Origin of the sequence: Actinomadura meyerae (assembly GCF_900188445.1) — a bacterium.
Taxonomy (GTDB): Bacteria; Actinomycetota; Actinomycetes; order Streptosporangiales; family Streptosporangiaceae; genus Spirillospora; species Spirillospora meyerae.
On sequence record NZ_FZOR01000002.1, the window covers coordinates 1 to 56632 of the forward strand.

53 protein-coding genes (1 of these 53 cut by a window edge) are annotated in these 56632 nt (G+C 72.5%); 18 read left to right on the top strand and 35 right to left on the bottom strand.

Annotated features, from left to right (window positions below; genetic code table 11):
* Positions 1–83: 83 nt before the first annotated feature.
* The 6 genes from CHF16_RS02755 to CHF16_RS02780 form a co-directional block, all read right to left on the bottom strand.
* Complete coding sequence (locus CHF16_RS02755; RefSeq protein ID WP_089324306.1) at positions 84–2000, bottom strand: hypothetical protein; 1917 nt, start codon at positions 1998–2000, stop codon at positions 84–86.
* On the bottom strand, positions 1997–2230 hold the full coding sequence (locus CHF16_RS02760) for a hypothetical protein (protein WP_089324307.1): 234 nt from the start codon (positions 2228–2230) through the stop codon (positions 1997–1999). The genes CHF16_RS02755 and CHF16_RS02760 overlap by 4 nt, the downstream gene beginning before the upstream one ends.
* A 120-nt stretch (positions 2231–2350) precedes the next feature.
* Positions 2351–2620 carry a WXG100 family type VII secretion target gene (locus CHF16_RS02765; RefSeq protein WP_067795563.1) on the bottom strand — a complete coding sequence of 90 codons (270 nt, stop codon included), beginning with the start codon at positions 2618–2620 and terminating at the stop codon, positions 2351–2353.
* A gap of 218 nt (positions 2621–2838) precedes the next feature.
* Complete coding sequence (locus tag CHF16_RS02770) at positions 2839–3375, bottom strand: hypothetical protein (RefSeq protein WP_089324308.1); 537 nt, start codon at positions 3373–3375, stop codon at positions 2839–2841.
* A 124-nt stretch (positions 3376–3499) separates the two neighbouring features.
* Positions 3500–3859, bottom strand: coding sequence for a hypothetical protein (locus CHF16_RS02775; protein ID WP_089324309.1), 360 nt, complete (start codon positions 3857–3859; stop codon positions 3500–3502).
* Between the two features lie 13 nt (positions 3860–3872).
* A complete protein-coding gene (locus CHF16_RS02780) occupies positions 3873–4916 on the bottom strand; it encodes an SPFH domain-containing protein (protein WP_245868178.1) in 1044 nt (347 codons plus the stop codon).
* A gap of 202 nt (positions 4917–5118) precedes the next feature.
* Here CHF16_RS02780 and CHF16_RS02785 point away from each other — a divergent pair, with 202 nt between their 5' ends.
* Both CHF16_RS02785 and CHF16_RS02790 read left to right on the top strand, forming a co-directional pair.
* Positions 5119–6891, top strand: a complete 1773-nt coding sequence (locus CHF16_RS02785) for an acetyl/propionyl/methylcrotonyl-CoA carboxylase subunit alpha (RefSeq protein WP_089324310.1) — start codon at positions 5119–5121, stop codon at positions 6889–6891.
* A gap of 157 nt (positions 6892–7048) precedes the next feature.
* Complete coding sequence (locus CHF16_RS02790) at positions 7049–8485, top strand: hypothetical protein (RefSeq protein ID WP_089324311.1); 1437 nt, start codon at positions 7049–7051, stop codon at positions 8483–8485.
* A gap of 15 nt (positions 8486–8500) precedes the next feature.
* Here the strand turns inward: CHF16_RS02790 and CHF16_RS02795 are convergent, their stop codons facing one another.
* Positions 8501–9112, bottom strand: a complete 612-nt coding sequence (locus tag CHF16_RS02795; RefSeq protein WP_179271359.1) for an SPFH domain-containing protein — start codon at positions 9110–9112, stop codon at positions 8501–8503.
* A 157-nt stretch (positions 9113–9269) separates the two neighbouring features.
* Between CHF16_RS02795 and CHF16_RS02800 the strand changes: the two genes are divergently transcribed.
* Entirely contained in the window at positions 9270–10262 is a 993-nt protein-coding gene (locus CHF16_RS02800; RefSeq protein ID WP_089324313.1) for a sensor histidine kinase, read from the top strand.
* On the opposite strand, the gene atzF is transcribed toward CHF16_RS02800, so the two are convergent.
* Genes atzF through CHF16_RS02820 form a run of 4 tightly spaced genes read right to left on the bottom strand, consistent with a single transcriptional unit; the run spans position 10259 to position 17202 of the window.
* A complete protein-coding gene (gene atzF, locus CHF16_RS02805; protein WP_089324314.1) occupies positions 10259–12052 on the bottom strand; it encodes an allophanate hydrolase in 1794 nt (597 codons plus the stop codon). The two genes, CHF16_RS02800 and atzF, sit on opposite strands and share 4 nt — an antisense overlap.
* Complete coding sequence (gene uca, locus CHF16_RS02810; RefSeq protein WP_245868179.1) at positions 12049–15666, bottom strand: urea carboxylase; 3618 nt, start codon at positions 15664–15666, stop codon at positions 12049–12051. The genes atzF and uca overlap by 4 nt, the downstream gene beginning before the upstream one ends.
* Complete coding sequence (locus CHF16_RS02815) at positions 15659–16369, bottom strand: urea amidolyase associated protein UAAP2 (RefSeq protein ID WP_089324315.1); 711 nt, start codon at positions 16367–16369, stop codon at positions 15659–15661. Before CHF16_RS02815 ends, uca begins: the two co-directional genes overlap by 8 nt.
* Complete coding sequence (locus CHF16_RS02820; RefSeq protein ID WP_089324316.1) at positions 16366–17202, bottom strand: urea amidolyase associated protein UAAP1; 837 nt, start codon at positions 17200–17202, stop codon at positions 16366–16368. Before CHF16_RS02820 ends, CHF16_RS02815 begins: the two co-directional genes overlap by 4 nt.
* A 115-nt stretch (positions 17203–17317) precedes the next feature.
* Between CHF16_RS02820 and CHF16_RS02825 the strand changes: the two genes are divergently transcribed.
* Positions 17318–17926 carry a TetR/AcrR family transcriptional regulator gene (locus CHF16_RS02825; RefSeq protein ID WP_089324317.1) on the top strand — a complete coding sequence of 203 codons (609 nt, stop codon included), beginning with the start codon at positions 17318–17320 and terminating at the stop codon, positions 17924–17926.
* Positions 17927–17941: 15 nt separating this feature from the next.
* Here the strand turns inward: CHF16_RS02825 and CHF16_RS02830 are convergent, their stop codons facing one another.
* Together CHF16_RS02830 and CHF16_RS02835 are read right to left on the bottom strand one after the other, a co-directional pair.
* Positions 17942–19477: a high affinity choline transporter 1 gene (locus CHF16_RS02830; protein WP_089324318.1), complete on the bottom strand. Its 1536-nt coding sequence runs from the start codon at positions 19475–19477 to the stop codon at positions 17942–17944.
* Positions 19478–19599: 122 nt separating this feature from the next.
* Positions 19600–20259 carry a response regulator gene (locus CHF16_RS02835; RefSeq protein WP_089324319.1) on the bottom strand — a complete coding sequence of 220 codons (660 nt, stop codon included), beginning with the start codon at positions 20257–20259 and terminating at the stop codon, positions 19600–19602.
* A 304-nt stretch (positions 20260–20563) separates the two neighbouring features.
* Between CHF16_RS02835 and CHF16_RS02840 the strand changes: the two genes are divergently transcribed.
* Both CHF16_RS02840 and CHF16_RS02845 read left to right on the top strand, forming a co-directional pair.
* The gene (locus CHF16_RS02840) at positions 20564–21022 is read left to right on the top strand and encodes a CBS domain-containing protein (RefSeq protein WP_089324320.1); all 459 of its coding nucleotides are present in this window, start codon (positions 20564–20566) and stop codon (positions 21020–21022) included.
* 109 nt (positions 21023–21131) lie between these two features.
* Complete coding sequence (locus CHF16_RS02845) at positions 21132–22415, top strand: ArsB/NhaD family transporter (RefSeq protein ID WP_089324321.1); 1284 nt, start codon at positions 21132–21134, stop codon at positions 22413–22415.
* A 51-nt stretch (positions 22416–22466) separates the two neighbouring features.
* On the opposite strand, the gene CHF16_RS02850 is transcribed toward CHF16_RS02845, so the two are convergent.
* Positions 22467–23852, bottom strand: coding sequence for an NAD(P)H-quinone dehydrogenase (locus tag CHF16_RS02850; protein WP_089324322.1), 1386 nt, complete (start codon positions 23850–23852; stop codon positions 22467–22469).
* Between the two features lie 104 nt (positions 23853–23956).
* Here CHF16_RS02850 and CHF16_RS02855 point away from each other — a divergent pair, with 104 nt between their 5' ends.
* From CHF16_RS02855 to CHF16_RS02865, 3 genes are all read left to right on the top strand, one after another.
* Positions 23957–24409 (top strand): gamma-glutamylcyclotransferase family protein, encoded by a 453-nt coding sequence (locus CHF16_RS02855; protein WP_089324601.1) that lies wholly within the window; start codon positions 23957–23959, stop codon positions 24407–24409.
* A gap of 74 nt (positions 24410–24483) precedes the next feature.
* Entirely contained in the window at positions 24484–25284 is an 801-nt protein-coding gene (locus CHF16_RS02860) for a purine-nucleoside phosphorylase (RefSeq protein WP_089324323.1), read from the top strand.
* Positions 25281–26924 carry a phospho-sugar mutase gene (locus CHF16_RS02865; RefSeq protein WP_089324324.1) on the top strand — a complete coding sequence of 548 codons (1644 nt, stop codon included), beginning with the start codon at positions 25281–25283 and terminating at the stop codon, positions 26922–26924. The genes CHF16_RS02860 and CHF16_RS02865 overlap by 4 nt, the downstream gene beginning before the upstream one ends.
* A 25-nt stretch (positions 26925–26949) precedes the next feature.
* Here CHF16_RS02865 and CHF16_RS02870 read toward each other — a convergent pair whose 3' ends face one another.
* From CHF16_RS02870 to CHF16_RS02895, 6 genes are all read right to left on the bottom strand, one after another.
* Positions 26950–27594 carry a PH domain-containing protein gene (locus CHF16_RS02870; RefSeq protein ID WP_089324325.1) on the bottom strand — a complete coding sequence of 215 codons (645 nt, stop codon included), beginning with the start codon at positions 27592–27594 and terminating at the stop codon, positions 26950–26952.
* A gap of 7 nt (positions 27595–27601) precedes the next feature.
* Positions 27602–28693: an adenosine deaminase gene (locus CHF16_RS02875; protein ID WP_089324326.1), complete on the bottom strand. Its 1092-nt coding sequence runs from the start codon at positions 28691–28693 to the stop codon at positions 27602–27604.
* A gap of 176 nt (positions 28694–28869) precedes the next feature.
* Positions 28870–29226 (bottom strand): cupin domain-containing protein, encoded by a 357-nt coding sequence (locus tag CHF16_RS02880; RefSeq protein ID WP_089324327.1) that lies wholly within the window; start codon positions 29224–29226, stop codon positions 28870–28872.
* Positions 29227–29365: 139 nt separating this feature from the next.
* On the bottom strand, positions 29366–29989 hold the full coding sequence (locus tag CHF16_RS02885) for a class F sortase (protein ID WP_089324328.1): 624 nt from the start codon (positions 29987–29989) through the stop codon (positions 29366–29368).
* Between the two features lie 95 nt (positions 29990–30084).
* Positions 30085–30600, bottom strand: coding sequence for a hypothetical protein (locus CHF16_RS02890; RefSeq protein WP_143227853.1), 516 nt, complete (start codon positions 30598–30600; stop codon positions 30085–30087).
* A gap of 167 nt (positions 30601–30767) precedes the next feature.
* A complete protein-coding gene (locus CHF16_RS02895) occupies positions 30768–31412 on the bottom strand; it encodes a class I SAM-dependent methyltransferase (protein ID WP_089324330.1) in 645 nt (214 codons plus the stop codon).
* A 96-nt stretch (positions 31413–31508) separates the two neighbouring features.
* Between CHF16_RS02895 and CHF16_RS02900 the strand changes: the two genes are divergently transcribed.
* From CHF16_RS02900 to CHF16_RS02925, 6 genes are all read left to right on the top strand, one after another.
* A complete protein-coding gene (locus CHF16_RS02900) occupies positions 31509–32102 on the top strand; it encodes a helix-turn-helix domain-containing protein (protein ID WP_089324331.1) in 594 nt (197 codons plus the stop codon).
* A gap of 383 nt (positions 32103–32485) precedes the next feature.
* Positions 32486–34138 carry an ATP-binding protein gene (locus CHF16_RS02905; protein WP_143227854.1) on the top strand — a complete coding sequence of 551 codons (1653 nt, stop codon included), beginning with the start codon at positions 32486–32488 and terminating at the stop codon, positions 34136–34138.
* 30 nt (positions 34139–34168) lie between these two features.
* A complete protein-coding gene (locus CHF16_RS02910) occupies positions 34169–34603 on the top strand; it encodes a roadblock/LC7 domain-containing protein (RefSeq protein WP_089324333.1) in 435 nt (144 codons plus the stop codon).
* Positions 34600–34965 carry a DUF742 domain-containing protein gene (locus tag CHF16_RS02915; protein WP_089324334.1) on the top strand — a complete coding sequence of 122 codons (366 nt, stop codon included), beginning with the start codon at positions 34600–34602 and terminating at the stop codon, positions 34963–34965. Before CHF16_RS02910 ends, CHF16_RS02915 begins: the two co-directional genes overlap by 4 nt.
* Entirely contained in the window at positions 34946–35557 is a 612-nt protein-coding gene (locus CHF16_RS02920) for a GTP-binding protein (protein ID WP_089324335.1), read from the top strand. Before CHF16_RS02915 ends, CHF16_RS02920 begins: the two co-directional genes overlap by 20 nt.
* An 88-nt stretch (positions 35558–35645) precedes the next feature.
* Entirely contained in the window at positions 35646–36224 is a 579-nt protein-coding gene (locus CHF16_RS02925; RefSeq protein ID WP_245868181.1) for a GAF domain-containing protein, read from the top strand.
* A 12-nt stretch (positions 36225–36236) separates the two neighbouring features.
* Here the strand turns inward: CHF16_RS02925 and CHF16_RS02930 are convergent, their stop codons facing one another.
* On the bottom strand, positions 36237–37736 hold the full coding sequence (locus CHF16_RS02930) for an acyl-CoA dehydrogenase family protein (RefSeq protein WP_089324336.1): 1500 nt from the start codon (positions 37734–37736) through the stop codon (positions 36237–36239).
* Between the two features lie 933 nt (positions 37737–38669).
* Here CHF16_RS02930 and CHF16_RS02935 point away from each other — a divergent pair.
* Complete coding sequence (locus CHF16_RS02935; protein ID WP_089324337.1) at positions 38670–39317, top strand: maltokinase N-terminal cap-like domain-containing protein; 648 nt, start codon at positions 38670–38672, stop codon at positions 39315–39317.
* A 9-nt stretch (positions 39318–39326) separates the two neighbouring features.
* Here the strand turns inward: CHF16_RS02935 and CHF16_RS02940 are convergent, their stop codons facing one another.
* The 10 genes from CHF16_RS02940 to CHF16_RS02985 form a co-directional block, all read right to left on the bottom strand.
* On the bottom strand, positions 39327–39980 hold the full coding sequence (locus CHF16_RS02940) for a maleylpyruvate isomerase N-terminal domain-containing protein (RefSeq protein ID WP_089324338.1): 654 nt from the start codon (positions 39978–39980) through the stop codon (positions 39327–39329).
* A 67-nt stretch (positions 39981–40047) separates the two neighbouring features.
* On the bottom strand, positions 40048–40260 hold the full coding sequence (locus CHF16_RS02945) for a DUF397 domain-containing protein (protein ID WP_089324339.1): 213 nt from the start codon (positions 40258–40260) through the stop codon (positions 40048–40050).
* Between the two features lie 173 nt (positions 40261–40433).
* A complete protein-coding gene (locus CHF16_RS02950; RefSeq protein WP_089324340.1) occupies positions 40434–41708 on the bottom strand; it encodes a thymidine phosphorylase in 1275 nt (424 codons plus the stop codon).
* 4 nt (positions 41709–41712) lie between these two features.
* Positions 41713–42117, bottom strand: a complete 405-nt coding sequence (locus CHF16_RS02955; protein ID WP_089324341.1) for a cytidine deaminase — start codon at positions 42115–42117, stop codon at positions 41713–41715.
* Positions 42118–42165: 48 nt separating this feature from the next.
* Positions 42166–43521 carry an ABC transporter permease gene (locus CHF16_RS02960; protein WP_089324342.1) on the bottom strand — a complete coding sequence of 452 codons (1356 nt, stop codon included), beginning with the start codon at positions 43519–43521 and terminating at the stop codon, positions 42166–42168.
* Positions 43518–44756 (bottom strand): ABC transporter permease, encoded by a 1239-nt coding sequence (locus tag CHF16_RS02965; RefSeq protein ID WP_218826509.1) that lies wholly within the window; start codon positions 44754–44756, stop codon positions 43518–43520. Before CHF16_RS02965 ends, CHF16_RS02960 begins: the two co-directional genes overlap by 4 nt.
* Positions 44753–46291 (bottom strand): ABC transporter ATP-binding protein, encoded by a 1539-nt coding sequence (locus CHF16_RS02970; RefSeq protein ID WP_179271360.1) that lies wholly within the window; start codon positions 46289–46291, stop codon positions 44753–44755. Before CHF16_RS02970 ends, CHF16_RS02965 begins: the two co-directional genes overlap by 4 nt.
* A gap of 179 nt (positions 46292–46470) precedes the next feature.
* A complete protein-coding gene (locus CHF16_RS02975) occupies positions 46471–47529 on the bottom strand; it encodes a BMP family lipoprotein (RefSeq protein WP_089324344.1) in 1059 nt (352 codons plus the stop codon).
* Positions 47530–47779: 250 nt separating this feature from the next.
* Positions 47780–49219: an amidohydrolase gene (locus CHF16_RS02980; protein WP_245868207.1), complete on the bottom strand. Its 1440-nt coding sequence runs from the start codon at positions 49217–49219 to the stop codon at positions 47780–47782.
* Between the two features lie 205 nt (positions 49220–49424).
* Entirely contained in the window at positions 49425–50591 is a 1167-nt protein-coding gene (locus CHF16_RS02985; protein WP_089324345.1) for a glutamate--cysteine ligase, read from the bottom strand.
* Between the two features lie 484 nt (positions 50592–51075).
* Here CHF16_RS02985 and CHF16_RS02990 point away from each other — a divergent pair, with 484 nt between their 5' ends.
* Positions 51076–52362 carry a D-alanyl-D-alanine carboxypeptidase family protein gene (locus tag CHF16_RS02990; RefSeq protein WP_245868182.1) on the top strand — a complete coding sequence of 429 codons (1287 nt, stop codon included), beginning with the start codon at positions 51076–51078 and terminating at the stop codon, positions 52360–52362.
* Between the two features lies 1 nt (position 52363).
* Here the strand turns inward: CHF16_RS02990 and CHF16_RS02995 are convergent, their stop codons facing one another.
* From CHF16_RS02995 to CHF16_RS03010, 4 genes are all read right to left on the bottom strand, one after another.
* Positions 52364–53452: a YihY/virulence factor BrkB family protein gene (locus CHF16_RS02995; protein WP_089324346.1), complete on the bottom strand. Its 1089-nt coding sequence runs from the start codon at positions 53450–53452 to the stop codon at positions 52364–52366.
* A 127-nt stretch (positions 53453–53579) separates the two neighbouring features.
* Positions 53580–54230 (bottom strand): 2'-5' RNA ligase family protein, encoded by a 651-nt coding sequence (locus CHF16_RS03000; RefSeq protein WP_245868183.1) that lies wholly within the window; start codon positions 54228–54230, stop codon positions 53580–53582.
* The gene (gene trpS, locus CHF16_RS03005) at positions 54220–55293 is read right to left on the bottom strand and encodes a tryptophan--tRNA ligase (protein WP_089324607.1); all 1074 of its coding nucleotides are present in this window, start codon (positions 55291–55293) and stop codon (positions 54220–54222) included. Before trpS ends, CHF16_RS03000 begins: the two co-directional genes overlap by 11 nt.
* A gap of 18 nt (positions 55294–55311) precedes the next feature.
* Positions 55312–56343 carry a hemolysin family protein gene (locus CHF16_RS03010; RefSeq protein ID WP_089324347.1) on the bottom strand — a complete coding sequence of 344 codons (1032 nt, stop codon included), beginning with the start codon at positions 56341–56343 and terminating at the stop codon, positions 55312–55314.
* Positions 56344–56421: 78 nt separating this feature from the next.
* On the opposite strand from CHF16_RS03010, the gene galE reads away from it, so the two are divergent.
* Positions 56422–56632, top strand: the 5' portion of a protein-coding gene (galE, locus tag CHF16_RS03015) for a UDP-glucose 4-epimerase GalE (RefSeq protein ID WP_089324348.1). It continues 743 nt past the right edge of the window; the window shows 211 of its 954 coding nt (coding positions 1–211); the start codon lies at positions 56422–56424; the stop codon falls past the right edge of the window.

The following is a 56632-nucleotide window of genomic DNA, read 5'->3' on the forward strand; positions in this document are numbered from 1 at the left end:
GAGGCTTCAATCGCTTTCACGAACTCCACATGGACCTGCGACGCCTGTGGATATGTGGATAACACCCTGACGGTCAGGCTAATTTAACGGCATTGCATCATGGAGGACAGGATCATCTGGTTCAGCAACTGCTCCACTGCCTCCGTCTCGGTCGCCGGGCCAAGGATTCTTTGATCAGGGCTGTCCGCCAGTCTCTTCGCCGCGACATCGGTCAGTTTTCCGGTCATCGCCAGGATGGTGGCCTCCGCTGCCTTTCCCGCGCCGGGGATTCGCTCCGCCACGAGCGTCGGGGCGATCGGCACGAGGCCGACGGCGGTGCCGACGTACTTGCGCATGCGGTTGAGGTCTTCGGCGAGTCGTGTCTCCTCCGCGCCGATCGCCTGGTGGCGGGCCTCCAGCAGGTGGCCGAACATCCAGCCTTCGCGCGCGATGACGTCGGACAGGTCACCGTGCTCGGCGACCGCCCGGTCGATCGCGAGCTTCGAATGGGCGATCTGGCCCATCAGGAGGCGCTCGTAGGCGGCGGCGTCCCGGGTCACGTCCAGGAGGAGGTAGTCCAGGTCTTCGCCAGTGAGCTGGGTGGGCCCCGCCTTCTTCGTGTACTCGGAGAGTTGGACGATGCCGTGCAGTTTCTCCAGGTGTGCGACGAGGATGTTGGCCATGGCCGGACGCAGGCCGGAGAGTTCGTCGTAGTGCTTCGGGCGGGCGATCGCATCGCCCAGGTCGCCGTGTGAGAGGGCGTCGAAGGGGCCTCGCTCGGGGATCTGCAGGATGCCGCCCTTGACGACGAAGTTCTTGCGGGCGTCGGCTATGAGGATCTTGGCGGCGGCGAAGGCCAGGGTGGTGGACTGGTCGTCTTGGCCCGTGGTGGCGGTCTGGAGGGCCTGGCCTAGGGCGGTGCCGTGGTCGGTGGCGGCCCAGACGGGGCGGCGGTCGTGGAGGAGGTACTGGAGGGTCGAGCCCCCGAAGCCCGGTTCGGTGCCCTGCTCGAACGGGCCCATGTGGACGTGCGTCAGCAGGGCTTGGGAGGCTTCCCGGCCGGAGTTGGCGGCGGCGGTGAAGAGGGCCGCCAGGAAGTCGGTCTTGTTGTCGTTCGGGACGACCTTGGTCGTCGCCGGGTCGAGGGCGTTGCCCAGGCCCGCCTTGCCGGCGAGGGTGGGGAGCGGTTCCTCGCCGAGGGTTTTCCGCAGGCGGCCGTCGTAGGCGATCATGTCGCTGCCGACGATGTCGATGAAGCGGGTGGAGAAGCGGGTGTCGCCGGCGGCAACGAGGAGGGCGGAGAGGGCTTGGTAGCCCACCGTGCCGTGCGGGGGTGCGCTGAGGGGCGGGAAGTTCGCGCGGCCGGCGCGGGTGAGGTTGCGCAGGTAGTCGTCGCCCAGGTAGGCGGCGGTGCCGGGACGGGTGGACAGGGCGAGGCTGCGGCCCAGCATGGCCAGGATCGCGCGGGTCTCGGCGGCGCGCGCGTCGATGCCTTCGCGGTCGTGGCGGACGTCGGCGGTGAGAGGGACGGTCAGGTCCATCGGGAGTTTGAGCAGGGCTTCGGGGCCGAGGGCCTCGAGGAGGCCCTTGGCGAACATCGGGGTGATGTCGCCCGGACGGAGGGCGCGCAGGGCCGCCCTGGCGGCCGGGTCGCCCGATGCCGCGCGGCGGAACAGGTCGGCGCTGCGGCGGCCGGACGCGTAGGCGACCTGGTCGGTGTAGCGGTCGGGGAGCTTCAGGTAGTCGCCGTCCGGGCGGCAGATCGTGAACGCGAGCTTCTGGCGGTCGAGGTCGTGCGCGAGCCGGTTGCGGCGGCGCAGGTCGGAGGCGGCGCGGTCGGCCCAGGCGGCGATGCGTTTGATCTCCATCGCGGGGGCCGTGCTGACCTGGGCGGCGTGCAGCGCCTGCCACAGTTCGTCGGCCAGCTCGGCCAGTTTGGGGGCGGCCTGGGTGAGCTGGCGGGTCATCGCCTCGAACTCGGCCAGCTTCACGCCGCAGGTGTCGGGGTCGAGCCAGGTCATGGGCGGTTCAGTTCGTCTCGGACGAGCTGGAGCGCCTTGCGCAGTTCGGCGTGCAGGGCGGCGTCGCTCTGGTCAAGCTTGCGGGCGAAGGCGCGCGAGGCGGTGCCGCCGACCCAGGCGTGGTCGTCCATCGCCCGGCGCGACGCGGTGAACAGGTGCCAGTGCTCGTCGGACAGGACCTGGATGCGGCCGAGGAGGAACTGCAGTTGCAGCGGCGATGGTTTGCTCACGTGGATCCCTCTGGCGTGGGTCCGGCCGCGGGGTCGCCGGGAGCAGGAGCGGGAAGCGGGGAGCTGAATGCGGGTCCCGACCTCGGGGGGATGGGCCGGGACCCGCGGCTCAGGGGGAGGTCAGCGGGTGGCGGCCTCGATGTTCTGCTGGGACTTGCGGATGTCCTGGCTGCCCTGCTCCAGGGCCAGCGCCATCTTGTCGAAGGCGGTCTTGGCCTCGGCCCAGGCGGCGCGGAAGCGGTCGGCGCCGGGCCCCCACCAGGCGGCGCTGCTGCTCACCGTGCGGCCGTTGAGGTCCTTGATCAGAGCGTCCAGGTTGCGGGAGTGCTTGCTGAAGATACGGGACAGTTCCTCGAGTTCGCCGAGGTTGGCTCCGCGCTTGTCGCCCATCGCTCCGGCCCTTTCGTCGCTGATCGCCGAACGTTTTGCCGTCTGGTGCGGAAAGAATGGCGTCAGCTTACGCCCCATCGATCACGTCAATCCAGCCGCACCTCCCCCGAAACGGCCATATACCTGCCATCTCGGGATGTCCGGATGTGGCCACCACGGGCTTGTGACGCGCATACTTACTGTCCGTCAAGGAAATTTCAGATCGGATCGAAAGGCGCTCAGCGGTCCGCGGTGAGGGGGTCGTTGACCGGGCGGGCGGCCGGGTCCAGGACGCGCTCGGCCACCATGGTGATCTGCTCCCCGGCGGTCCGGAACTCGAACCGGCGGCGCACCGACTGGGTGAGCTTCCCGCCGCCGTACCTCACCTCGGTGTGCTCGACCGCCTCCAGGGTGATGCGGTTCCCGTCGCGGACGGCGCGGCTCGCGTCGAGGCGGGTGCGGGCGCCGGTGTAGGCGGGGCCGCCCGCCACGGGCGCGCGGTTCCGGGTCTCCAGTTCGCGGACGGCCTGCTCCTGTGCGCGCGCCAGGCTCGGGGAGATGCGCACGCCCTGGACCTCGGTCGGCATGGCGCGGCGGTCCTGCGCGTGGACGAGGGCCTGGGAGCGGCGAGCCAGGAAGGCCCGCGCCGCGACGGTCAGCTGCTCGGTGAGGTAGTCCTCGACGGCGGGGGGCTCCCGGTGGACGGCGGACGACGGCGCCGCCAGGCAGGCGGCCAGCACCACCGCCAGGCCGGCCCGGCGCCAGGGGCGCACCATCGGCGGCTCCGGTGATCATGTGCGGGCGGATTCGAGCCGAGGGTACACCGGGTCGAGGCGCCCTTTCGCGGCGAAGCCCGCGCCCCCGGAGCGGGGGGCGCGGGCATTTCCGGGTAATGGCAGGTCAGCTCGCTTCGCTCTGCAGCGCGGCGACGCGGGAACGGGCCTGCGCCATCGCCTCGTGATAGCGCTCCTCCCATTCCGCGTCGCCGTCCGGTATCTCGGCGACCGTCTGGCGGCCCAGTTCGGCGAGTAGGTCCCCGGCGTCGTCGCGGGTGACCTGCCGGACGACGACCGCGGTGACGCCGCCGGACGACTCGGTGTGGGTCTCCCAGCGCGCGCCGCGCTCCAGCGCCGCCCGGCCGGCGGCGGAGCGGTCGGCGGCGGAGCGGTCGGCGGCGGAGCGGTCGGCGAACGCGTACAGCAGCAGGACGACGACGGCGGCCGCGACCGCCAGCGCCACCAGCACGATCAGGAACCGCATGACCGCCTCCCCGTCACTGGCCCCGCAGGAGCGACCCGTTCGGGTTGCCGGGCGCGTACACCGTGATGCCCTGCGGGAGCGCCTTCAGTTCCTCGATCTTCGCGCAGGTCGGGCACTTGTTGTAGCCGTCCTGCCGGGCCTTGTTGGCGGCCGCCTCCGCCTTGGCCGTGGCGACCTTCGCCTGCGCCTCGCTCACCTGCGCGAACGCGGCCTGGGCGCGGTCCACCGCGTCCTGCACCTTCTCCGGCAGGGTGATCCGGACGAGGTTGAAGTGGATGTTGGTGACGAACTTGCCGCCGAGCGTCTGCTCCAGGTCGGCCGCGAGGCTGGTGTTGATCGCGTTCTGCACCTTGGCGATGTTGGCGTTGTTGCTCTGCGCCTTCGCCCCGACGGGCTGGACGGGCCGCGGCTGCGCGGAGGAGTTCTGCACGAGCGCGCAGGAGGAGACGAGCTCGGCGCACCGGAAGCTGTTGATCTGGCTGCGCAGGTCGTTGTCGATCACCGGCCGGACGATCTGGTCGAGGAACGCCGACCAGCCCTTGTCGCCGTCGTAGACGTTGTACATCTCACCGCCGGCGCTGCGGAACTTGCGGGTGCCGTACTTGTCGTCGAACTCCCTGATCACGGAGTGGTCCTGGTTGAGGGTGAAGTACAGCGTCCCCTCGATGCCCATGTTGACGCCGTCGGAGCTCGGCACGGTGACGACGTCCACGCCGGTCTCGTCGCCCTTCCTGGCGTCCGACGTGATCGTGTAGAAGCGCTGCTGCGCGGGGTACTTGTGGACCTGGGAGTACAGGCCGATCCAGACCCGGCCCGAGCCCGGGTCGATCACCTGGCGGATCTTGTTGTTGTCGAAGAACCCGCCGTTGCGGACGACGGCGATCTCGCCGCCGGTCGTCCGCTCGAAGCCGCCGAACAGCGCGCTGAGGACCGGCCAGCCGACGACGACCAGCAGCACCGCGGTGATGACGGCGGTGCGCCGGCGGGGTCTGCTCAGCCCCGACAACCTGCTGCCGGCTCCGGACCGGTTCTTGCCGGACGACTCCTTGTTGGCCACGACCACTCCTCTCGCGCCCGCCCCGTCGGTGTGCGGGTCGCCGATCAGACGGTGGCGGGCGCGGGACGGCTCCCCCGGTCACCAGACCGTTATCTCGCGAAACCTCCCGCTATCCGGGACATGCAGCCCTATAAGGAGGGCCTTACGAAAGGCTGGATCGGCCGTTATCTAGACTGCCTGCGAGGTTAGGGAGGAGACCCACGTGCGCAAGGTCCTGATCGCCAACCGCGGGGAGATCGCGGTACGTATAGCCCGCGCCTGCCGCGACGCGGGGCTGGTGAGTGTGGCGGTGTACGCCGAACCCGATCTGGAGGCGCTGCACGTTCGGGTCGCCGACGAGGCGTTCGCCCTGGGCGGGCAGACCGCCGCCGAGAGCTATCTGAACATCGAGAAGCTGCTGAAGATCGCCGCCGACTCGGGCGCGGACGCCGTCCATCCCGGGTACGGGTTCCTGGCGGAGAACGCCGATTTCGCGGCCGCGGTGGAGAACGCCGGGCTGATCTGGATCGGTCCGCCGCCCGCCGCGATCACCGCGCTGGGCGACAAGGTGCAGGCCCGGCACATCGCGCAGAAGGTCGGCGCGCCGCTGGTGGCCGGCACCAAGGACCCGGTGTCGGGGGCGGACGAGGTCGTCGCGTTCGCCGAGGAGCACGGGCTGCCCATCGCGATCAAGGCCGCGTTCGGCGGCGGCGGCCGCGGGCTGAAGGTGGCGCGGAAGCTGGACGAGGTCGCCGAGCTGTACGAGTCCGCCGTCCGCGAGGCGGTGGGCGCGTTCGGGCGGGGCGAGTGCTTCGTCGAGCGGTACCTCGACAAGCCCCGGCACGTGGAGACCCAGTGCCTCGCCGACAAGCACGGCAACGTGGTCGTGGTATCCACCCGCGACTGCTCGCTCCAGCGCCGGCACCAGAAGCTCGTCGAGGAGGCCCCGGCCCCCTACCTGTCGGACGAGCAGCTCGAACTGCTGTACACCTCGTCCAAGGCCATCCTGAAGGAGGCCGGGTACGTCGGCGCGGGCACCTGCGAGTTCCTCGTCGGCCAGGACGGCACGATCTCGTTCCTGGAGGTCAACACCCGGCTGCAGGTCGAGCACCCGGTCACCGAGGAGGTCACCGGGGTCGACCTGGTCCGCGAGATGTTCCGCATCGCCGACGGCGAGGAGCTCGGCTACGGCGACCCCGAGCTGCGCGGCCACTCGATCGAGTTCCGGCTGAACGCCGAGGACGCGGGCCGCGGGTTCCTGCCGGCGGTCGGCACGCTGACCGCGTGGGAGCCGCCGACCGGCCCCGGCGTCCGCCTGGACGCGGGGTACGGCGCCGGGCAGACCGTCCCGCAGGCGTTCGACTCGCTGATCGCCAAGCTGATCGTGACGGGCGCGACGCGGCGGCAGGCCGTCGAGCGGTCCCGCCGGGCGCTGGCCGAGTTCGTCATCGACGGCATGCCGACGGTGCTGCCGTTCCATCAGGCGGTGCTGGACGACCCGGCGTTCGTGCCGGAGGACGACGAGACGCCGTTCTCCGTCCACACCCGGTGGATCGAGACCGAGTTCGACAACACGATCCCGCCGTTCGACCATGCGCCCGTCGGCGAGGACGAGGCGGCGGACGGCGAGCGGGAGCGCGTCACCGTCGAGGTCGGCGGCCGTCGGATCGAGGTCGTGCTGCCCGCCGGGCTCGGCGCGTCCGCGGCCCCCGCGGCCGGGAAGGCGCAGCCCGCCAAGCGGCGCGGCGGCAAGAAGGGCGGCGGCGCGCAGGCGTCCGGCGACTCCCTGGTCAGCCCGATGCAGGGCACCATCGTCAAGATCGTCGTCGAGGACGGCGCGACCGTCGAGGCCGGGGACACCATCGTGGTCCTGGAGGCCATGAAAATGGAGCAGCCGCTCACCGCGCACAAGGCCGGGACGCTCACCGGCCTGTCCGCCGAGGTCGGGCAGACGGTCTCGGCCGGCGCCGTGATCTGCGAGATCAAGGACAGCTGACGCGCGGCCCGCTCCGCCCGGCCCGCCGGGTGGAGCGGGCCGGGCGTGCTCGCCGGGGCCCGGGGAACGGCGCATGGGTGGTGTGCCCCATGGCGAACCGTCGCAAATCCGTCCAACGGAGGAGGCATCAGGGCGCCTACGTGGGCAGATAGTAGGTATGAGCACCGAGAACCGGGCCATCCGAGCGGCACGCCGGGGCGCCGTCTCGGCGATGATCGGCGCCGTCGCGGTACCGGCGTTCGCCTTCTCCGCCCCCGCGTCCGCCGCCACCCCGGCCGAGCCCGCCGCCGCCCAGGCACAGGCCGTCCGAGCCGTCCAGACCGTCCAGCCCCAGAGCGCCCAGCTCCAGTCCTCCCGGCTCCAGGCCGTCCAGCCCGCGCAGCTGCGGGCCGATACGGTCGGGCAGATCGCGAACGCCCTCGTCGGCTCCCGCCTGTACGTGACGAGCGAGGCCGGGAACGTGCTGTCGGCGGCCGACCAGAACCAGGTCAAGCAGTCCCTCGCCGGGGACCGCGACGCCGACATCCGCGCCGTGGTGATCAGCGACGACGTCACCGCGAGCCAGGTCAGGCAGCTGCTCCCGGCCGTCGCCGAGCGGGTCGGCAAGGGCGAGACGTTCGTCGCCGTGACCGCCGACGGCAGCCGCATGGCGGCGATCTCCAAGAAGCTGGACGCGCGCGAGATCAACCAGATCGTGACGCGCTCGAACGGCATGCCGCTCAAGCAGCGGCTGATCGACTTCGGGGACCGCGCGGAGACGAAGGTCGACGAGAACGCCCGGTCGAGCGCGACCGTCGGGTACGTCGCCCTCGGCCTGGTCGTGCTGCTCGTGGCGGCGGTGACGGCCGCGCTCCTCACCGCCCGCAAGCGCCGCCAGGCCCGCGAGGCGAAGGAGATGGAGGACCTCAAGAAGGGCGTCCAGGAGGACGTCACCCTGCTCGGCGAGGACATCGCCCGCCTCGACCTCGACGTCATGGACAAGAGCCTCGACCCGGCGATCCGCGCGGACTACGAGCACGCCATGAACTCCTACGACCAGGCGAAGTCGGCGACGGAGCGCGCGGCCAGGCCGCAGGACATGGCGGCCGTGACGACGGCGCTGGAGGACGGCCGCTACTTCATGACCGCGACCCGCGCCCGGCTGTCCGGGGATCCCGTACCGGAGCGGCGCGCGCCCTGCTTCTTCAACCCGCAGCACGGGCCGTCCGCCCGGGACGTCATGTGGGCGCCGCCCGGCGGCAGCCTGCGCACCGTCCCGGCGTGCGCGGCCGACGCCGAGGCCGTCGAGCACGGCGGCGACCCCGACGTCCGGATGGTCCCGTACCGGGGCGCGCGGCAGCCGTACTGGAACGCGGGGCCCGCGTACGCGCCCTACGCCGGCGGCTACTACTACGGCTACGGCGGGTTCGACCTGCTCGGCGGGCTATTGATCGGTACCACGCTCGGCTCGCTGATGGGTCCCGGCCTCGGCTGGGGCGGCATGGGCTACGGCGGCATGGACGGCGGGTTCGGCGACGGCGGCGGAGACATCGGCGGCGGCTGGGACTTCGGCGGCGGCGACTTCGGCGGGGGCGGCGACTTCGGCGGCTTCTGACCGCCGCCCTGGCGGTCAGGCGGAGGGCAGGCGCGGCGGGACCACGGTGCTTCCGAGGGCGGCCGCCCTGCCGCCGGCGGAGCGGACCGGGACCGTCGCGTCGGTGATGGAGACGAGGCTCGCGGCCACTCCCCATGGCCGGACCGCCTCGGCGACGCGCCGGACCAGCTCCGGGTCGTCCCCGCCCGCCAGCAGGGACGGCAGGTCCGCCAGGTCCCGGTCCGCTATCAGACCGCGCAGCGCGACCTCGGTCATCGCCTGCGCGGCGGAGGACGGCGCGCCCGAGGTGTCCGCGGCCGCGGCGTACCTGACGGGGTCGTCGGCTCCCATCAGGGCGTGCGCCTTGAGCCGCACGGGCACGCCGTCCCTGGTCATCGCCCGGAACCACAGGTCGTGCGGCCGCGGGCCCGCCGGGACGCGCACGCCGCTGTCGGCGAGCGGCAGCAGGTAGCGCAGCCCGGGGCCGCGGACCCCGCGCGTCCTGCCGAAGCGCCGGACGACGAGCCGTTCGGACGGCCCGACGTGCCGGAGCCCGGAGAGGACGGCCACGGCGACCGCCAGTCCGAGGACGATCAGGAACGCGGTGGACGGGGGAAGCGGGCTCTCTCGTGCGGCGAGCGGGACCATGCGACCTCCTCCACCTGTTCTCACCATCCACCGTCGGCGAAGGGGCGGGGACCCGCCATCGGGTCCGATGCCCATATGGGAGGGGGACGGACATGCAGGTGGGCGGGGGTGGCGCCCCACATGGACAAAGGGGCGTCCCATGCGATGACGTGGTCCTATGAGCAGGACACCCGTCTCGGCACTGTACTGGCGCATCCTCGGCATCAACGGGCTGATCTTCGCGATCGGCACGGCGCTGCTCGCGGTCGCGCCCGTCACCATATCCTCGCCGATCCTGCTGCGGGAACTCCCCGTCCTGGTGGTCGGGCTCGTGGTGATGATGGCGGCGAACGCGCTGCTGCTGCGCGCCAGCCTGTCCCCGCTGGACGGGCTCACCGCGCTGATCTCGCGGCTGGACTCGCTGCGCTCCCGCGACCGGCTCTCCGCCACCGGCAACGGCGACCTGTTCCACCTCGTCGACGAGTTCAACGCGATGCTGGACCGGCTGGAGGCCGACCGCAGCATCAGCACCGCCGTGGTGCTGGACGCGCAGGAGGCCGAGCGGCGCCGCATCGCGCAGGAACTGCACGACGAGATCGGGCAGTCCCTCACGGTGGTGCTGCTGGAGCTGAAGTCGGTGGCGGACCGGGCGCCCGGCGAGGTGGCGGAAGAGCTGCGGAGCGTCCAGGAGGTCGTCCGGTCGAGCCTGGACGAGGTGCGGCGCGTCGCGCGGCGGCTGCGTCCCGGCGTCCTGGACGACCTCGGCCTGACCAGCGCGCTCACCGCGCTCGCCGGGGACTTCTCCGGCACCGGCGGGCCGCGGGTGACGCGCCGCGTCCAGGCGGGACTGGAGGGCCTCGGCCCGGACGCCGAGCTGGTCATCTACCGGATCGCGCAGGAGGGCCTCACGAACGTGTGGCGGCACTCGGGCGCGCGCAACGCCGAGCTGTCGCTCACGCAGGAGGAGGACGGCTCCGTCGTGCTCCGGGTCGTCGACGACGGTTCGGGGCCTCCCACCGAGGACGGCTCCGGCATCCACGGCATGCGGGAGCGCGCGATGCTCATCGGGGCGCGGCTCACGATCGGACCGGCCGAAGGCGGCGGCACCGAGGTGAGGCTGGAGATCCCGCCCGAGGGCGCCCGCCCCCGCGGCGTAGCGGGCACGTCCTAGCCGCGCCCCCCGGAAGGGCCTGGCCGGACGGCCCGCGGGGTGGCGAGCCATGCCTTCCAGCCGCCGTGGGCGGTGATGTCCAGGCCCGAGGCGGCCGCGTCGGCGGCTGCGCCGAACCCGACGACCCAGCGTCCGTCGGAGAGTTCGACCCGGCCGAGCGTCATCGGGGCGGGAAGCGCCGCGAGGAACCGGCCGAGCGCACCGGTGGAGAGCTGCCACACCTCCCCGGCGATCGCCGCCCCGCCCGCCCCCACGCGGGTCATCCCGGGTTTGGGGGGCGCCGTGTCCAGTGCCGCGAGTCGATACGCCGCCGCGGTCGTGGCCTCGCCCGCCCAGCGGGCGCCGAGGGCCCGCAGTTCGCCTTCGAGGGGCTGCCCGCGCAGATGTGCGCCGACGACGAACAGGTCCACGGCCTGGAGCCCGCCGTCGCCGATCGCGGCGGGCCACGGCACCGGCGGAGCGTCCGCACACGCGCCGAGGTCGGCGCCCGGGAACGTCTCGGCGGGGGCCTCGCCCGGCACCATGATGCGCGCGGCGAGGTCGAGGGCGACGGCGTCGTGGAAGGGCCGGGCGACGACGGTCGCGCCGAACTGCGCGACACCGGCCGCGCCCTCGTCGACGGTCCCGGACGGGACGGCGACGGCGCAGAGGTCGAAGAGGTTGCAGAAGTTGGTGTAGACGCCGACGCGGGAGTTGGCGCCCACCGGGTCGGCGGCGACCTCGTCCATCGTCGGGTGGAAGGGCGCGGTGGGCACAAGGAGGGCGTCGAACCCGTCGAGGAGGTCCATGCACTCCCGGCGCAGGTCGGCGAGGCGGGCCTGGTCGCGGGACAGGTCGGAGCCCGTCACGGAACCCGCCCGGTGGATGATCGCCGCGACCGTGGGGTCGAGCCGAGCTGCGGCGTCGTTCAGGTGGGTGTCGACGAACTCGCCGACCGCGGCGTGCCGTTCGGCGACGAGCGCACCGTCGTACAGCAGGCGCGCGGCGGTCAGGAAGGAGGCGAAGGGGATCGCCTCGACCGCGCAGCCGTCCGCCCGCAGCCGGTCGGCCGCGGCGGTGAACGCCTCGGCCCAGCCGGGGGCCATGGCGGGCAGTTCGTCCGGCACGGCCACGCGGGCCGCCGCCGGGGCGGCCAGCGGCGCGTCGGCGGGCCAGGCGCGCGTCCCGGGACCGCCCGCCATCACCGACATCGCCAGGGACGCGGTGCCGAGGTCGCGGGCGAAGATCGTCACCGCGTCGTAGGAGCGGCATGCCGGGACGACGCCGGCGGTGGAGACGGCGCCGAGGGTGGGCTTGACGCCGACGATCCCGTTGTACGCGGCCGGGACGCGACCGGACCCGGCGGTGTCGGTGCCGATCGCGATGTCGGCCTCGCCGGTGGCGACGGCGACGGCCGACCCGGACGACGACCCGCCGGACACGTGCGCGGCCCGGTGGGCGGAGCGCACCCGCCCGTAGGGGCTGCGCTGCCCGACCAGGCCGGTGGCGAACTGGTCGAGGTTCGTGGCCCCGACCAGCGTGGCCCCGGCGGCGCGCAGCCGGGCCACGGCGGGAGCGTCCGCCTCGGCCGGCGCGGCGGAGAATCCGGGGCACCCGGCCGTCGTCGGGACGCCTTCGACGTCGACGTTGTTCTTGACCGCGAGGCGCAGCCCGGCCAGCGGGCCGGAGGCGGCCCCAACGGAGGCGGCGACCTCGGCCTCCGGACGCCGCCAGATCCAGGCCTCCGGACGCGGGGACCCGGCGTCCGCGGCGTGCCGCTGCCCCTCCGTGACGAACCGCCCGGTCGTCATGCCGACGCCTCCCCGCTCGGGCCCAGCACGACAAGGGCCTCCCCGGGAGTCACCTGGTCTCCGGCTCCCGCCAGAACCGCCTCGACGACACCCGCACACGGCGCGGTGACAGGGGCTTCCATCTTCATGGCCTCCAGAGTGAGCAGGGTCTGCCCGGCCTGGACGATGTCGCCGGGAGCGACGTCGACCTTCCAGACTCCCGCGACGAACGGCGCGTCCACGCGGGTGCCGCCCTCGGGTACCGGGACGTCCACCGGCTCCGGCACGGCGGCCTCGGCGGCGGCCGCCCGCTCGAACTCGCCCGCCGCCTCCCACGCGTCGCGCTCGGCGCCGAACGCGGCGGCCTGCGCCGCGCGGAACTCGGCGATCGGCGCGGCGTTCTCCGCCAGGAACCGCTCGTGCTCGGCCAGCGAGAACGTGCCCTCGGCGGCCTCCAGCGCGCGGCGCCCGGCGGCGACGTCGGCGCGAATGTCGAGGAGTTCCTCGGCGGAGACGGGATACCAGGAGATCCGGTCGAAGAACCTCAGCAGCCACGGGTCCTCGCCGTCCTCGGGGTGCCTGCGCCAGACCTGGTGGGTGCGGCCGACGAACTGGTAGCCGCCGGGGCCCTCCATCCCGTAGACGCACAGGTAGGCGCCGCCGATGCCGACGGAGTTCTCCGCGGTCCAGGTGCGGGCCGGGTTGTACTTGGTCGTGACGAGGCGGTGGCGGGGGTCCAGCGGGGTCGCGACGGGCGCCCCCAGGTAGACGTCACCGAGGCCCAGCACCAGGTAGGACGCGTCGAAGACGGTCGCGTAGACGTCGTCCACGGACGGCAGCCCGTTGATCCGGCGGATGAACTCGATGTTCCAGGGGCACCAGGGCGCGTCGTCGCGGACACCGGCCATGTAGCGCTCGATGGCCTCGCGGGTGGCGGGGTCGTCCCAGCTCAGCGGCATGCGGACGGTGCGCGAGGGCACGACGAGCTCGGACACGGACGGCAGCGACCGCTCGATCTCCACCAGCAGCCCGAGCAGTGCGCGCACCGGCAGGACGGACGGGTCCACGTGCACCTGGAGGGAGCGGATCCCCGGCGTCACGTCCAGGACGCCGCGCTCACCACGCTCCTCCAGCGCTGTGTGCAGCGCGTGCACGCGGGCGCGCAGCCGCAGGTCGAGGACCATGTCGCCATACTCCACCAGGACGGAGTCGTCGCCCTGGCGCCGGTAGGTCACCGCGGGCCCCGAGGTCTCGCCGTCGCCGAGGCGGCGCAGCACGCCATCGTCGCCGTCCCCGCCCGCGACCGGCACGACGAGGTCGAGAGCGCGGGGCGCGGGCGCGGTCTCCTGCCGCATCGGGACGAACCGCACGGTGTCCCCCGGACGGAGCTGGCCGAGCTTCCAGCGGTCGGCGGACACGACGGTGACCGGGCAGACGAAGCCGCCGAGGCTGGGCCCGTCCGGGCCGAGCAGGATGGGGGTGTCGCCGGTGAAGTCCAGGGCGCCCACCGAGTAGGGGGTGTCGTGGATGTTGGACGGGTGCAGGCCCGCCTCTCCCCCGTCGGGCCGCGCCCACGCTGGCTTGGGCCCCACCAGCCGCACACCCGTGCGCGCGGAGTTGAAGTGGACCTCGTATTGGGTGGCGTAGAGCTGGTCGATGTCCTCGCGGGTGAAGAACTCCGGGGCCGCGTGCGGGCCCTCGGTGACGGTCAGCTCCCAGTGCCTGCCGAACTCGGGGCGGCGGGACGGGGCGACGGGACGCGGATCAGCGCGGTCCGAGCCCTCAAGACCCGTCCGCAGCACGTCTCCTGGACGCAGCGCACGACCGCCGTGACCGCCGAACCCGCCCAGGGTGAACGTGGCCGCCGAGCCCAGGTAGGCGGGGACGTCCAGGCCGCCCGCGAAGGCGATGTAGGTGCGAAGGCCGGCCGAGGGGGCCCCGACGTCCAGCGTGGCTCCGGCGGGGACGGGCACCGGCTCCCACATCGGCACCGGGGTCCCGTCAACGGTCACGGGGGCCGGGGCGCCGGTCACGCAGACGATGGTGTCGTGGGTGAAGGTGAGTTCGGGGCCGCCCGCGGTGCACTCCAGTCCGGCGGCGTTCTCCGCGTTGCCGAGGGCGAGGTTGGCCAGGCGCAGTGAGCGGTCGTCCATGGCGCCCGACGGCGGCACTCCGACCTGCCAGTACCCCAGGCGTCCGTCGGCGTCCTGCACGGTGGTCATCAGCCCGGCGCGCGCGACGGTGATGCGCGGTTCCGGGTCTCCCAGGCCGGCCAGGGTGGACGTGGTGTGCCCGGCCGCCTGGAACTCCGGTAGCCGCACGGCGGCGCGCAGCATCCCCAGGTTGACCTCGATGCCGTCGACGCGGCTCTCGGTGAGCGCATCCCCGAGGCGGCCCAGCGCGTCGGCGCGGTCGGCGCCGGTGGCGATGACCTTGGCGAGCAGGGGGTCGTAGGCGGTGGTGACCTCGATCCCGGTGGTGACCCACGCGTCGACGCGAACGCCGTCGCCCTCGGGCAGTTCCACACGGGTGAGAGGGCCCGCGGACGGGCGGAAGTCGTTGGCCGGGTCCTCGGCATACACGCGCGCCTCGACGGCGTGTCCGCGCAAGGGAACGGCTCCCGTCTCCGCATACGGGCGCATAAAGGTGGAGTCGCCCCCGGCCAGGCGCAGCATCCAGGCGACGAGGTCGATGCCCGTGACCTGCTCGGTCACGGGATGCTCGACCTGGAGGCGGGCATTGACCTCCAGGAACGATGCCTCCCGCCGCTCGGGGTCGTAGACGAACTCGACGGTCCCCGCCGAGCGGTAGCCGACGCCGGCGCCCAGCGCCCGGGACGAGTCGTGCAGCCTCCGCCGCACGTCCTCGGGCAGGGCCGGGGCGGGCGCTTCCTCGATCACCTTCTGGTTGCGGCGCTGAAGCGAGCAGTCGCGGTCCCCGAGGGTGACGACGTTTCCCGCGCCGTCGCCGAAGACCTGCACCTCGACGTGGCGGGCTCCGGCGACGTACCGCTCGGCGAACACCCCGCCGGAGCCGAAGGACCGCTCGGCCAGGGACGTGACGCGGGCGTAGGCGGCGCGCAGCTCGGCGGCGTCCCGGCAGACGCTCATGCCGATCCCGCCGCCCCCGTTGGTGGCCTTGAGCATCACCGGATAGCCGATGCGCTCGACCTCGGCCACCGCGTGGTCGGCGTCCGCGAGCAGGCCGGTGCTGGGGAAGACGGGCACGCCCGCCGCGACGGCGGCGGCGCGCGCGGTGTGCTTGTCGCCGAAGGTGCGCAACTGCGCGGGGGTGGGGCCGACGAAGGCCAGCCCGGCCCCCTCGACCGCCTCGGCGAAGTCGGCGTCCTCGGACAGGAAGCCGTATCCGGGGTGGACAGCGCCGGCACCGGTCTCCTTGGCCGCCCGCAGGACGGCCTCGGCGTTCAGGTAGGACTGCCCGGGGGGCGTGGGGCCGAGCAGGACGGCCTCGTCCGCGGCGAGGACGTGGGCCGCGCCGCGGTCCCCCTCGGAGAAGACGGCGACCGTGCGCAGCCCGAGGGCCTTGGCGGAGCGGATGACACGGCAGGCGATCTCGCCGCGGTTGGCGACCAGAACGGTGGACACCCCGGGCCCGCCGGAAGGAAGGTCAGCCACGGTGGACCACCATCTCCACGCGGGACGGGTCGAACCCGTTGCACGGGTTGTTGATCTGCGGGCAGTTCGACACCATCGCGAGGGTGTCGCGCTCGGCGCGCAGCGACAGCGACAGGCCGGGCGCGGAGATGCCGTCGACGATGCCGAGCGCGCCGTCCGGGTCGACCGGAACGTTCATGAACCAGTTGATGTTCGACACCTGGTCGCGCTTGCCCATGCCGTACCTGGACAGCTCGTTGATGAAGTTGTCCGCGCAGGCGTGCTGCGCGTAGGTGTGGTGCCCGTAGCGCAGCGTGTTGGACTCCCGCGAGCAGGCGCCGCCGAGGGTGTCGTGGTGTCCCACGGCGTCGGCGACGACGCTCAGCAGGGCCTCGCCCTCGTTGTCGCGCAGGACGGAGCCGGTGGTCAGGAAGACGGAGTCCTGCTCCTGCAAGGTGGCCTGCACGCTGTACGCGCGCGTGTGGTCGTGGGCGTCGTAGGCGAGGAAGTCGACGGCCTGGTTGCCGTCCAGGTCCACGATGGTCAGGACCTCGCCCGCCGTCAGGACGCGGGACCACGGAGCGCGCGGCCCCACCGTCTCGCGGTGGACGATCTCACCGAACCGCTCCACGGCCGCGGCGATGGCGGCCTCGGCGGCGGGGTCGCCCGGCGTCTTGGTTCCGAGGTAGGTGACCTGGGCGGCGGGGGGCGTGGTGGTGGTCATCGAGGGCTCCGTCCTGCACGGTGGTCGGCGGTGTTCTCGAAGGCGCGGCGCCCCTCGGGGGTCGCCGCCCACTGCGGGTCGCCGGGACCGGTCACGCGGTCGCGCCAGGCGAGGATCTCCAGCTCGCCGCACGTGTACCGCTCTCGCGGGTCCAGCGGATGGGCGGCATTGGCCACGAGCAGGACGACCGGCAGCTCGGTGCGGAGGGTGACGTACGCACCCGGGCCCGCCGAGCCCTGCCACACCGGACGTCCGCCGTCATCGATCCGCACGCCCTGGAAGAGCGAGACTGCCGGGGGGACGTCCCGCCGCCCCAGGCCGTTCTTGAGCGCGCCGTTGACCAGAAGCTCGCGCCCGGCCGGGCTGGGGCCGTGCACGGAGCCGTCCCCGTAGCGGCGCTCGTTGCGGGCCCGGGTGGAGGCGCCGTAGATGGTGTCGTGGTGGCCGGAGGCGTCCTCGACGATCGTCGCGAGCACCCGGGCCTGGTCGCTGAGCAGCAGGTAGCCCTCGTGCGGGTACACCTGCCACTGGATCTTCGCGGTGTCCGCGGTGTTCAGCCGCTCCCACGGCATGTCCGCGTGGTACAGGACGACCTGCGCGCAGGCGTCGCCGGTGAGGTCCGTCAGGCGCACGCGCATCCCGGCGGCCAGCACGCGGTGGGCGTAGCCGCCCCCCGGCAGGCGGTCGCTCCACACGACGTCCTCCGGCGCGACGCCCTCCGGAACGGCGGTCTGGGACGAGGCCGGGACGGTGGGCGCGGCGTGGACCACCGTCCCCTCCTGGGCGCGAGCATGCTCCCTGGCCCCTGCGGTCGTGGCGGTTGCTGCGGGCACGGCTACCTCCTGCACCTTTTCTGTCGAACAACAGAAATTGAAACGAGCGCCGTCGCGCGCCGGATCTCAGGCACGTGAACGGCGTGTAAATTGGCGCGGCTGCTAGGTTCCACGGGTGGCTGGACGCGGACGACCCCGGACCAAGGGCCCCTCCATCTCGGGCAGTACCGAGCAGGACATCCTGAACGCCGGGGCGGATCTCTTCTGCACGGTCGGGTTCGGCTCCGTGAGCACCTACAAGCTGGCCCAGACCGCGGGCATCTCCCAGGCCACGCTGTACCACTACTTCTCCGCCAAGCACGAGGTCCTGCTCGCGCTGCTGCTCCAGACGGTCCGCCCCTCGATCGTCATGGCCGAGCGGCTCGTCCGGGAGGACGGGCTGTCCGCCCGGGACAGGCTGCGCCGCCTGTGCGCCTACGACGCCGACCTCCTCGCCACCACCCCCCGCAACCTCGGTGCCCTCTACCTGCTGCCCGAGGTCGCCGACGAGCGCCTGTCCCCCTTCCGCGCCGAGCGCGACCGCCTGCTCGGCGCCTACCGCGCGCTGGTCGAGCAGTGCCTGCCGGACGCGGACGAGCCCGAGCACGGGGCCGTCGCCGACCTCGTGTTCGGGCTCGTGGAGAGCGTGATCCTGCGCCGCCAGCGCGCCGGCGGCGCCCCGCTGCCGCCCGACACCGGCGAGCGCATCGCCGCGGCCGCGCTGCGGATCATCGGGCCCGGGTGAGGACCGCCCCCCGTCTCACGCCCCGCCGACGGGGACGCCCTCCGGCGGACGCGGATCCGGCACGGCCTCCGCGGCCCCGGCCGCCGCGCGGTGGTCCAGGAACCGCAGATCGCGCTCCTCCTCCGCACGCGACCGGCTGCACAGGGAGACGGCGACGAACGCACTGATGCCGATCGCTCCGGCCAGCAGGGTCGCCCACCCGTCGAACCCCTCTCCCAGCAGGCCGTTGTCGATGTACAGGAGGTCGTTCGGCACGCCGTACAGGGTCGGGGTCAGCACGAGGAAGGCCAGGCGGACGACCAGCCCCGCACCGATGCTCACCAGCGCGGCCGCCGTCGTGGCCCGCCGCCAGTAGAGCCCGAGGACGAACGGGGCGACGAGGCAGGCGAGCATGAGGTCGAACGCGAGCGTCAGCAGGATGCCCGTCTGCGAGACCCGCACGGCCAGGATCGCGGCGCACACGGCGACGGGCAGCATCGCGATGCGCACCCACCGCAGCAGGGGGTCCTTGTGCCCCGGCGCGACGGCGCGCTTGAGCCCGGCGACGTTGCGCACCGTCACCGCGGACGTGGCCAGCACCGCGCCCGACCCGGTCGAGAAGGACGCGGCCACGACGCCCGACAGCACCAGGACGGCGAGCACGGCGGGCGCGCCGCCGTCGAGCAGCTTGTAGACGACGGGCCCGCCGTCGGCCGTCAGGCCGAGCTCGGCGGCACCGGTCAGAGCGATCAGCGACCAGACCACGCCCACGGCCGCCGTGACGCCCGCGCCGACGAAGCAGGCACGGCGCGCCGCCTCGGGGGTGCGGGCGCCGAAGACGCGCTGCATGAAGTCGATGGCGACCAGGTCGCCGATGCCCAGCGAGACCAGCGTCGCCCAGTTGATGGCGGCGCCCTGGGAGGGATCGGTCAGCTGCCCCATGTCGAAGGGCCCGGCCCCGTCCGGGACGCTGATCCCGTGCTCGGAGGCCACCCAGACGAACAGCGCGAGGGTGGCGCCGACCGTGATGACGGCCTGGATGACGGCGGTGTACACGTCCGAGAACAGCCCGCCGCCGACGGTGTAGGCGAGGATCAGCGCGACGGCGACGATGACGCCCAGCTCGTACGGGACGCCGGCGAAGTGCTCCAGCAGGAACCCGAGGGCGACCAGGTTCCCGGCCAGCAGCACGGTGAAGGACACGACCATGAGCACGCCCGCGATGACCTCGACGCGGCGCGTGTACCGGCGCGCGAAGAAGTCCGCGAGGGTCATCAGGCCCATCCGGTTCATCGGTTTCGCCAGGAAGGCCCCCGCCAGCAGCAGGCAGATCGCCAGCCCCAGGGCCAGCGAGGCGCCCGCCCAGAAGCCGAGGCCGGCCGACAGGTCGGTGTTGCCGATGGTCGCGTTGGAGTCGACGGCGGCGGTGGTCAGCGCGACCGCCACCAGCGGGACCCCGAGCTGCCGCCCGGCGACGAGATAGTTCGTGGAGTCGCCGTCGACCATGCGGGCCACCGCGATGCCGACCACGAGCACGAGCAGGACCGTGAGCCCCACCCCGGCGATGATCATGGTTCCTCCTGGACGCACCAATTTCTGTCGAGCGACAGATAAGGCGTCCAGTAAGACGTCCGGGTGTTACGGGCGGACGGGCCCAATGAAACAGGCGGGTAAAGCGATCCTCTCCGGGGCGGCTACGGCTCGACGAGCCCGATCCTGATCGCGTACTTCGTCAGCTCGAGCCGGTCGCGCATGCCGAGCTTGCCGAGGATGTTGGCGCGGTGCCGGTCGACCGTCTTCACGCTGATCGTCAGGGTCTCGGCGATCCGCTTGGACGAGTACCCCTCCGCGATCAGCTTGATGATCTCCTCCTCGCGCGGGGTGAGGATGCCGTCGGGGCCGTCGCCGTCCCGCTCCCGGCCGAGGTACTCGCGGATCAGCGCCGTCACCGCCCCCGGGTACAGGAACGGCTCGCCGCGCATCGCGGCGCGGCAGGCGTGCAGCAGGTCGCGGTCGGCGACGGACTTCAGCACGTACCCGGACGCGCCCGCCTTCAGGGCCTCGAACAGGTACTGCTCGTTGTCGTACATCGACAGGATCAGCGTCCGCACGGTGGGGAAGCGCCGGGAGATCTCCCGCGCCGCTTGCAGCCCGGTCATGCGCGGCATCGCGATGTCGAGGATCGCAAGATCGACGCCGCCGGCGGCGAGCGCGTCGATCGCCTCCGCCCCGTCCGCCGCCTCCGCGACCACGGTGAGGTCGGGCTCGGCGTCCAGGATCAGCCGCAGCCCGCGGCGCACCAGCGCGTGATCGTCGGCCAGCAGTATCCGGGTGGCGGACTCGCGAGTGTGCACCCGATCACCTCCGGTCTCGCGTCCATCCTAGGCTCGCCCCCGAGGACAGATTCTCCTCCACCTGGGGATACATGCTCCATGGCGCCGATATGGGTGTCAGACCCGATGAGGTGCGGGGCCGCCGCCGCAAAGACTGGACAGCGTACGCGAAAGGGGCGGACACATGGCACAGCGAACGACCGGCGGGCACCGTCACCCGCCGAAGGCGGCGCGGCGGCCGTCCTGCGAAGGGAGCGCCCCCGGCGTTAGGAGGAGGAATCCATCAATCCGAAGAGCCAGGCTTTCCGGAAGCCGAAAGGAAGCAATGCAAGCGCGGGACATCGCCATAAAGGTGCCGACCGTGACGCGGGACGACTCGATCGCCCACGCGATACAGCTCATGGCGCTCGGCCGGCTGCCGGGCCTGATCGTCGTGGACGGGGAGCAGCGCCCCCGGGTCGTCCTTCCCGGCACGCAGGTGCTGCGGCTGGCGGTCCCCGCCGCCTACCAGGAGGACCCGGCGCTGACCCGGGTCGTGGACGAGACGCACGCGGACGTCTTCTGGCACGAGATCCGCGACAGGACTGTGGGCGACTGCCTCGGCACGCACACTCCCCGCCCGGTCATCGTGAAGGCGTCCGCGACGCTGCTGGAACTCGCCGCGCTCATGGCCCGGCAGCGCAGCCCCATCGTGGCGGTCGTGGACGACGCCGGCCTGCTCACCGGCGCGGTGATCCTCGATCGGCTGCTGTCGGCGCTGGCGCTCAGCCAGCCCGACGACTGACCCTCCGGCGGCGTCCCGCTGATCCGCCGCCGGGGCGCCGGGCCGATCCGCCGCCGAGGCGGCCCGATGCTCCGCCGCCACGGAGCGCCGCACGGCCGGGGAGTCCGCGATGACGGCGGTGGCGGCGCTCGCCATCTTCGTCGTCGCGTTCTTCTTCATCGCCACGGAGAAGGCCGACAAGGTCAAGGTCGTCCTCATCGCGGCCGGGGCCATGACGGTGCTGGGGCTCACTCCCGGCGCCGGGGTCTTCTTCTCCGAGCACGACGGGATCGACTGGAACGTCATCTTCCTGCTGCTCGGCATGATGATCATCGTCGGGGTCGTCAAGGGCACCGGGCTGTTCGACTACCTGGCGATCTGGGCGGCCAAACGCTCCAAGGGGCGGCCGTACCGGCTGATGGTCATGCTGATGGCGATCACCGCGGTGGCCTCCCCGTTCCTGGACAACGTCACCACGATCATGCTGGTGGCGCCGGTGACGGTGGTGGTCTGCAAGCGGCTGCGCATCCCCGCGCACCCGTACCTCATCGCCGAGGTGCTGGCGTCCAACATCGGCGGCGCCTCGACCCTCATCGGGGACCCGCCGAACATCATCATCGCCAGCCGGGCGGGGTTGACGTTCAACGACTTCCTCGTCCACATGGCGCCGATCGTGGTGGCCGTCTTCGTCGCGTTCGTGCTGCTCTCGTGGGTGCTGTTCCGCAAGGAGTTCCACTACGACGAGCGGTACGTCGCGGAGGTGATGTCGCTGGACGAGCGGAAGGCGATCACCGACTCGGCACTGCTCGTCCGGTGCCTGGTGGTGCTGGGCCTCGTCATCGTCGGGTTCATGCTGCACTCGGTGGTGCACACGGAGCCGTCGATCATCGCGCTCGTCGGCGCGGGCGTGATGCTGCTGGTGGCGCGGGTGGACGTCGGGGAGGTCCTGGACGAGGTCGAGTGGCCCGTCCTGGTGTTCTTCGCCGGCCTGTTCGTGATGGTGGCGGGCCTCGGGCACACCGGCGTCATCGAGAAGATCGGGGTCTGGGCCGCGGACGCGGTCGGCGACAACTACTTCGTCGCCGCGACCAGCCTGCTGTTCGGGTCCGCCGTGCTCGGCGCGTTCTTCGACAACATCCCCTACGCGGCGACGATGGCGCCGATCGTGGAGGGGATGGCGGCGGGCGCCCCCGACCAGTCGACCGCCGACGCGCTGTGGTGGTCGTTCGCGCTGGGCGCCGACTTCGGCGGCAACGGCACCGCCGTCGCGGCGAGCGCCAACGTCGTCGCGATCGGGATCGCCGCCCGCACCGGGAACCCGATCAGTTTCTGGCAGTTCACCCGCTACGGCATCATCGTCACCGTGCTCAGCACGCTGATGGCCTGGGTGTACGTCGCCTTGCGCTACTTCTAGCGCTCCTGGCGCCTCTGGCGCCGGCCAGGGGGCTGGGGCCGGGCACGTCCTCTAGTAGGCGTGCTCGGCCATCAGCCGCCGGGACGCCTCGGTGATGCTGCCCGACAGCGACGGGTACACCGCGAACGTCTGGGCGACCTGGTCGACGGTCAGGTGCTGCTGGACGGCCACCGACACCGCCAGGATCAGCTCGCTGGCCCGCGGCGCCACGATGACCCCGCCGAGCACGATCCCCGTGGACGGGCGGCAGAACACCTTGACGAAACCGTCCTCGAAGCCCTGCATCTTGGCGCGCGCGTTGGTGAACAGCGGCAGCATGACCGTCCGGGCGTTGACGTCGCCTGAGTCGACCATCTGCTGCGTCACGCCGACCGACGCGACCTCGGGGTCGGTGAAGATGTTGGACGCGACCCAGCCGAGCTTGAGCGGCTGCACCGCCTCGCCCAGCGCGTGCCACATCGCGATGCGGCCCTGCATGCCCGCGACGGACGCGAGCATGAGCACGCCCGTGCAGTCGCCCGACGCGTAGATGTGCGGGACGGACGTCCGCGACACCTTGTCGACCTCGACGAAGCCGCGCGCGTCGCAGCGCACGCCGACCTCCTCCAGGCCGATGCCCGAGGTGTTCGGGACCATCCCGACCGTCATCAGGCAGTGCGAGCCCTCGATCTTCGTCCCGTCCTCCAGGGTGACGATCACGCCGTCGCCCGAGCGCTCCACCCCGGCGGCCCGCGACCGCGACATGACCTTCATCCCGCGCCGCAGGAACACGTCCTGCAGGACGGACGCGGCGTCGGCGTCCTCGGTCGGGAGGATCCGGTCGCGCGAGGAGACCAGCGTGACCTTCGAGCCGAGCGACAGGTACGCGCCCGCCAGCTCCGCGCCCGTCACGCCGGACCCGACGACGATCAGGTCCTCGGGGAGCTCCGGCAGGTCGTAGAGCTGGCGCCAGTTCAGGATGCGCTCGCCGTCCGGCTCGGCGCCGGGCAGCACGCGCGGCGTCGCGCCCGTCGCGATGAGCACGATGTCGGCCCGGATGCGCCGGTCGCCGACCGCGACGACGTGCGGCTCCACCAGCCGCGCCTCACCGCGGACGATCTTCACCTCCTCGTAGGCGAGCCGTTCGGCGACGTCGAACGACTGGGCCCGCGCGAGGTCCTTCACGCGCTTGTTCACCTCGGCCATGTCGGCCTCCAGGGCGCCGACGATGCCGTCCGGACCGCCGTTGAAGCGCAGCCCGAGGCCCGCCGACTCCGACATGACCGCCATACGGGTCGAGGTGGCGATGAGCGTCTTGGAGGGCACGCAGTCGGTGAGCACGCAGGCGCCGCCGGGACCGTCGCGCTCGATGACGGTCACGTCCGCGCCGAGCTGGGCCGCGACGAGCGCGGCCTCGTAACCGCCCGGGCCTCCTCCGATGATCACGATCCGGGTCACATCTTCCATTGTTTCCTACTTCCGGCAGTGAAAAGTCCGGCTTGGCGCCCACCCCGGCGCGACCTGCCCACCCCCACCCCACCCGTGGCGTAGCCTTGGCCAACGTGGCACTGTACGCGGCGTACGCCTCCAACATGGATCCCGAGCAGATGGCGAGCCGGGCTCCGCATTCGCCCATGCGCGGCACCGGCTGGCTGGCCGGGTGGCGGCTCACCTTCGGCGGGCAGGACAAGGGCTGGGACGGCGCCCTCGCGACGGTCGTCGAGGACGAGTCCGAGCAGGTCTTCGTCGTCATGTACGACGTGCCCGCCTGGGACGAGAAGGAACTCGACGCCTGGGAGGGGGCCGCGCTCGACGTCTACCGCAAGATCCGGGTCCGGGTGCAGACCCTCGACGGCGACGCGCTGTGCTGGATCTACGTCCTGGACGACTACGAGGGCGGGCTGCCGTCCGCGCGGTACCTCGGCATCCTCGCCGACGCGGCGGAGAAGGCCGGCGCGCCCGACGACTACGTCAAGGACCTGCGGACACGTCCCTGCAAGTCGCTGGGCGACTGACCCCGGCCGCCCCGGGCGGAGGCCGCGGCGGAGGCCGATCGTCCCACCGGGGACCCGGCGGTAGTGTCGGCGATGTGAGCAACGACGCTTTTGCACTGGCACGGGCCTCCGCGGACGCGCTGCGCGACCGCACGTCCATCGACGCGTTCGACGTCGCCCTCGTGATGGGCTCGGGCTGGGTCCCGGCCGCCGACCGGCTGGGCGAGCCCGTCACCGAGCTGACCGTCACCGAGCTGCCCGGGTTCGCGCCCCCGGCGGTGGAGGGGCACGCGGGGAAGATCCGCGTCGTCGAGGTGGGCGGGCGCCGGGCGCTGGTGTTCCTCGGCCGGACGCACCTGTACGAGGGCCGCGGCGTCGACGCCGTGGTGCACCCCGTCAGGACGGCGCTGGCCGCCGGGGTGAAGACGGTGGTGCTGACCAACGCGGCGGGCGGGCTGCGGCCCGAGCACCAGCGCGTCGGCGACCCGGTGCTGATCTCCGACCACCTGAACCTGTCGGGCGCGAACCCGCTCACCGGCGCGACGTTCCTGGACCTCACCGAGGCGTACTCGGGGCGGCTGCGCGCCCTCGCCAAGGAGGTCGACCCGACCCTGTCGGAGGGCGTGTACGCGGCGTTCCGCGGCCCCACCTACGAGACGCCCGCCGAGATCCGGATGCTGCGCGCCCTGGGCGCCGACCTCATCGGCATGTCGACGGTGCTGGAGACGATCGCGGCGCGGCAGGGCGGCGCCGACGTCCTCGGGATCTCGCTGGTCACCAACATCGCGGCCGGGCTGTCGGACGAGCCTCTCGACCACGAGGAGGTCCTCGCGGCGGGACGCGCCTCGGCCGGGCGGATGGGCACGCTGCTCGCGACCGTCCTGGCGAAGCTGTGAGCGACCTCCGCGCGCGCGCCAAGGAATGGCTCACGCAGGACCCGGACCCGGAAACCCGCGCCGAGCTGCGCGAGATCCTGGACAGGGGCGACGACGCGGCGCTCGCTTCCCGGTTCGGGTCCCGCCTGGAGTTCGGGACGGCGGGCCTGCGCGGCGAGCTGGGCGCCGGCCCGAACCGGATGAACCGCGTCACGGTCATGCGCGCCGCCGCCGGGCTCGCCGCCTGCCTGCCGCCGGGCGGCCGCGTCATCATCGGCTTCGACGCGCGGCACGGCTCGCGCCGGTTCGCCGACGACACGGCGGCCGTGCTCAGCGGCGCGGGGCTGCGCCCGGAGGTGTTCGCCGAGCCCGTCCCGACGCCCGTCCTGGCGCACTTCACCCGGTCGTTCGACGACATCGTGGCGGGCGTGATGGTGACGGCCAGCCACAACCCGCCGCGCGACAACGGCTACAAGGTGTACTGGTCGGACGGCGCGCAGATCGTCCCGCCGCGCGACAGCGAGATCTCCGCCGCGATCGACGCGGTCGGCCGGGTGGACGAGCTGCCGCTCGGCTCCGGCTGGCCCGTCCACGCCGACACCGCCCTGTACCTGGACGCGGTGTCGTCACTCCGGCTCGGCGACGACCGGGACATCTCGATCGTCTACACGCCGCTGCACGGCGTCGGCCGGGACGTGCTGCTCGCGGCGTTCGATCGGGCGGGCTTCCCCGCCCCGGCCGTCGTCCCCGAGCAGGCGGAGCCGGACCCGGACTTCCCGACCGTCGCGTTCCCGAACCCGGAGGAGCCCGGCGCCCTCGACCTCGCCCTGGCCCTGGCCGAGGCCCGGGACGCCGACCTGGTGATCGCCAACGACCCGGACGCGGACCGCTGCGCCGTCGCCGTCCCCTCCCCGTCCGGATGGCGGACGCTGACCGGGGACGAGGTCGGCGGGCTGCTCGCCGAGCACGTCCTGCGGCACACCGCCGGCGATGACCGCCTGGTCGTCACCACGATCGTGTCGTCGTCGCTGCTCCGCTCGGTCGCCGCCGCGCACGGGGTGCGGTTCGCCGAGTCGCTCACCGGCTTCAAATGGATCATGAAGGCGGGCGGGTCCGGCCCGGACGGGCGGCCCGGCCGGCTCGTGTTCGGCTACGAGGAGGCGCTCGGCTACAGCGTCGGCGACGACCGCGGCGTCCTCGTCAGCGACAAGGACGGCATCGGCGCGGCGCTCGCCGTCGCGGCCCTGGCCGCCGCCGCGAAGCGGGACGGCCGCACCCTGCTGGACCTGCTCGACGACCAGGCCCGCGAGTACGGCCTGCACGCCACGTCGCAGCTGTCGATCAGGGTGGACGACCTGTCCCTGATCACCGCCGTCATGGCCCGGCTGCGCACCGCTCCCCCGGCGGAGCTGGCCGGGCGTCCGGTCGAGTCGTTCGACGATCTCGCCCGTCCCACCGACGGCCTGCCGCCGACCGACGGTTTGCGCTTCCGGCTGTCCGGCGGTGCCCGCGTGGTCGTCCGGCCCTCCGGCACGGAACCGAAGCTCAAGTGCTACCTGGAGGTCGTCCTCCCGGTAGAGGACGACGTCGCCGCGACTCGCGCGCGCGCCGACGCCGAACTGGAAGCACTCCGCGAGGCCCTCGCCACCGCCCTCGCGTAGGCGGAGGTCAACTGGCCGGCGGAGGTCAACTGGCCAGCGAGATGGCCAGGGCGACGATGACGGCGGCCAGGGGAACCGCCAGGGCGACCACGGCCGGGACCGACCAGGCGACCGTGCCCCTGGCGGTCTCGGCCTGCTTCGCCGCCGCGGCCCGGTCGGGGGCGCCCGACTTGGTCCGCGGGCGGTGCCGGTCGCGCAGCTCGTTGAGCTGACGGGCCGCGAACCCCGTCGGCGTCCGGCCCCGCAGGTCGATGGCCGCGCCCTGGTTCTTGCGCGCCTCCTTCTCGGCGCGGGCCTCCGCCTTGGCCTGGGCGCGCGGGGACGTCTGGTGCACCCAGGCGCGGGTCTCCAGGTCAGTCCCGTCCGGGCCGGTGAAGCGCACGGTCACCGCGTTCCTGCCCTCGATGTTGCGGACCGCCGCCCACGGCGCGCGCGCGTCCCGCAGCGGGTTGCGGACGGTGAGCCCCTCCTCGTCGGCGACGATCGCCGGGCGCAGCCCGACCGTGTAGGCGATCCCGCAGCCGAGCAGCAGCAGGAACGCGATCGTGAACGTCGTCAGCGAGTAGTCGGGGTCACCGGTGATGCCGACGAACAGGTCCACGAAGTTGAGCAGGGCGAACACGAGCCACGCGTACGCGGCGACCTGCCCGCCGGTGGAGCGAATGGTCATGGCTCGATCATGCCAGTGGCCGGGCACCGCTCCACTTGAGCTGCGCGAAGCCGGGCTTGATCACCCCGTTGATCAGTTCGAGCCGCTCGTTGAACGGCGCGAACGCCGACTTCATCGCGTTCACCGTGAACCACTGCAGGTCGTCCCATCCGTAGCCGAACGCCTCGGTGAGCTTGGCGAACTCCTGCGACAGCGACGTCCCGCCCATCAGCCGGTTGTCGGTGTTCACCGTGACGCGGAAGCTGAGCCGGCGCAGCAGCCCGATCGGGTGCTCGGCGATCGACTTCGCCGCGCCCGTCTGGATGTTGGAGGTCGGGCACATCTCCAGCGGGATCCGCTTGTCCCGGACGTAGTCGGCGAGCCGCCCGAGCCGCGCGTCGGAGCCCTCCACCTCGATGTCGTCGATGATCCGCACGCCGTGGCCGAGCCGGTCCGCGCCGCACCACTGGATCGCCTGCCAGATCGACGGCAGCCCGAACCCCTCGCCGGCGTGGATGGTGAAGTGCGCGTTCTCCCGCTGGAGGTACTCGAACGCGTCCAGGTGCCGGGTGGGCGGGTAGCCCGCCTCGGCGCCCGCGATGTCGAACCCGACGACGCCGAGGTCCCGGTAGCGGACGGCCAGCTCGGCGATCTCCATGCTGCGCGCCTGGTGCCGCATCGCCGTGACCAGCGTCCCGACCCGGATGCCGAAGTCGCGGCGGGCCCGCGCGAACCCGTCCAGGACGGCCTCGACGACCTGCTCCAGTGTCAGCCCCCGGCCGAGATGCTGCTCGGGCGCGTACCGGACCTCCGCGTAGACGATGCCGTCGGCCGCGAGGTCCTCCGCGCACTCGTAGGCGACCCGGGTGAGCGCCTCGGCGGTCTGCATCACGCCCACCGTGTGGGAGAAGGTCTCCAGGTAGCGCTCCAGCGACCCCGAGTTGGACGCCTCCTCGAACCACGTCCGCAGCTCGTCGGGATCGGTGGCGGGCAGGTCGGCGTAGCCCGTGTCGCGGGCCAGTTCGATGATGGTCGCGGGCCGGACCCCGCCGTCCAGGTGGTCGTGCAGCAGCACCTTCGGCGCGCGCCGGATGTCCTCAAGAGTCGGCCGCTCGTTCATCTCTCGAACCTACCCGGCCGCACCCGCTCCCACGTCGTCAATACTCGCCATGCGCGGCGCCGCGACCTCGGCCGTTCCGGGGGATGGCGCGGCCGGTGGGCGGGGATGGCGCGGCCGGTGGGCGGGGATGGCGCGGCCGGTGGGCGAACCCACCGGCCCCTGTCGCGGCGCGCCGGTCAGCGCGCCTTGGCGTAGTCGCCGATGTTTCCGGCGAAGTCGAACACGACGCACGGCTCGTCGCCGACGACCCACGCGTCGTGGCCGGGCTCGACGACGAACACGTCACCCGGGCCGACCTCGCTCTCGGCGCCGTCGCTCATCTGGACGCGCATCCGGCCCTGCTCCACGTAGCAGTTGTGGTGCACCATGCACAGGTCGGTGCCGGCGATGTCCTTCACCGACTCCGTCCAGCGCCAGCCGGGCTCGAACGTGGCCTTGCCGAACGTGAGACCGCTCAGGTTGACGACCTCAAGGTGCCCCCTGGGGAAGTCGCGCCGGTCATCCGGCTTCTCGATGCTCTTGACCTCGGTCATGATGGGTCCCCCTTTCACCATCACTTTCCACGCTCGCACTGCCTCTGACCTGGGTCAAGACGTGCCACCGGACGGATCTGCCCCGGTGCTGCCAACGCGCTGGAGGCCGCTGCCGGGTCCGGGTTCCGGGCCGTCCGCGCTACCGGACGGACGTCTCGGCGGCGTAGACGATGACGTTGTCGCGGTAGCCGCCCGCCGCCCGGTCGAACCGGCCCCCGCAGGTGACGAGCCTCAGCGCGGGTCGGTCGACGGGGCCGTAGACGCGCCGCGTGGGGAACCGGTCCTTGGCGACCCGCTCCACGGACTCGACGGTGAACACGGCCACGCGGCCGTCCGCCCGGGTCACCTCGACGCGGTGTCCGGGCCGGAGGCGGCCGAGATCGTAGAAGACGGCCGCCCCCTCGGCCGAGTCGACGTGGCCGAGGAGGACGGCGGCGCCGCGCTCGCCGGGGGCCGGCCCCAGGTCGTACCAGCCGGCCTCGCCCGGACGGTCGGCCCGCGGCACCTGGACGGAGCCGTCGGTGTCGAGCCCCAGCCCGACCAGCGGGGCGCGGACCCCGATCGCCGGGACGGCCACCTGCACGGGGACCGAGCGCGGCAGCACCGGCCCGGTCTCGTCGGCCGGGCGGGCGGACGCCGCCCAGGCGGGCGGCCGCGGTGGGCCGCCGACGCCGGGGCCGCGCATCCCCAGCGCGATCATCGCCAGGCCGGCCGCCAGCAGCCCCGCAGCCGCCAGGGCCAGCAGGCCGGCCTTTCCGCGCATCACCGATCACCCACTCGAAAATGATCTGCTATTCGCCGTGGCCCGCGGCCGCGTGCAATTTCCAGCACGGTTCTCCGCGGGTCTTGGAAAATGCGTCAGGCGTTCGCGCCGCCGCGGCGGCGGACGGCGGCGGCGCCGAGCCCGAACGCGCCCAGCAGCAGGACGCCGCCGGCGGCCAGCGGCGCGGCGCCCGTCCCGCCCGCGCCGCCGCCGAAGCCCGTCTTGGCGCCGCCGCTCGGGGTGGGGTGGGTGGTGCTCATGGGCTTCGTCCCGGCCTTCACGACCGTGAGGAGGCCGACCGACTTGTGGGCGCCGCACCGCACCTGCACGGTGTACTCGCCGGGGACGGTGTCGGGCTTGATCGTGGCCAGCCCGGCGCGGCCGTCGACCTCCTCGGCCCCGTTCAGCGGGACGGCCCCGCCCACGAACGCCAGCGAGCCGGCCTCCCCGTCCACCGTGCACTGCTTCCCGACGACGGTGACCTGCCCGCCGGGGCGGGCCTGGCTCGGCTGGAGGACGACGTCGCCGCCCTCCGCCATCGCGGGCGCGGCAAGCCCGACGGTCACCGCGCCGGTGACGAGACCGAGAACGGTCGCCTTTCCAAGTCGCATCTTCTGCTCCATTGCGACACGGCGGCTTACTCGACTTTCGGCCCCGGCACCGTGCCCCCTTATGCACTCGTATGATGGGCCGGACCCCGCGTTGGTTCGCGCCTTTTTCCGGCCGGTCGGAATTGACCTTGATCAGGAATTGCGGCCGGAGGTTGGTGTGAAAGCCATCACATTGCGGGGTGGCGGACGGCTCGGACGACCACGTCGTCGAGGGATGCCTCGGCGCCGCCGCGGCCCGTGATCGTGCGGTGCTCTTCCTTGGCGGTGACGATCTCCCAGACCGTCTCGTCCAGGCGTGCCTTGATGGCCGCTGCGGTGACCGATGCCTCGGCAGGCGGGCCGTGCTCATGGCCGTGCCCGTGCCCGTGGCCCTGTCCGTGCCCCTGTCCGTGGCCGACTATCAACAGGGTGCCGCCGGGTACCACCCATCCGGCGACGCGGTCGTAGAACTCCAGTTGCGGCATCGCCGGGTGGGCGTAGTGGGTGGTGACCAGGTCGAACCGTTCGTCCGGGGTCCAGGTGCTCAGGTCGGCCTCCACCCACCGCAGGTTCTTCGACGCGTCTGGCGTCGCGCGCTCCGCGGCGCGGCTGAGGGCCTCGGACGAGATGTCGACCGCCGTCACCTGCCAGCCGTGCGTTGCGAGCCAGATCGCTTCGGCTCCCGCGCCGCATCCCGCGTCCAGTGCCGTCCCGGGCGTCAGGCCCTCTGTCTCGCGGGCGAGATACGGGTTCGGCGGGTTCCCGCCCATGGACCCGGCGCCACCCTCCCGCCAGTGCCGCTCCCAGTAGTCCCTGTCGAACTCGTGCGCCATCGGCCGTCCTCTCCCAGTGCCCTCACCAGCTACGACGATCGTGCCCGGAGCCGTGGCGAACCAGCGAAGCCCGTTGCCGATCGGCAAGATGGACGGATGGACGAGGCGATGGAGCGCACCCTCGACGGCTTCGGGCCGAGGCTGAAGCGGTTCCGGCAGCGACGGGGGAGCACCCTGGCCGGGCTCGCGGAGGAGACGGGGATCTCCGCCAGCACGCTGTCCCGGCTGGAGTCCGGGCTGCGGCGGCCCACGCTCGAACAGCTCCTGCCGCTCGCGCGCGCCTTCCGGGTCACGCTCGACGAGCTCGTCGACGCGCCGCCCACCGGCGACCCGCGCGTCAACCTGCGTCCGGTCGCGGCCGGGGACGGGACGACCGTCGTACCGCTCACCCGCAGGCCCGGAGGCATCCAGGCGTACAAGTTCGTCCTCCCGGCAGGGGACGGCGGTGCCGAGCCCGACCTGCGGACCCATGAGGGATACGACTGGGTCTACGTCCTCAACGGCACGTTGCGGTTGGTGCTGGGCGAGCACGACCTCGTCCTGGAACCCGGTGAGGCAGCGGAGTTCGACACCCGAATCCCGCACTGGTTCGGTGCGGCCGGCGGCGGGCCCGTCGAGTTCCTCAGCCTCATCGGGAGGCAGGGTGAGCGCGCGCACGTCCGCGCGGCCCCGAGGACCGGCTCGCCCTGAGATCCGGCCCGCCCGCAATACGGGCCGTACATTTGCTAATAATCGGACAAAAATGGGTGATGTACCGCAAATTACCGGAAGCCGGACGGGCCTCCCGGTAATCTCAGCAATCCACGCTTGCCCGAACGAGTGGTGTGTCAGCCTAGATACGGACTGTACCGGTAAGAGTACGTCTTACTCAGTAATGTGACCCCGTGCCGTGCCGCCGACCGCGCTGAGGACGTCCGATGCCCGTTTACTCCGAACCCGCCGCCGACAGCGAGCGCCAGGATTACCGGCGGCACGGTAGACCGCCGGCGCGCGGAACGCGTCGCCAGAGCAGCGCACGCTCCTTTCACCTGTGCATTTCCGTCCTTCCCGCGGCCGTTATCGGGATCCTCGGGGTGGCCGTCGCGGCGGTGCTCTACAACGGCGAGGACGTGACCCGGCGCGCGCAGATCGTGCTGGCCGCGGCCGCCGTGGCGGCCGTCCTCACGCTGGGCGCCGCGGTGTTCGGGGCGGACGCGGCGACCCGCAGGTTCGAGCGCGTCGGGCGGCCCGTCCCGCCGCCCGACCGCGGCCAGAGCCCGGAGGACGTGCAGCGGCGGCTCGGCGAGCTGTGGTTCACCATCGCGCGCGGCCGCAAGGGCCTCCAGGAGCTCACCGAGCGGGTCAAGGCGGGCGAGACCGCGCCGCGCAGCGAGGACGTCCAGCCCATCGAGTCCGGCGACCCGTTCGTCCGGCTCGCCTACGAGCTGCGGCAGGCGCAGGGCGAGGCGTGGAACGCCGTGCTGGACGTCGCCGAGAGCCGCGCCCCGAGCAGCGGGCCGGACCAGCGGGTCGACGTCTTCGTGAACCTCGCCCGGCGCATGCAGTCGCTCGCCCACCGCGCCATCAAGGGGCTCGACGAGCTGGAGAACCAGGTCGAGGACCCGGACCTGCTCAAGGGCCTGTTCCGGGTCGACCACCTCAGCACCCGGATGCGCCGCCAGGCCGAGAGCCTCGCGGTGATCGGCGGCGCCGCGTCCCGCCGCCAGTGGAGCCGGCCGGTGACCGTCTACGAGGTGTTGCGCTCGGCGATCGCCGAGGTCGAGCACTACAACCGGGTCAAGGTCGTCCCGCCCGTCGAGGGCACCCTGGACGGCAGCGCGGTCGCCGACGTCGTGCACCTGCTCGCCGAGCTGATCGAGAACGCCACCCGGTTCGCCCCGCCGCACACGCAGGTGCTGGTCCGGGTGGACGCCGTCACCGCCGGGCTCGCCATCGAGGTCGAGGACCGCGGCCTCGGCATCCCCCGCGACAGCCAGCGGCGGCTGAACGACCTGCTCGCCGACCCCGAGCGGGCCGGCGCCGAGGAGCTGCTGCAGGAGGGCCGCATCGGGCTGCTCGTCGTCGCCGCGCTCGCCCGGCGGCACGGCGTCCGCGTCGCGCTCCGCGACAACCTCTACGGCGGGGTCCAGGCCACCGTCGTCGTGCCGGGCGAGCTGGTCGGCGCCGAACCGGAGGAGGCCGAGGCCGTGCCGCAGGCGCAGCCCGCGCACGCCGAGCCCGTCCCGGTGCCGGCGGGCGCCCCGGCCGCCGTGCCCGCCGCGCGGGAGGCCGTCCCGGCGTCCGCGCGCTCCATCCCGGCGGAGGGCTACGCCGGTCCGGCGGAGGGCTACGCCGGTCCGGCGGAGGGCTACGCCGTGCCGGCGGAGGGCTACGCCCCGGCCGACCGCTTCGTGGCCGTGGACGACCCGGGCCGGCACGCGAATTCCGCTCCCGCGGCGAATTCCGGTCCGGCCGCAAATACCGGTGCGGCTGCGCAATCCGATGCCGCCGGCGTTGTCGACAATGTGGTGGACAACGTGATGGACAATACTGAACGGCCGGCGCTGCCACGCCGCCGGGTTCAGGCGAATATGGCGCCCGAACTGGTGAATCCTCCCACCCCCCAGCATGTGCAGGACGACACCGAGGTCACGCACAATCCCGGTCTCATGGCGGCGTTCCAGAGAGGCGTGCGCGGCGCCGAGGAGAACGACAGCACGACGGACGGCGCCGGTGGCACGGACTGACGAATCATCACGAGGGATAAGGAGCGTCCATTGAGTGCTGTCTCCCCGAACCAGGCTCAGGATCTTGCTTGGCTGCTGCGGGGGCTGGGCGAGGAGGTTCCCGTCATCCGCGGCAGCGTGCTGCTGTCGGCCGACGGCATGCTGAAGGCGTCCGACGGCTTCGACCGCGCGAGCGCCGAGCAGCTCGCCGCGCTCGCCTCGGGCCTGTTCTCCATCGCCCGGAGCGCGGGGACGAAGTTCGACGGCAGCAACGAGGTCCGGCAGGTCGTGACCGAGCTCAAGTCGAGCCAGCTGTTCATCTCGTGGGCCGGGTACAACTCCGTGCTGGCCGTGCTGGCGAGGGGCGAGGCCGACCCGGCCGTCGTCGGCTTCGAGATGGCCCGGCTGATCAAGTCCGTCCGCCCCTTCCTCGGCACCGCGACGCGGTCGGCGGCGGCGCCGCGCAATCCGACGCCCTCATCATGACGGCCGGCGAGGACGAGCTCTGGCTCGACGACGACGCCGGGCCGCTGGTGCGCCCCTACACGGTGACCGCCGGGCGCACCCGGCCGGCCATGCGGCTGGACATGCTGTCGCTGGTGGTGGCGACCGGTGAGGTGCCGGCGAACCTCGATCCGGAGCACCGGCGGGCGCTCGGCCTGTGCCGCACGCCGACCTCGGTCGCCGAGGTCGCGGCGCACCTGCGGCTGCCCGTCGCGGTCACCAAGGTCCTCCTCGCCGACCTCGTGAACTGGCGGGCCATGTCCACCCGAGCGCCGCGTCCCGCGGCGGAGCTCACCGACCGAGACCTCCTGGAGAAGCTGCTCGATGGCCTACAACGAGCCTGAGATGTTCCCCACTCAGGTCAAGATCCTGATCGCGGGTGGGTTCGGGGTCGGCAAGACGACGTTCGTCGGCGCGGCGAGCGAGATCGAACCGCTCAACACCGAAGAGCTGATCACCACCGCGAGCGCCGGCACCGACGACCTCGGCGGGGTGGAGGGCAAGACCACGACCACCGTGGCGCTCGACTTCGGCCGCATCACGATCGAGCAGCACGGCATCGTGCTGTACCTGTTCGGCACGCCCGGCCAGCAGCGCTTCTGGTTCCTGTGGGACGAGCTGTGCGCCGGAGCGCTCGGCGCCGTCGTGCTCGCCGACACCCGCCGCCTGGACGCCTGCTTCGAGGCCGTCGACTTCTTCGAGAACCGGGGGACGCGGTTCCTCGTGGCGGTGAACGAGTTCGACGGCGCGTTCCGCTACGAGCCCGACGAGGTGCGGGCCGCGCTCGAACTGGACCCGGCCGTGCCGATCGTGCTGTGCGACGCGCGGGACGGCCGCTCCACCACCGCCGTGCTGCGCGCCCTGATCCGCCACCTCATCGCCACCGTCCCCGCCCCCGATCCCGATCCCGACCGCCTCACCACTCCGACCGCCTGACCGCTCCGACCGCCACCCGCCGCCGACTCCGGCCCCCTGCCAGCCCGTCCGTCCGACCCGGACGCCCGCCCGCATCTGGAGACCTCCCGTGACACAAGAGCCGCTGTACGAGCCCCCCGGCCACCTGCTGACCCCCGTCGACCCCGAGGTGCCGCGGCGCGTGGCGCGGCTGCGCGAGCTCGGGCTCGGGCAGGAGGCCGACCCCGAGTTCGACGCGTTCGCCCGCGACCTCGCCGAGACCGCCCGGCGCCTCGTCGGCACCGGGCTGCCCCCGTTCGCGATGGTCAACTTCGTCACCGACCGGCAGTACCTGTCCGGCCTGTACTCACCGCAGGACCCGGCCGACCCGTCCGGCGGCGTCGAGCTCGGCCGGGAGGTGCCGCTCGACCACGGCTACTGCCCGCACGTCGTCGTCCGGCGCAAGGCGCTCGTCCTCGACGACGTGTGCGACTACCCGCGCTTCGCCGGAAACCCGGTCGTCGACAAGCTCGGCATCCGCACCTACGTCGGCGCGCCGCTCATCGACCACACGGGCACGACCCTCGGCACGATCTGCATCATCGACCGCGAGCCGCGCCCGTGGGGGCATCCCGGGCTGAACCTCATCAAGGAGCGCGCGGCGGAACTCGTCCAGCTGATCCGCCGCCGCGAGGAGATGCTGGGCTGACCCGGCGCCGGGTCACGCCTCGGCCGGCAGCGGCACCGAGCGGGAGAACAGCGCGCCCGGCGAGGGCGGGACGGTGCCGTCCTCGATGCCGAGCACCCCGGTGGACAGCAGCCCGAACTCCGTGGCGACGCCCGCGATGTCGGCCTTGAGGAACTCGATCGCCGCCCGGGCGCGGCCGGCGTCGTTGCCGGGCTTCGCCCCCCACCGCATGACCTGGCCGATCGCGAACGCGTACGCGATGGCGCGGCCCGCGAGGACCAGGTGCTCCTGGCGGAGGTCCCGGTCGAGGAAGCCGAGGTCCAGCCCCTGCGAGGTGATCGCGGACGCCGTGAGCGGCCAGTCGGCCAGGAACTTGCTGAGCGGCAGGCCGTCCGTCCGGGCGAGGCAGTACTCGGTGAGCTGCTGGCTGAGCAGGTCGTTGGTGCCGTCGAAGATGGTGTACACGCGGGCGTCGAGGAACGCCTGCGCGGAGATGTTCGTCGGCGACCCGCACCGGTACCCCTCGCCGCCGGCGAGCTGCTGGTAGTGGTGCGCGGCGCTGAGCATCCGCTCCGTGGCGACCGTCTTGATGGCCTGGACGGCGGGGAACGCGCCGATCATGTCGGACTTCATGTCCAGCGATGTCTGCAGGTAGTCGTTGAGCGCCGCGCAGACGGTGTAGGACGTGTCGATCGCCGCGAGCCGGTACCGGACGAACCGGATCGCCGACTGCGGCCCCGGGCCGATCCGGCGCGCGTCCGCGTACGCGTGCGCCTCCCGGCTGATGCGGCGCAGGAACCCGGCGCCCATCGCCGCCATCATCGCCCGCGACGCCATGAGCATCTCCACCATGGGCCGCAGGTTCCGCCCCTCCGCCCGGATGCGCCGGTGCCGCGGGACGACCACGTCGATCTCGTTGAGCCCGTAGTCGATCACCTTGAGGCCGAGCGGGTCGTAGGGCTCCAGGGTCCGAAAGCCCTCGCTGCGCTTGACGATGAAGTAGCCGTACTCGCGTCCCCGGTCGTCGTTCTTCGCGCTGACCACCCACCAGTGCGCGCTGGAGCTGAACGCCTGCCAGTGCTTGCGGCCGCGGATCCGGTAGCCGTCCGGGACCTCCTCGAACGTGGTCGTCATGCCGGACATCGCGGAGCCGCAGCCGGGCTCGGTGGAGGCGAACCCGCAGACCATGGGGTCGCCGCCGGCGTACTGCGGCAGGACCTCCCGCTTGGCCTCCTCGTCCGCCCACAGCGCGATGGGCCGCAGCGCGACCCCGGTGATGACCGTGGCGTACATGCCGAGCGGAAGGTTCCATTCCGACAGCGCCTCGACGACGCGGCACATCTCGACGTGGCTGTCGCGCCCGCCGAACTCGCGCGGCAGCGTCGGCAGCAGCACGCCGGCCCGGGTCAGCAGCGTCCAGTCGTCGGCCGGGAGGTTCTGCTGCGGGTAGGTGGCGGTGTCGAATCGGGGGGCGATCGCCTCGATACCGGCGATGAAGTCGTTCGTGGACAGGGACAGTAGAGCATTCGTCATGGTGTCCGCTCTCACGGGTCGGCGCGTCAATGCAGGGGAAGTCGCCGGAAAACCGGCCGTCAAAGAAACACGCTTCTGCCCGGCCGGCCATTGCGCCGGCCGCGCGAACCTCCTCGCCAATCGCTCGTCTGAGACTCTCACGCCATGGTTAAACGACCGATCACCAGACGCAAGGCTCCTCTGGCTGACCGTAATCAGCCAACGACGATTCGAGCCTGGAGGCCATGGTGCGGCCGTGCCCGCAGCCCTCGGCTGATCACTTTGGGATTGATGAGTTTAATGTGCAACTAGCGTCCATTGCGATAGTTGAGAGAGATTCTCACCTCTGAGACCACGCCTCGGCCGCCCGTCGCCCGGCACTCCGGCGCCCGCCGCCGCAGCCGCCCCAGAGGTTCCCAAGATCCGGTGAAGCCGCAGCTCAGCGCCCAATCGCCAGGTAGTGCGGGCGGTAGCGAACAAGCCCCCTCCGGGTTAGTTGACAGCGATGCCGGACCGTGCGTAAAGCATCTGTCTGATGACGTTGATCACGAAATGATCGATTTCGGACGAATGCCGCAATCAACCCGGATGCCCGCCTCGCCGATCCGATACAGATCCCTAGCCTGAAGGTCATTGCGGCCAGCGCCCGGGGATTAACGCCCATCGAGTAACGATTTCCGGTGGGCCGGTAATGGCTTGAGTCAATGCCCGTGGCCACTCCCGGGCAGCCCGGCGACGACGAGTTCGCTCAGGCGTCCGCGCACCGACCTGAGTACACAGCTTCGCACGGAAACGGCCACTTCTCTGCCGTTCTATTTCCGTTTTCCAGGCCGCCCGGAATCAGCCCTGAATAGCAAGCGTGCAGCTCAGGGCGTTTCCCTTGAGCGGCGCGCGACGGCCCGTCCGCCCGCTGCGGATGCCCCCGGCCCGGGCGCCGTCCGGTAGAAAGACGGCATGGCAGTCATCTACGAGACGACCATGACCCCCGGGAAGCTGGAGCTGCTCACCGCGTGGCTCCCGGCGCAGCCCTGGTACGCCGGTCCGGGATCGGCACCGGAACTGGCCAAGGCGGGCGGTTTCCGGCTGGACGACCCGGACGGCGAGGTCGGCATGGAGTTCATGGTGGTCACCGACACCTCCGGCGACCGGCCGCTCACCTACCACGTGCCGCTCAGCTACCGCGGGGCCCCGCTGGACGGGGCGGAGGACGGGCTCGTCGGCACGTCCGAGCACGGCGTCCTGGGACGGCGATGGGTCTACGACGGAACCCACGACCCGGTACTCGCCGGCCAGCTCCTCGCCCTCCTCCAGGGGCGCGCGGAGCCACAGCACCAGACCACCGGCGGCACCCCGGACCCGTCCGTCCAGGCGCACTTCACCGGAACCACCGCCGCGACCCTGGCCGCGATCACGGCGGTCGAGCACGGCCCGGACGGCACCGGCATCACCGTGACGACCGAGTCGGGCGACGCCCTGACGATCGGCGTGACGCGCGTCCTGCCCTCGGACGACACCGGCGCCGGCGCTCAGGCCCGCGTCACCGCTCCTTGGCGGGCGCCGGACGGCACCGAGCAGCGGGCGTCGTTCGCCGTCCTCCGCTGACGCCTCGGGTCAGCCAAGGACGAACGGGAGCCGCGCGGCCAGATCCCCGAGCGCGGCCCTGTCGGCGTCCGTCGGGGCACGGCGGCCGGTGCCGATCAGCAGCGCGTCCGTGTCGGAGAACGAGGCCGGGAACCGGGCCCCGGCGATCCGCTCCAGCGACGCGCGCGAGGCGGCGAGGGTCTCAGCGGGCGGCCCGGCGGCCCGGGGCACGTCCGCGATCAGGTCGAGGTGGTGCAGCGTCCACTCCATGACGTACGCCGACAGGTAGTCCCCCGCGGTCAGCACCATGTCCTGGGTGGCGACGCGAAGCTCCGGGTCGGCGAGTTCGGCGGCGCGCCCGGCGGCGGAGCCGACGTCGTCGAGGTGGAACTTCAGCAGGTCCGGGTCGCCGTAGGCGACGGCCAGCCGCGGGATGAGCGCGTCCAGCGGGTCGTCGCCGGTCGGCGGGTCGACGAGCTTCCAGTAGGTGTCCGCGTCCGCGGTCGGCTCGGCGTCGGCGGGCGTGACCAGCGTGATCAGCACGTCCTGGGCGTCGATGACCAGATGGCACACCAGGTCCCGGACGAGCCACCCCGCACAACCGGACGGCCGCTCGAAGTCCGGGCCGGGCAGGTCCCCGACCGCCGCGAGCAGTGCACTCCACGAGCGAGAGAAGTGATCCACTCCGGCAAACTACAGCGCCCATCCGCCACGAGTCAGGCCGGTTTCACCGACACCACCGGCCACCCGGTCACCCCTCCGTGTCGAACTCCCCCGCCTTCACCCGGCCCGCGAACGCCCGCCACTCACCGACCCCGAACACCAGCCGGACACCACCCGGATCCTTGGAGTCACGGACCCCGACCGTGGAAGCGAGGGCGGCGACCTCCACGCATTCGCCGCCCTGGTGCCCGCTGTGACTGCTCTTCCGCCATTGGACGCCCGACACGCCTGAGGTGGTCATAGCTGCTCCATCGCCTCTTGGACCATGGCCAACGACTCCCGAGTGGAGGGCTGTGCCCTTGGATCAAGACCTCACGCTACGACTTGCAGCGCGACCTGTCTCGCTGCTTCAGCGGCATGCCTCGCCGGATGATGGCGTGCGGCGGGCATGTGGGCGGGCTGGGCGGCTAGGTGTCAGGCGATGCGGTCGATGAGCAGGGGCTGGACGGACGGGGGGCCGTTGGGCTCGATCTCGTAGGCGCCGTCCAGGGACTCCAGGGCGCGGGGGACGCGGGTCTCGTCGTCGGTGTGCAGGGTCAGGAGCGGCTGGCCCTCGGTGACCGTGTCGCCCGGCTTGGCGTGGCAGATCACACCCGCGCCGAACGAGACCGGGTCCTCCTTGCGGGCGCGGCCGGCGCCGAGGCGCCATGCCGCGACGCCCACCCCGTAGGCGTCCAGGCGGGTCAGGACGCCCGTGGCCGGGGCCGTGACCGTGTGGGTCTCGCGGGCGGACGGCAGCGGCGCGTCCGGGTCGCCGCCCTGGGCGGTGATCATGCGGCGCCAGACGTCCATGGCGGAGCCGTCCTTCAGCGCGTCCGCCGGGTCCTTGCCGGTGATGCCGGCGGCGTCGAGCATCTCGCGGGCCAGGGTCAGGGTCAGCTCGACCACGTCGGACGGGCCGCCGCCCGCGAGGACCTCCACGGACTCGGCGACCTCGACGGCGTTGCCGACCGCGTTGCCGAGCGGGCGGTCCATGGCGGTGAGCAGCGCGACCGTGCGCAGGCCGTGGTCGGTGCCGATCGCGACCATCGTCTCGGCCAGCTCTCGGGCGTTCTCCACCGTCTTCATGAAGGCGCCGGAGCCGACCTTGACGTCCAGGACGAGCGCGCCCGTCCCCTCCGCGATCTTCTTCGACATGATCGAGGACGCGATCAGCGGGATCGACTCCACCGTGCCGGTCACGTCGCGCAGCGCGTACAGCTTGCGGTCGGCGGGGGCGAGCCCGGTGCCCGCCGCGCAGATCACCGCGCCCGCCGAGCGCAGCACGTCCAGCATCTCGGCGTTCGACAGCGACGCCCGCCAGCCGGGGATCGACTCCAGCTTGTCGAGGGTCCCGCCGGTGTGGCCGAGGCCGCGGCCGGACAGCTGCGGGACGGCCGCGCCGCACGCCGCCACCAGCGGTGCCAGCGGCAGCGTGATCTTGTCGCCGACGCCGCCGGTGGAGTGCTTGTCGGTGGTCGGGCGGTCCAGGGACGACCAGTCCATCCGCTCGCCGGAGCGGATCATCGCCTCCGTCCACCGGGCCACCTCGGCCCGGGTCATGCCGTTCAGCAGGATCGCCATCGCGAGCGCCGACATCTGCTCCTCGGCGATCGCGCCGCGGGTGTAGGCGTCCACCGCCCAGTCGATCTGCTCGGGGCTCAGCGCCCCGCCGTCGCGCTTGGCGCGGATGACGTCGATGGCATCCATGGAATCAGGCTCTCTCGATCAGGTCGTCGGGTCCGAACGCGTCCGGCAGGACGTCCGACATGGGCAGGATGCCGCGGACGGTCTCCAGCAGCATCGGGGCGCCGCCGTGCTCCCACAGGAGCTGGCGGCAGCGCCCGCACGGCATCACCGGGTCGCCGTGCTTGTCGACGACCGCCACCGCGACGAGGCGGGGCCGCTCCCCCTTGCCGGGGCCGTGCAGCGCCGACACCAGCGAGCACTCGGCGCAGAGCCCGACCCCGTACGAGGCGTTCTCCACGTTGCACCCGGTGATGATCCGGCCGTCGTCCACCAGTGCGGCGGCGCCGACCGGGAACCCGGAGTACGGGCAGTACGCGCGCGTCATCGCCTCCCGCGCGGCGGTGCGCAGGGCGGGCCAGTCGATCTCCATACCCCTACCTTTCTGGGGGGACGACTCCCCAAACCCCCGGCAGGCCGGTCACCGTGCCTCGCCCCGCCGGTAGCGCAGCCCGTTGGCGGCGGGCATGCGCAGCCGCTGGCTGGCCAGGGCCAGGACGAGCAGCGTCGTCAGGTGCGGCGTGAAGGAGACCAGCTCGCCCGGGACGATCTCGCTCAGCAGGAACCAGACCAGCAGCCCGGCCGCCGCCACCAGCGACAGCACGGCGCCGAGGTAGGCGTTGCGGACCTCGCGGCGGCCGAGGTCGGTGACCACCTGGCCGCGCAGCCGGTTCGCCCGCAGCGCCTGCCACACCGCGACGCCGATCAGCAGGATCGCGACGAACAGCAGCAGCGCGTGGACGGCCTGCCCGCCGCCGCGCACGTTCATCGCGTCGGTGTAGCCGAACAGCAGCGAGCCCGCGGCGAGCCCGCCCGGCCGCCAGTTGCCGAAGATCATGGCGGCGAGGCCGATGAAGCCGCGGCCGTTGGTCTGGCCGTCCTGGTACAGCGGGGCGGCGACGGTGACGAGGAACGCGCCGGCGAGGCCGGAGAACGCGCCCGAGATCACCACGGCGGCGTACTTCATCCGGTACACCTGCACGCCGAGCGACTCGGCCGCGTACGGGTCCTCGCCGCAGGAGCGGATGCGCAGGCCGAACGGGGTCCGCCACAGGATCACGAAGCTGAGCGGGACGAGCAGCAGCGACACCAGCGTCAGCAGCGACATGTCGCTGGTCAGCCCGCGGGCGATGCCGGCGATGTCCGACAGCAGGAACCAGTGGCGGCCCTCCAGCGAGCCGAGCCAGTCGGGGCTCTGCCAGCCGCCGATCTTGCCGCCGGACAGCACCGGCAGCGTCAAGGTCTGGATCGGATCGACCGGCGGGGACTGCCGGGGGCCGCCGCCGAGCGCCTTCGCCTCCCCGGTGTCGAAGATCAGCCCGGCCAGGAACTGGGTCAGCCCCAGCCCGAGGATGTTGATCGCGACACCGGACACGATGTGGTCGACGCCGAACGACACGGTCGCGATGGCGTGCAGCAGCCCGCCGAGCGCGCCGCCGATGATCCCGGCGAGGACGCCGATCCACGGGCCCCACTGGTAGCCGGCCCAGGCGCCCGTCCAGGTGCCGAGGATCATCATGCCCTCGAGGCCGATGTTGATCACGCCGGACCGCTCGGACCAGAGCCCGCCGAGCCCGGCCAGGAAGATCGGCACGGCGAGGCGCAGCGCGGCGCTGACCGTCCCGCTGGAGGTCACCGGGTCGGCGTCATCGATGACGCGGACCAGCGACAGCAGCACCAGCATCCCGGAGGCGATCAGCAGGTAGTGCGGCCAGCGCAGCCTGATCTTGCCCTTGGCGGCCTTCGCTGCGGCCACCGTCTCGGTCGCGGCGCTCATGAGGCACTCCCCGCGGCCCCGCGGGCCAGGTCGTGGCCGGTGGCCAGTTCGGCGGCGACGGCCCGCTGCTGGAGCCGGATCTCCCAGCGCCGGACGAGCTCGTACACGATGACGACGGTCAGCACGACCACGCCCTGCATGACCCCGACGATCTCCTTCGGCACGTCGACCTCCTGGAGCACGTCGGAGGTCTGGTCGAGGAACGCGAACAGCAGCGCGGCGAGCGCGATGCCGGCCGGATGGTTGCGGCCGAGCAGCGCCACCGTGATGCCGGTGAAGCCGAGCCCGGCCGGGAAGTTCAGCGAGTACTCGTAGGACGCGCCGAGCAGCTCCGGCATGCCGATCAGGCCGGCCACCACGCCGGACGCGACCATCGTGTAGACGATCATGCGGCGGGCGTTGACGCCGCTGGCCTGCGCGGCGGACGCCGACAGCCCCGACACCTTCAGGTCGAAGCCGAACCGGGTGTAGTTGATCACGACCCAGAACACGATCCCGACGATGATCGCGAGCGGCAGCAGCCCGTACACGTCGCCGGGCAGGTCGAGGCCGAGCGAGGACAGGAAGCCGTTCAGCGACCCGACCCGCCCCGACTCGGGGATCTGCGCGGTCGCGACGTTGTTGCTGCCCGGCCGCACCTCGGCGAGCCGCTTGTCGTTCAGCAGGTAGGCGATGACGCCGGTCGCGATCGCGTTCAGCATGATCGTGGACAGCACCTCGCTGACCCCGCGGGTCACCTTCAGCACGCCCGCGATCGCGGCCCACAGCCCGCCGACGACCATCGCGGCGACGATCACCAGGAGCTGCCCGAACGGGGCGGGCAGGGTGATCGCGCCGCCGAGCGCGGCGGCGAGGAACGCGGCGATCCGGTACTGGCCGTCGACGCCGATGTTCAGCAGCGCCATCCGGAACCCGATCGCCACCGCGACCGCCGACAGGTAGTACCGGGTCGCGCGGTTGACGATGTCGACCAGCGAGTTCTCGGTGGTGCCGTAGTCGATCATGCTCTGGATCGAGCTGATCGGGTCGGCGCCGGTGACCCGCAGCAGGATCATCGTGATGCCGAGCGAGATCAGCAGCGCCAGCACCGGCGCGCCGATCTTCAGGCCCAGGCCGGTCGGGCCCATCCCCCGCAGGATCGCCTTCCACGCCGGAACCGGCTCCGGGACGTCCTTCGGGGCGTCCTCGGGGGGTTCGCCGCCGCCCGGCGGCGTGGGGTCCTTCGGATCGCTCATGACTCGCCGCCCGCGCCGGTCATGGCGGAGCCGAGCTCCTCGGGGGTGACGGTCCGCGGATCGACCTCCGCGACCAGCCGTCCCCGCAGGATCACGTGCAGGGTGTCGGACATACCGATGAGTTCCTCAAGATCGGCGCTGATCAGCAGCACGGCCAGCCCGTCCGCGCGGGCCTGCCGCAGGTAGTCCCAGATGGCGGCCTGGGCGCCGACGTCGATGCCGCGGGTCGGGTGCGCGGCGATCAGCAGGTGCGGGTCGCCGGACATCTCCCGGCCGACGATGAGCTTCTGCTGGTTGCCGCCCGACAGCGCGGCGGCGGGCACCTCGATGCCCGGCGTCCGGACGTCGTACTCGCGGACGATCCGGGTGGTGTCGCGGCGGGCGCCGCGGCGGTCGGTCCAGGGGCCGCGGACGTTCGGCCGCCGGGTCTGGTGGCCGAGCATCCGGTTCTCCCAGAGCGTCCCCTCCAGGATGAGGCCGTGCCGGTGCCGGTCCTCGGGGATGTAGGCGATGCCGGCCTCGCGGCGCCGCCGCGTCGGCCAGTGCGCGATGTCGTCGCCGCCGTACACGATCGTCCCGGCGTCCGCGTGCCGGATGCCCATGATCGCTTCGATCAGCTCGGTCTGCCCGTTGCCCTCGACCCCGGCCAGCCCGACGATCTCGCCGCGCCGGATGCGCAGCGACACGTCGTCCACCACGGGACGGCCCTCGGGGGTCAGCACCGTCAGCCCGCCGATGTCCAGCTGGACGTCCTCGGTGACGGTCGACTCGCGCAGCTCGGGGGTGGGCAGCTCGGACCCGACCATCAGCTCGGCGAGCCGCCGGGAGGTGACCTCGGCGGGGTCGAGCCGGGTCGCGACGGTGGTGCCGCGCCGGATCACCGAGATGGTGTCGGCGACGGCGAGCACCTCGTCCAGCTTGTGCGAGATGAACAGCACGGTGAGGCCCTCGGCGCGCAGCTCCCGCAGGTTGCCGAACAGCTCGTCGACCTCCTGCGGGACGAGCACCGCGGTCGGCTCGTCCAGGATCAGCACGCGGGCGCCCCGGTACAGCACCTTGAGGATCTCCACGCGCTGCCGCTCGCCGACGCCGAGGTCCTCGACCAGGGTGTCGGGGTCGACGCGCAGCCCGTAGGCGCGCGCCATCTCCTTGATCTTGGCGCGAGCGGCGGCGAAGTCGATCCGGCCGCGCCGCCATCCCTTCGCCCGGGGCTCGGCGCCGAGCACCACGTTCTCCAGCACGGTCAGGTTGTCGGCCAGCTTGAAGTGCTGGTGGACCATGCCGATGCCGCGGCCGATCGCGTCGGCCGGGGTCCGGAAGGAGACATGCTCGCCGCCGACCTCGATGGTGCCCTCGTCCGGTCGCTGCATCCCGTAGAGGATTTTCATCAGCGTGGACTTGCCGGCGCCGTTCTCACCGCAGAGCGCGTGCACCTCGCCGCGCTCGATGGTGAGGTTGATGTCGCGGTTGGCCACCACTCCGGGGAACCGCTTGGTGATCGATGTCAGCCGCACGGCCGGCACCTGGTCAGGCACGAGTGCCCCTCCTCCTGCCTCGAACGTGCTCGGACGGCGCCGCGGGACGGGGCCGGGGACACGCCGCCGCACCGGGGGCCGCCCGCCTGGACGGCCCCCGGTGCGCGGTCGCCACCGGGTGGCGCGGTCTCACGCCGCCACCGTGCGGGGACGCCGCCCCGCTCGCCCCGATCGCCGGCTCACGCCTTGGTCGGGACCTTGATCTCGCCGCTGACGATCTTGGCCTTGAGCTCGTCCAGCTTGGCCTTGATGTCGTCGACGTTGCCGCCGGTCGTGGAGTAGCCGACCCCGTCGTTCTTGAGGTCGTACGTGGTCGTGCCGGCCTTGAAGGTGTTCTTGGCGACGCTCTCGACGAAGTCGAACACCGAGAGGTCGACGTGCTTCACCATCGAGGTGAGGATGTGCTGCTTCACCCCGGCGACCGCGGGCTGGTTGTACTGGTCGGAGTCGACGCCGATGGCCCACTTGCCGGCCGCGCCGACCGTCTTGATGACGCCGATGCCGGCGCCGCCCGCGGCGTGGTAGATGACGTCCGCGCCCTGGTCGAGCTGGCCCTTGGCGGCCTCGTTGCCGAGGCTGGTGTCCTTGAAGCCGTTGAAGTTCGGCGGCTGCGTCAGGTACTTCGCCGGCAGGATCTTGATGTCCGGCTTGGCCGCCTTGGCGCCCGCCTCGTACCCGGCCTGGAACTTGTGGATCAGCGGCACGTTGACGCCGCCGATGAAGCCGATCGTGCCGGTCTTGGACTTCAGCGCGGCGGCCGCGCCGACCAGGAAGGAGCCCTGCTCCTCGGCGAAGCAGGCGCCGCTGACGTTCTCGCCCTCGACCTTGCACTGGTCGGCGTCGACGACGAGGAACTTGGTGTTCGGGAAGTCCTTGGCGACCTTGACGATCGAGGTGGTGTAGGCGAACCCGACACCGATGATCGGGTTGTAGCCCTTGTTGGCCAGCAGCCGCAGGCGGGACTCCTTGTCGGAGTCCGGCTCGTCCGGCTTGGCCGAGATCTCCTCGGTCTCGAGCTTCAGGTCCTGCTTGGCCTTGTCGAGGCCCGCGGCGGCCGAGTCGTTGAAGGACTGGTCGCCCCGGCCGCCGATGTCGAAGGCGAGACCGATCTTGAGGGTCTTCTTGCCGTCGCCGTCACCGCCACCGGTGTCCGCCTTCTTGCCGCCGCACGCGGAAGCGCTGAGCAGCAGCGCCGCACCCGTCACGGTGACGAGCGAAGTCTTGAGTCCACGGCGCAAGGTAGCGCTCCTTCCGTTCCCCACCCACGGTCCGGTGACCGATGCGGTCACCGAAATCGATGGGACGCTACCTCGCGAACAAGGGCAAACCTCCCGCCTGCACCGATTCGCAATAGGTCCGTTACCAATGCGTACGCATATCGCCACAGGTCAGCGGCGCATCGGGGCCCTGAGCGGGACGGGGAGCGCGCCGCGGCGGCGCTCACCATCGAAGGGAGCGACGGTCACGGAGCGTGACCGGACGGCGGGATCAGGCCAGCGCGGCACCCTCGACCGGCTCGGCGTCGCCGGGCCGGCCGCCCTCCCACAGCGCGGTCAGCGCGGTCGCGCTCAGCACCCGCAGGCCGACCGCGATGCACCGCTCGTCGACGTCGAAGTCGCCCCGGTGCAGGTCGTACTCGCCGGGCGAGCCGGGGGTGCGGACGCCGAGCCGGGCCAGCGCGCCGGGGATCGACTCCAGGTACCAGCCGAAGTCCTCGCCGCCGAGGCTCTGCGGGGTCGGCACGACGCCGTCCTCGTCCATGACCTGCGCGGCCGCGTCGCGGAACATCTGCACGCTCGCCGCCTCGTTCACGGTCGGCGGGACGCCCCGGACGTACTCCAGCGACGCCTCCACGTCGTAGGCGGCGGCGACCGACTGGAGCAGCGCCTTCATCATCTCCGGCGCGCGGTGCCACGCCTCGTCGTCCAGGCAGCGGACGGTGCCCTCGGCGATGCCGTCGTCCGGGATCGCGTTCGCCACGGACCCGGCCGACACCCGCCCCCACACCAGCGACAGGCTGGAGCGCGGGTCGACGCGCCGCGACAGCGCGGACGGCAGCTCGGTGACGATCTTGGCGAGCGCGTACACCAGGTCGGCGGTCAGGTGCGGCCGGGCGGTGTGCCCGCCGGGCCCGGTGACCTTGACGTACACCTTGTCGCAGGCCGCGGTGATCGGGCCGCTGCGCAGCCCGAGCTGGCCGACCTCGATGCGCGGGTCGCAGTGCAGCGCGAACGCCCGGTCGACGCCCGCGATGCCGCCGGCCGCCATCACGTCCAGCGCCCCGCCCGGGATCTCCTCGGCGGGCTGGAACAGCAGCCGGACGCGGCCCGGCAGCAGCCCGGCCGCGGCCTGCTGCGCGAGGAACAGGCCGGCGCCCAGCACCATCACGGTGTGGACGTCGTGGCCGCACGCGTGCGCGACGCCGGGGACGGTCGACCGGTAGGGGACGCCCTCCTTCTCGTCCTCCAGCGGGAGCGCGTCGATGTCGGCCCGCAGCGCGACCGTGGTGCCGTCGGCGGGGCCGATGTCGCAGAACAGGCCGGTGCCCTTCGGCAGGATCACCGGGTCGAGGCCGGCGGCGCGCAGCCGCTCGGCGATCTTCGCGGTCGTGCGGTGCTCGGCGTAGCCCAGCTCGGGGTGCGCGTGCAGGTCGCGGCGGAAGGCGATCAGCTCGGCCTCGTGCGCGGCGAGGAAGGCGTCGAGCTCCGGCTGCAGGACGGCGCCGCCGAGGGGCACGGGCGCCGGGCGGGCAGCGTCGCCCGGCGCGGCGGCGCCGGGCAGGGCGGACGCGTCGGCGGACGCGGGCGCCGCGTCGCCGGGTGCCGCGGGCCCGGCCGGGCGGGCGGCGGCGCCGGCCTCCCGGTCTCCGTGGTCCGCGGCGGTGCGTGGTTCAAGGCCGGGCATCACCCCGGGTCCCGGATGTGTCATGTGCGCCCCCTGCGCGACGGCGGGGCCGAACGGCGCCCGCCCAGTGGTGCTCCCGTTCTCGGGAACGTTCTCTGCCTTCTCTTCGCTCTTCGGCGGCTTCGCGTTCACCGGGCCGGACGGGTTCGCGGGTCCGGTCCGGCCGGTGCGGCCCGGGGGGTTCGCCGGCCCGACCCGCTCGGCGGGGCGGGCCGTCCGCTGCGGCCTGTCAGGCTCCGGCATGTACGACCTCCCCCAGTGTGACGAACCGGTCCTCCGCGAGCTCGGTGATCGCCGCGTCGACGATGTTCTCCAGCGTCCCGCCGCCGGCGCGGATCGCGCGCTGCCGCTCGTACGGGGCGCCGTGCTCCAGTACCTCGCCGGCGACCTTGAGCTCCTCGGCGCAGCCGAGCCGGTCGGCGACGGGCTCCAGCTCGCGGATCAGCTCGTACAGCTCGTCCCGCAGCGGCGCGGTGCTGCCGCGGTCGTCGGTGATGACGATCGCGTCCAGCCCGTACCGGGTCGCGCGCCACTTGTTGTCGCGGACCACCCAGGCGGCGGGGCGGGGCAGCGTGTAGCCCCGGTCGAGCTGCTGGTCGAACAGCGCGACCAGGCTCTGGCACAGCGCCGCCGCCATCCCCACCTCGCGCATGGTGGGGATGCCGTCGAACATCCTGATCTCGATGGTGCCGAAGTCGGGATGCGGGCGGATGTCCCACCAGACCTCTTTGATGCTCCTTATGGTTCCCGAACGCATCAGCGTGGCCATGTAATCCTCGAAGGCCGCCCAGTCGTCTAGCAGGTGGGGCGGTCCGGCCGTCGGCATCTGGCCGAAGACGACCGCCCGGCAGGACGCGAGGCCGGTGTCCCCGGCGCTCCAGAACGGGCTGGACGCCGTCAGGGCCAGGAAGTGCGGAAGGTAGGACGAGAGCGCGTTGATGATCGGAATGGCCTTGGCGCCGTCGGAGACGCCGACGTGGACGTGAACGCCGAAGGTCTGGATGCGGCGGGCCAGCCACTGCATCTCCTCGATCAGCTGGGCGTAGCGGCCCATGGGCGCCATGACGGCGTCCCGCCAGTCGCTGATCGGGTGGGTGCCGGTGCACGCCAGCGCGATGCCGCGCTCGGCGGCGGCGCCCCGCAGCGCGGTGAGGGTGGCGGAGAGGTCGGCCTTGGCCTCGCCCACGGTGTCGCAGATTCCGGTCACGACCTCGACCATCGACTCCATCAGCTCGTGACGGATCCGGGGGTTGTCGCCCTCGAGGCTCAGCGCGGGCAGGGCGGCGAGCACCTCGCGTGCGTCCTGCCGCAGGTGCCTGGTCTCCGCATCGACCAGCTGGATCTCCCACTCGACGCCGAGCGTCGCGCCGTTCGATGCGTTGAAGTCAATGGCCACGGCCAACCTCCGTCCACAATCCTTGCAGGTCGTTGCGTGGCACGTGGCGCAATTCAGCCAGCGGGTCCCTAAGCCTGGACAAACGCCGGTCCAGGTCACGTGTTCGTTCCATGATGGCGCCCGTGCCCGCCACCCTGCCGGATGTCCATGCCCTTTGCGGATCAATTGACTCATGCGGGCGGGGGGCGGACCTCCATGGGTCCTACTTTCCGGTCATTGATCTTGTCCGGGACATCACTAGATCGGACTAGTCAGTCCGTCCAAAACTACCTTTTGTGACGGACGGTAACCGATGCGGGCTGTCCCTTACGTACCGTCATATCACGTTTGCACCATGCGTCGCTTCCGTACCTTGCTTGCCGCGTTCGCGGTCGGGTACCCCTTCGCCGGATAGGTCGCCTACTCTTCGGGGGAAGTCATGGGCGTTGGCCGCCTGCGCGCCGGGAGCGACCGCGCTCCCACGGGACGAAGGAGCGTCGGGAGCTTGCGAGCTGAGCGACGAGGGCCGGCCGGCGTGCGCCGCGCCCTGACGGTGACCGTGATCCCGCTCGCGGCGGCCTCCGTCGCCGCCGCCCCTGTGCTGACCGCGGCCCCCGCCACGGCGGCCCAGGCCACGGCCCGGGCCGCGGGTTCACCGCCGCTCACCGCCGCGCCCGCCACCCCCGCGCCCTCGGCGGGGACGGTCGGCGGGCCGAAGCTGGCCTCCCGCGGCATCGTCGCGAACGCGGCCCCCGGCGTCCCCGCCCCGCCCAAGATCAAGGCGGCGTCCTACCTGATCGCGGACGCCGACACCGGCGAGGTCCTCGCCGCCAAGGACCCGCACGGCCGCTACCTCCCGGCCAGCACGATCAAGACGCTGACCGCGCTCGCGCTGATCCCCCGGCTGGACGCGAACCGGCTCGTCCGCCCGTCGCAGAAGGCGTGCGACGTGGAGGGCACCAAGGTCGGAATGACCCCCAAGATGCAGTACAAGGTCTCCGAGCTGTTCCACGCGATGCTGATGATGTCCGCCAACGACGCGGCGTACACGCTCGCCGAGGCGGACGGCGGGGTGCGGCAGACCCTCGCCCACATGAACGCCGAGGCGAAGCGGATCAACGCCCTCGACACCCTCGCCGGGTCGCCGAACGGGCTCGACCGCGACCTCGGGCTGGACGTCCGCAGCCAGCACACCTCGGCCTACGACCTGGCGCTGATCCTGCGGGAGGGCATGAAGAACCCCGCCTTCCGCGCCTACATGCAGGCCATCGACTTCAAGTTCCCCGCGCCGCCGACCAAGAAGGAGCGCAAGAAGGGCAAGAAGGTCGGCGGGTACCCGATCCACACCCACAACCACATGCTCCCGGGCGAGCGCTCGGCCTACCAGGGCATGATCGGCGGCAAGAACGGCTACACGATCGCCGCCCGGCAGACGTTCGTCGCGGCGGCGCGGCGCGGCGGGCACACGATCGTGATCTCGCTGATGCGGGCGGACCAGCCGCCGTCCCCGTACGCGGCCAAGCTCCTGAACTGGGGGTTCGCGGCGCGCGGCAAGGTGGAGCCGGTGGGCGCGCTCGTCCCGCCCGGCAAGATCGGGGAGGCCCGCAAGGACACCGGTTCGAGCGGCGTGCTGCCGGACGGCCCGCTCGCCTCGGACGACTCGTCCCGCCGCTGGCTGCTGTTCGGCGGCGGCACGGCGGGCGCCCTGCTCGCGATCGCGGTGCTGTTCGTGGTGCTGCGGCGCCGGCGCCGGCTGGAGGCCCGCGCCTACTCCCGCGACACCGGCCGGTAGGTCAGCGGCCCAGCCGCGCGGCCGACGCGCCCGGCTCCCGGACTCCCGTGTCCCCCGCCTCCCGGTCGCCGTCCTCTCCGGGCTCGTCCGCGCCGTCCTCGGCCTTCGCGGCGCGGTCCCGCGCCTCCTCGGCGTCCTCGGCGTCCTCGGCGGCGGCGCTGTTCTCCGGGTCCTCTGCGTCGGCGGTGAGGACGACCCGGCGGGTCGCCGTCCACGCGGCGGTGAACAGCGCGAACCGGGACACGATGTTGATCCACACCATCAGCCCGACCAGCACGGCGAACGTGCCGTAGACGGGGTTCTGCGTCGTCCGGCCGATGAGGATCGTCGCGATCTGCTTGAGCGCCTCGAAGCCGACGGCGCCGAACAGGGCGCCGCGGATGATCCGCCGCCACGGCGCCCGGGTGCCCGACAGGCGGCTGAGCAGCACCAGGAACACCACGGTGTCGAACAGGATCGCGCAGGCCACCGACAGCAGCCGCAGCGCGGTCCCGGCGCCGGTGACGTCGTCCAGGGCCATCCACCGTAGGACGGTGCCGGTGGCCGACGTCGTGACCGTCGTGACCGCCATGCCGCAGACGAGGATCAGGCCGAGGAACACCAGCACGGCGCCGTCCCACAGCTTCCTGAGGAAGAAGTTGCCGCCGCCGCCCGGTTCGTTGCCCCAGATGTCGCGCAGCGACTCGCGCAGCACCTGCACCCAGCCGAGCCCGGTGAACAGCAGCGCGACCAGGCCGAGGATCCCGACGGCGGTCTTGGACTGGGCGATCTGCTCGACCTGGAGCCGGCCCCCGAGGCCGGGCAGCTGCGAGTCGATCGCCCGGACGAAGTAGTCGCGGGCTTCGTCGCTGACCCCGACGAGGTAGCCGAGCAGCGAGTAGGCGAGCGCGAGCAGCGGGAAGAACGACAGGAACGCGTAGCAGGTGAGGGCGGCGGCGAGCCGGTCGCCCCGCCGGTCCTGGTAGCGCTCGAACGCGCGGGCCTGGTGGTCGAACCACGGCGAGCGGTCGCGCGCGCCGCGCAGCAGGTCCTTCCCCTTACCGAACAGGGACTCGATCCGGCCCTGCACGTTATTGATCACCTGCCGCATGTACGCACCGTACCCACTCCGGGCCGCCCGATACCGCGTACGGTAATCGGCCGATAAACGCAGAGTTCAGGGACGTCCACGTACGTCCACGCCGACGCGCCCCCCGACCTGCCGTGAAACGGCGCGTTCAGCCGCGGCGGCCGGGGGCGGGGACCATCCCGTCGCCGAAGACGAAGTCGCAGTGGCGGCGCCACACGCCGTCCAGCCCGTGCTCGTACAGCGAGAACCCCCAGACCTCGAAGTCGGCGGCGTAGCCCGCGAGCTCCTTGAAGGCGCGGTCCATGACGTCGTCGGGCAGGTGGTGGGCGATCGTCACGTGCGGGTGGTACGGGAACGGCAGCGGGCGCGCGAGCGGACCCGACAGAACCTTCGCCTGGACGCGCTCGCAGCCGCCGATTCCTTCGGCCAGTGCCACGAACACGACCGGGGACACCGGTCGGAACGTTCCGCTGCCCCGCAACCGGATGGGGAAGGGGCGCTCGGTGCGGGCGACGTTCAGCAGATGCCGCCGGATGCCGTCCATCGCGGCGTCCTCCACCTCGGTCGGCGGCAGCAGCGTGATGTGCGTCGGGATCGCGTGCGCCAGCGGGTCGCCGAACGAGGCCCGCCGGGACTGCAGGTAGGAGCCGTGCGGGTCGGGGATCGGGATCGCGACGCCGATCGCGCGGCGGCCCGGCGCCGGGACCGCCAGGCCGCCGGTCATCGTGGTCTCCGCCGCGGAGGGACCCTCCCCGGGGCCCTGCGCGGCGCCGCCGAGCCCGGCGCGGTCAGCGACCACGTCCCACGAATCCCACCCGTTCGCGCACGGTCTCCATCGTCCGCACGGCGACCGCGGAGGCGCGCTCGGCGCCCCGGGCGAGCAGCCGGTCGAGGTGCTCCTCGTCGTCCAGCAGCTTCAGGGTGCGCTCCCGGATCGGCGTGAACGTGTCGAGGACGACCTGCGCGAGGTCCTTCTTGAACTGCCCGTACCCCGAGCCCGCGTACCGGGCCTCCAGGTCGGGGACGGACGTGCCCTCCAGCGCGGAGTAGATCCGCAGCAGGTTGGTGACGCCGGCCTTCTTCTCCTCGTCGTAGACGACCTCGGACCCGGTGTCGGTCACCGCGCGCATGATCTTCTTGCGCATGGGCCCCGGCTCCTCCAGCACGTCGATGATGCCCTGCGGGGAGGACGCCGACTTGCTCATCTTCGCGCCCGGCTCCTGCAGGTCGGTGATCTTCGCGGCGCCCTCGGGAATGTGGGCGTCCGGCAGGACGAACGTCTCCCCGAAGCGGTGGTTGAAACGCTGCGCGAGGGTCCGGGTGAGTTCCAGGTGCTGGCGCTGGTCCTCGCCGACGGGGACGCGCAGGGCCCGGCCCGCGTCCGGTTCGGGCGTGTAGAGCAGGATGTCGGCGGCCTGGAGGATCGGGTAGGTGAACAGCCCGACGCTCGTCCCGCTGGTGCCCTGCTTGGCCGACTTGTCCTTGAACTGGGTCATGCGGCTCGCCTCGCCGAACCCGGTGAGGCAGCTCAGCACCCAGGCCAGCTCGGCGTGCTCGGGGACGTGGCTCTGCACGAACACGGCGGAGCGGTCGGGGTCGATGCCCATCGCGAGCAGCTGCGCGGCGGCGACCTTCGTGCGGCGGCGCAGCAGCGCCGGGTCGTGCTCGACGGTGATCGCGTGCAGGTCGACCACGCAGTAGAACGCCTCGTGCGTGTCCTGCATGGCGACCCATTGCCGCAGCGCGCCCAGGTAGTTGCCGAGGTGGAACGAGTCGGCGGTGGGCTGGATGCCGGACAGCACGCGCGGCTGGGCCGCGGCGGTTCCGGCGTCGGACGCTTCGGGATTGGGCGCTTCGGGCATCTGCACGGACCGATTCTCTCAGGTGTCATCGGAGGCGCCGCCGCCGGTCGCCGGCCCGCGGGAGGGGCCGCCGGCGGCGTCGCCGGCCACCGCCCGCGGGGTCGCGGACGGCGTGCCGGGCGGCGCGGGCACGGCCTGCGGCGCCGCGCGCGGCATGACGCGCACGCGCGCCACCCGCCGGCCGTCCATCCGGGCCACCGCGAGGCGGCGGCCCCCGGCCTCCACCGAGTCGCCCTCGGCGGGCACCCGGCGCAGCACCGCCATGATGTGCCCGGCGACCGTCTCGTACGGCCCGTCCGGCAGCCGGATCCCGGTCTCGGCGGCGAAGTCGTCCAGGTTGAGCAGGCCGTCCACCTCGACCACCCCGCCGTGCAGGCGCCGTGCCTGCGCGTCCTGCACATCATATTCGTCGCGGATGTCCCCGATGAGTTCCTCCAGGAGGTCCTCCATCGTGACGATTCCGGCGACCCCGCCGTACTCGTCGGTGACGATCGCCAGGTGGCAGCCCTCCCGGCGCATCTCCGACAGCGCGGGCAGCACCCGCTTCGACGGCGGCAGGAACTTCACCGGGCGGACGAGATCGCCCACCGGGACGTCCCCGCTCCCGGCCGGGCCGGGGCCGTCCGCGGTGTCCGGCGCGTCCGGGACGAGCAGGTCGCGGATGTGCACGAAGCCGATCACCTCGTCGTGGGAGTCGCGGCAGACGGGGAAGCGGGAGTGCGGGCTGCGCGCGGCGAGGCGGGCGGCGGCGGTGAGGGTGATCTCCGCGTCCAGGAAGACCACCTCGGTGCGCGGGACGAGGACCTCGCGGAGCGGCCGCTCGCCCGCCGCGAACACCTCCCCGATGAGGGTGCGCTCGTCGGCGGTGAGCTGGGTGTTCCCCGCCACCAGGGCCCGCATCCGCTCCGCGGTGATCTCCTCGCGCAACACGCCCGGGTCGCCGCCCGACAGCCGCACCACGAGATCGGCGGAGCGCGACAGCAGCCACACCAGGGGGCGTGCGGGCCCCGCGGGCGGGCGCGGGGGCGTCCCGGGCGGCGTCCGGTCCATGGGTTCAGCCTTCCCCGTTCGGCGTTGCGGATAGCCTGGTCCGACCCCGCCGTCCGTGACTTTCCTGGAGGTTCGTCAGTGAAGCTGCTCGTCACCGGAGGCGCCGGCTACATCGGCAGCGTCGTCTCCGCTCTGCTCCTGGAGGCGGGGCACGAGGTCGTCGTCCTGGACGACCTGTCCACCGGGCACGAGGACGCGGTGCCGGACGGCGCCCGGCTGGTGCGGGGCACGCTGCGCGACACCGCCGCCGACGTCCTCGCGGGCGCGGGCTTCGAGGCGGTGCTGCACT

Excerpts from the sequence above, each read along its gene's own strand:
- CHF16_RS02755 (WP_089324306.1), bottom strand. The coding sequence starts at position 2,000 with ATGACCTGGCTCGACCCCGACACCTGCGGCGTGAAGCTGGCCGAGTTC.
- CHF16_RS02765 (WP_067795563.1), bottom strand. The coding sequence starts at position 2,620 with ATGGGCGACAAGCGCGGAGCCAACCTCGGCGAACTCGAGGAACTGTCC.
- CHF16_RS02770 (WP_089324308.1), bottom strand. The coding sequence starts at position 3,375 with ATGGTGCGCCCCTGGCGCCGGGCCGGCCTGGCGGTGGTGCTGGCCGCC.
- CHF16_RS02775 (WP_089324309.1), bottom strand. The coding sequence starts at position 3,859 with ATGCGGTTCCTGATCGTGCTGGTGGCGCTGGCGGTCGCGGCCGCCGTC.
- CHF16_RS02790 (WP_089324311.1), top strand. The coding sequence starts at position 7,049 with ATGAGCACCGAGAACCGGGCCATCCGAGCGGCACGCCGGGGCGCCGTC.
- CHF16_RS02795 (WP_179271359.1), bottom strand. The coding sequence starts at position 9,112 with ATGGTCCCGCTCGCCGCACGAGAGAGCCCGCTTCCCCCGTCCACCGCG.
- CHF16_RS02800 (WP_089324313.1), top strand. The coding sequence starts at position 9,270 with ATGAGCAGGACACCCGTCTCGGCACTGTACTGGCGCATCCTCGGCATC.
- atzF (WP_089324314.1), bottom strand. The coding sequence starts at position 12,052 with ATGACGACCGGGCGGTTCGTCACGGAGGGGCAGCGGCACGCCGCGGAC.
- CHF16_RS02815 (WP_089324315.1), bottom strand. The coding sequence starts at position 16,369 with ATGACCACCACCACGCCCCCCGCCGCCCAGGTCACCTACCTCGGAACC.
- CHF16_RS02830 (WP_089324318.1), bottom strand. The coding sequence starts at position 19,477 with ATGATCATCGCCGGGGTGGGGCTCACGGTCCTGCTCGTGCTCGTGGTC.
- CHF16_RS02840 (WP_089324320.1), top strand. The coding sequence starts at position 20,564 with ATGCAAGCGCGGGACATCGCCATAAAGGTGCCGACCGTGACGCGGGAC.
- CHF16_RS02845 (WP_089324321.1), top strand. The coding sequence starts at position 21,132 with ATGACGGCGGTGGCGGCGCTCGCCATCTTCGTCGTCGCGTTCTTCTTC.
- CHF16_RS02870 (WP_089324325.1), bottom strand. The coding sequence starts at position 27,594 with ATGACCATTCGCTCCACCGGCGGGCAGGTCGCCGCGTACGCGTGGCTC.
- CHF16_RS02875 (WP_089324326.1), bottom strand. The coding sequence starts at position 28,693 with ATGAACGAGCGGCCGACTCTTGAGGACATCCGGCGCGCGCCGAAGGTG.
- CHF16_RS02880 (WP_089324327.1), bottom strand. The coding sequence starts at position 29,226 with ATGACCGAGGTCAAGAGCATCGAGAAGCCGGATGACCGGCGCGACTTC.
- CHF16_RS02885 (WP_089324328.1), bottom strand. The coding sequence starts at position 29,989 with ATGCGCGGAAAGGCCGGCCTGCTGGCCCTGGCGGCTGCGGGGCTGCTG.
- CHF16_RS02890 (WP_143227853.1), bottom strand. The coding sequence starts at position 30,600 with ATGCGACTTGGAAAGGCGACCGTTCTCGGTCTCGTCACCGGCGCGGTG.
- CHF16_RS02895 (WP_089324330.1), bottom strand. The coding sequence starts at position 31,412 with ATGGCGCACGAGTTCGACAGGGACTACTGGGAGCGGCACTGGCGGGAG.
- CHF16_RS02900 (WP_089324331.1), top strand. The coding sequence starts at position 31,509 with ATGGACGAGGCGATGGAGCGCACCCTCGACGGCTTCGGGCCGAGGCTG.
- CHF16_RS02915 (WP_089324334.1), top strand. The coding sequence starts at position 34,600 with ATGACGGCCGGCGAGGACGAGCTCTGGCTCGACGACGACGCCGGGCCG.
- CHF16_RS02920 (WP_089324335.1), top strand. The coding sequence starts at position 34,946 with ATGGCCTACAACGAGCCTGAGATGTTCCCCACTCAGGTCAAGATCCTG.
- CHF16_RS02930 (WP_089324336.1), bottom strand. The coding sequence starts at position 37,736 with ATGACGAATGCTCTACTGTCCCTGTCCACGAACGACTTCATCGCCGGT.
- CHF16_RS02935 (WP_089324337.1), top strand. The coding sequence starts at position 38,670 with ATGGCAGTCATCTACGAGACGACCATGACCCCCGGGAAGCTGGAGCTG.
- CHF16_RS02945 (WP_089324339.1), bottom strand. The coding sequence starts at position 40,260 with ATGACCACCTCAGGCGTGTCGGGCGTCCAATGGCGGAAGAGCAGTCAC.
- CHF16_RS02950 (WP_089324340.1), bottom strand. The coding sequence starts at position 41,708 with ATGGATGCCATCGACGTCATCCGCGCCAAGCGCGACGGCGGGGCGCTG.
- CHF16_RS02955 (WP_089324341.1), bottom strand. The coding sequence starts at position 42,117 with ATGGAGATCGACTGGCCCGCCCTGCGCACCGCCGCGCGGGAGGCGATG.
- CHF16_RS02960 (WP_089324342.1), bottom strand. The coding sequence starts at position 43,521 with ATGAGCGCCGCGACCGAGACGGTGGCCGCAGCGAAGGCCGCCAAGGGC.
- CHF16_RS02965 (WP_218826509.1), bottom strand. The coding sequence starts at position 44,756 with ATGAGCGATCCGAAGGACCCCACGCCGCCGGGCGGCGGCGAACCCCCC.
- CHF16_RS02980 (WP_245868207.1), bottom strand. The coding sequence starts at position 49,219 with ATGACACATCCGGGACCCGGGGTGATGCCCGGCCTTGAACCACGCACC.
- CHF16_RS02995 (WP_089324346.1), bottom strand. The coding sequence starts at position 53,452 with ATGCGGCAGGTGATCAATAACGTGCAGGGCCGGATCGAGTCCCTGTTC.
- trpS (WP_089324607.1), bottom strand. The coding sequence starts at position 55,293 with ATGCCCGAAGCGCCCAATCCCGAAGCGTCCGACGCCGGAACCGCCGCG.
- CHF16_RS03010 (WP_089324347.1), bottom strand. The coding sequence starts at position 56,343 with ATGGACCGGACGCCGCCCGGGACGCCCCCGCGCCCGCCCGCGGGGCCC.